Here is a 56578-nt window from a genome sequence, read left to right as displayed (position 1 = left end):
GCCGATGAACGAGCTGATCCCCGTGGACATCTCCGAGACTGCCGAGATGAAGGGCGTGTTCTCCCGTGTCCACCTGGGCAGCATGATCAGCCGCCAGAACATGCTGCTGCTGGCCCTGATGTCTTCGGAAAACCGTGCTGCCGCGAGCCTCGCGCACAATTATCCGGGCGGCTCGAAGGCCTTCGTCGCGGCCATGAACGCCAAGGCGAAGTCCCTCGGCATGACCAGCACCCATTACGTCGAACCCACCGGCCTGTCGATCCACAACGTCTCCGATGCCAACGACCTGATCCGCCTGGCCAAGGCCGCCTACACCTACCCGCAGATCCGCGCGATGAGCACCACCGCCACCAGCGACGCGCGCTTCAGCAAGCCCAGCTACTCGCTGAGCTTCTTCAACACCAACCCGCTGGTGCGCAACGGCAAGTGGGACATCCGCCTGACCAAGACCGGCTTCACCAACGATGCCGGCCACTGCCTGGTAATGGTCACCATGATGAACGGCCGCCCGGTCGCCCTGGCCCTGCTCGATGCCTTCGGCAAGCGCACCCACGTGGCCGACGCCGCGCGCATCCGCCGCTGGGTGGAAACCGGCGTCGCCTCGCCGGTGCCCGCCGTCGCCCTGCAGTACAAGGCCCAGCGCAGCCAGGCGCGTGCATCCAACGTCACGGCCACCGCCCAGTAGGTTCTACCCGCGCTGGCGGAGTCCGCTCCGCCAGCCATCCTCTCCTGCTTCCCCGCTCCGTCCTCTTCTTTCCCTGTCGCTTCAGCCCTGCTGGATGGCGCTTCCGTCACTTATATGCTGATCGTCATTCAATGTTAGTATGACATCCATAATATTTTATTGCCGGAGCCATGCGATGACCGAACTGACACTGACCCGTGAACAGAAGATTGCCGCCTGGGAAGCGGCCGCCGCGCAGATGCGCCAGCGTCTGGCCGAGCCTGGCGTGGTCTCGCTGCAGGAACTGCGCGGCAGGACGCCCCAGGAATTCTTCGACGGCATCGGCGCGGGCGAACTGCCTGCCCCGCCGATCAATGCGCTGATCGGCTTCGTGCCGCTGGAATGGGGCCAGGGCCGCTTCGTCTTCCAGGGCACCCCGGACATGCGCCACTACAACCCACTGGGCACCGTGCACGGCGGCTACGCGGCCACGCTGCTGGACTCGGCCATGGGCTGCGCCGTGCATACCATGCTCGAACCCGGCCTGGGCTACACCACCACCGACCTGCGCATCAGCTACATCCGTGCGCTGACCCGCGACACCGGGCCGATCCGCGCCGAGGGCACCATCGTGCATGTCGGCCGCTCCACCGCCCTGGCCGAGGGCCGCCTCTACGACGTGGATGGCCGCCTGTACGCCACCGGCTCCACGACCTGCCTGATCCTCGGGCGCTGAACTTCCCAGGAGAACGACCATGACTTCCGTCGTCATCGCGGGTTACGCCCGCTCCCCGTTCCACTTCGCGAAAAAAGGTGCGCTGATCGATGTGCGCCCCGACGATCTGGCCGCCCAGACGGTCAAGGGACTGGTCGAGCGCAGCGGCCTGGACGCCAACCTGATCGAGGACCTGATCATGGGTTGCGCCTACCCCGAGGCCGAACAGGGCATGAACCTGGCGCGCATCACCGGCTTTCTCGCCGGGCTGCCGGAAACGGTGGCGGGCGCCACGGTGAACCGCTTCTGCGGCTCGTCCATGACCTCCATCCACTTCGCCGCCGGGCAGATCCAGCTCGGCGCCGGAGATGCCTTCATCTGTGCCGGCGTGGAGTCCATGACCCGCGTCCCCATGGGCGGCTTCAACCTTTCCCCCAACCCGCGCCTGCTGGCGGAATTCCCCCAGGCCTACATGCCCATGGGGCAGACGGCCGAGATCGTCGCCGAGCGCTTCGGCATCTCCCGCGCGGACCAGGAAGCCATGGCCGTGGGCTCCCACGCCAAGGCTGCCCATGCCCGCGAGCAGGGCCTGCTGGCGGCGGAGATCGTGCCCATCGACACGCCCAACGGCGAGGTCAACGAGGATGGCTGCATCCGCCCCGGCACCAGCCTGGAAGCGCTGGCGCAGCTCAAGCCGGCTTTCGGCGGCAGCGTCACCGCCGGTACCGCCTCGCCCCTCACCGATGGCGCAGCGGCCGTGCTGGTGTGCAGCGAAGACTTCGCCCGCGACAACGGACTGGAGATCCTGGCGCGGGTGAAAGCCGTCGCCGTGGTTGGCTGCCCGCCAGAAATCATGGGCATGGGTCCGCTGTACGCGACCCGCAAACTGCTGGACCGCAGTGGACTGCGGATGGCCGACATCGATCTGGTGGAGATCAACGAGGCTTTCTCCAGCCAGGCCCTGGCCAGCCTGCGCGGCCTGGAGCTGGATATCGACCGGGTCAACCTGCACGGCGGCGCCCTGGCCATCGGTCACCCACTGGGCGCCACCGGCGCACGCATCACCGGCAAGGCGGCAGCGCTGCTGAAGGAAACCGGCGGGCGCTACGCCATCGCGACCCAGTGCATTGGTGGCGGGCAAGGTGTGGCGACATTGCTGGAAGCCGTGCGCTGAGCTGAGAACCCGCTCCTACAAGGAGAGTTTTCGAGCGGTGCGACAACATCGCGGACGGAGTCCGCTCCTACGGGGCTCAGCCTTGGGTAGGAGCGGACTCCGTCCGCGATCGTCTTTCCGCGTACGCCGGTGTCTGCCCTGAATCACCTCCCCGCGCCCACCCTGCGTTAGAATGTCAACCAGCATTCCATGATCCGCAGGAGACCGGTCATGCGTTACTCCGAAGACCACAAGGCCCAGACCCGCGAACGCATCATCAACGAGGCGGCGCAGCGCTTTCGCAGCGAAGGCGTCGACGCCACCGGCCTGCAGACGCTGATGAAGGCGCTGGGCCTGACCCACGGCGGCTTCTACGCGCACTTCAAGTCCAAGGACGAGCTGGTGGAGATCGCCCTGCAGCAGGCCGCCGAGCAGTTGCGCCCGGTCGTCGACCAGCAGTTCGCGAAGGCCGACCCGCTGCCCGGCTTCATCGACCAGTACCTCTCCCCCGGCCACCGCAACACGCCGGGCAAGGGCTGCCCGCTGCCGACCATCTCGGCGGAACTGGGCGCACGTGGCCATGCCAGCGCCACCACCGACGCCATCGTCCAGGCGCGCATCGACGCCATCGAGAAAGCGCTGCCCAGCGAGCATGCCGAGGATGAAAGCGTCGCCCTGCTCGCTACCCTGATCGGCGCGCTGGTGCTGTCGCGCAGCGTGGCCGACCCGGAACTGTCCGATCGCATCCTGGAGAGCACCCGCCGGCATTTGAAGCGCGAGATCGGCGCGGCGGAGTGAATTCCCCACTATAGATGCATGCGGCATCTTTGTCGGGCGCATAACGCGCCAGCGTTATCCGCCAATCAAGGGCCGGCGGATAACCTGTTCCAGGTTATTCGCCCTACGCCACTGACGTACGGCCAGCCCTGCGCCTGGACCCTGTAGGAGCGAGCTTGCTCGCGAACCTGCAAGGCACGGTGCCAAGCGGTTCGCGAGCAAGCTCGCTCCCACAAAGAGCCGCGCATAAAAAAGCCCCGGCACAGGGCTGGGGCAAGCTTTTCGCCACTCAACTACTCGATCAAACCAACTCCACGCCATAACGCTGCGCCGGAGCGCTGCGCGACAGGTTAGGCGCCATTTTCAGGCGCGCGGCGGTGAAGGCTTCGAACTCACCCGCATCCGGCAGCGCCGGCAGGGTCACCACTTCGCCCAGCGCCAGGCCGGCCAGGGCGGCGTCCACCATGTGGTTCACGTCCATCAGCATTTCCGCCGGCAGTGCGGAAATGTCGGTGCCGGCACGGTCCCAGATTTCAGTGCGGGTAGCGCCCGGCAACACCGCTTGGATGCGCAGGCCCAGCGGCGCCAGCTCCTGCTGCATGGACTGGGTCAGGTTGAGCACGAAAGCCTTGGTGGCGCTGTAGCTGCCGTTGAACAGTTCCGGCGCCAGGGCCAGCACCGAGGCCACGTTGATGATGGTGCCCCGACCGCGTCCGGCGAACGCCTTCGCCGCAGCGCCGGCCAGACGCGCGGTGGCGATGACGTTCAGCTCGATCATGCTTTCCAGGCGGTCCAGGTCGGTTTCCAGCAGGGTGCCGTTGATCGCCACGCCGGCGTTGTTCAGCAACAGGCTGATGCTCGCGTCTTCGGCCAGACGAGCCTCGACGCGGGAGCGATCTTCGCGGCGGGTCAGGTCAGCCTTCAGGACATCCACCGAGACGCCGTACTCTTCGCCCAGGCGCGCAGCCAGGGCATCCAGGCGTTGCTGGTCGCGGGCCACCAGCAGCAGGTCGTAGCCCTGGGCGGCGAGGCGCTGGGCGTAGGTGGCGCCGATGCCGGAGGAAGCACCGGTGATCAGTGCGCGGCCCAGTTCGGATTTGGCATTCATGGTTCTTTCTCCAGGAGGCGTTCGCCCCGCTTGCAACGTTGAGTGGGCCTGGTGGCCGTCTGGAATGTCCGGCCAATTGAATGATAGCCGTCATCTGAACGCTGATATTATGCTCATAATATTATCTGTCAAGGCCCGAGCTTCGGTGGTGACAAACGGCCAGGGAGTCAGTGGAACGCTCAGTGGCGGGCGTCACGCGCCATCGGGCAGTTTAGGTTGCCCATTCCAGAGCACGCGCGAGAGGCTCGGGACGTCTCCACACAAGAACAAGCCCGGAGCGTCACCTGCACCCTGCTGCCTGTCTAACGAACCGGAGCGATCCGGAGGAGGACACATGCGATTGCGCTGCTTTTTCCTGGGATGCGTTTGGGATGAAGGAACTCTGACCGAAGTCGGCCGCGTGCCGATGCTGTGCCAGCGCTGTGCGCGCTGCGGTGCACAACGGTACCTCAGTCCCGAGCCGGAAGTCTGAGCCACAAGCGAAACTGCCCGGAGCACACAGGTGCTCCGGGCAGTCTCATTTCCGCAGGCGGGCTGTCCGCAGGCCAGGCCTCAGTTGGCCACGAACGCCTGGCTGGTGGTGATCGCCATGTCGCCGCCGGGCAGCTTCAGATCGCCGAGGCGCTCCAGGCTGTCGGCGTCGAAGATCGCCACATCGTTCAGGGTTCCGGTCAGGTACAGCTTGTTGCCGGCCTTGTTGGTCGACAGGCAGTAGTAGGAGTGGTCCAGGTTCGCCGCCTTGACCAGCTTCTGCTGCTTGATGTCGTACTTGGCCAGGCGGTTCAGCACGCCGTAGACGATGTTGCGGTCCTTGGCCGAGCGGATGCCGCTGAAGTACACCTCGGTGACCGGGCCGAAGTCGACGGTCTCGGTCTTGCCGGTGGCCAGGTCGATGTTGAAGAAGCCGTAGAGGAACTCGGCCGTGGCCATGTCCTGCTTGGCGTCCTTGAACTTCGCCGTGGTGTAGAGCAGCGAGAAGTCACGCGGGTAGGTCTGCTGGTTCCACACGTAGAGCACATCTGGCGGCGCGTAGTTGGGGCGCTTCCAGTTGCGGCTGGGGATGACCACGTCGAACTTGCCGGTCTTCACGTCCACCTTGTAGATGTCCGGGCCCGCCACATAGAGGGTACCGTCGTCGCCGCTCTGCATGATGGTCAGCTGGCGCGGCGCCGGGAAGGTGCGCACCGGCTTGGCACCCATGCCATCGGCCACCGAATAGACCTGCAGGCGCGGCTGCTGCACCTCGTAGTGCTCGGCGAGGATCAGCGTCGGGTTGGCGATGGCGTAGATTTCCTTGCCGTCGTGACTGACGGTCATGGAGAACATCGCCCGCGCATTCTCGCCCGGTTTCTGCGCAAGGGTGGCGTGGAACACCGGCTTGCAGTCATCGAGCTGGATGCCGTAGATGTCCGCGTAGTGGTTGCTGAGGATGTAGACGGTCTTGCGGTCCGGCGACAGCTGGGTCATGCCCGGACCGTAGGCGCCGGGAATGGTGCAGGTCTTGAACAGCTTGTCGGTCTGCATGTCGATGACGTGCAGGTTGTTCGGATAGTTGGTGCTGATCAGGTACTCGTGGCCACTTTCCAGCGCCTTGCCGGTGTCGGCGCCGGCATCGGCGGCGACGGCTTGCAGCGCGCAGGCCAGCGAGAGGCCGCCGAGCGCGGCGGCGAATGCTTTTCTGGACATGCAGGTTTTCCTCTTGTTCTTCTGGTCCATGCTCTTGGGGCCGATATTCGTCAGGCCGGTCATTTGTCGTCCGGGAATACGGTGCCGAGGTTGCGCCAGTTCTCGGCCGAGGCCTGCGCATCCTTGTTCCAGTCGGGGTAGGTGCTCATCATGTCCGGCACCTGGGCCGGCCACCAGCAGGGGTCGGAGCAGCCGTAGAGGTCCGCCTCCATCGGCTGGCAGAGCGAAGAAACGCCGCCGAACACGTCGACTTCCCAACCCGGGTCGGTGGTGGCTGCGCAACCGGCCACGGAGTTCATCGCCACCACGTCCTCGATGCGATCCTCGGCGGCGGCCTGTTCGAGCTTCTGTGCTTTGGTGTTGATCGCTTTCAGATGTTTCATGTCAGTGCGCCTTCCGCGGAGTGATGTGGCGGTCGATGAAGCTGGGGTTGGAAGCCATGATCCGGCTGTAGACCTCGATGCCGAAGTCGACCCAGTCCCTCATCAGTTCGCAGTAGTGGTAGGTGGGGTGCGCCGGGTCGCCGTAGCGGGCGTAGCTCTCGTGGTAGCAGCCGCCGGAGCAGAGGTTGCGGATGTGACAGCTGGCGCAGCCGGTGTCGGTGCGGTCCAGGCGCTGCGAGAGGAACTCGTTCAGTTCGGCCTGCTTCACCCCTTCATGCACGTTGCCGAAGGTCGGCAAGGATGAGCCGGTGAAGCGGTGGCACAGGTTCAGCTCGCCCTTGTGGTCCACGGCCAGCATCTTCAGTCCGGCACCGCACGGCAGGGCTTTCTTCTGCCCTTCATGGATGTCGGTGATCAGCTGGTGCAGGTTGGAGAAGCCGATGTTGCGCCCTTGCAGCGCCTCGTCCAGGTAGCGGCGACCCAGGGCCTTCATACCGGCGAAGACCTCCTTCAGCTCGTCCCCGGTGAGGTTGTAGCTGCTGATATCGCCGGAGGTGACCGGGGCGAAGCCGACTTCGGCGAAGCCCATCTCGTTGAACAGGTGGTTCCAGATGGTCTCGACGTCGGTGACGCCGGTGGTCAGGGTCACCCGCGCGCCGACCGGCCGCGCGGTGTAGCGCGACAGCAGCATGTCGGCCTTGCGCCGCACCACGTCATAGGTGCCCTGCCCGCCCACGGTGATGCGGTTGCGGTCGTGCACCGTCTTCGGTCCGTCGATGCTGATGGACAGCCCGAAGCGATGGGCGTTGAGCCAGTCGACGATTTCCTCGGTGAGCAGCGTGGCGTTGGTGGTCATGACGAAGTCCACCGTCTTGCCCAGCTCGCCGAAACGGCGCTCGCAGTACGCGACCATGTGCTCGATCAGCGGACGGTTGGACAGCGGCTCGCCGCCGAAGAACACCACGGTGTAGCGCGGCTCGTCGGGGGATTCCTGGATCAGCATTTCCACCGAGGCTTCGGCGGTTTCCGCGCCCATCTTCTTGCCGGCGGAGGGCTTGTCCAGGTCTTCCTTGTAGCAGTAGGTGCAACTCAGGTTGCAGCCGGTGTTGACGTTCAGCACCACGGTGTTGAGCGCGGTGCGGTCAACCTTCTTGATACCGATTTCAGGGGTCAGCGGTGAGCCGTCGCTGACCAGCTCCAGCGCGATCAGCTCGCGCAGGGTCTCGTCGATTTCCTCGGCGCCGAAGCGCCCGGCCAGGCGCTGGGTCAGCTCGTCCGGCGAGCAGGCCTGCCCGCGCAGCGCGTCGATGATTCCGCCGGTCAACTCGTCGCTGGCGAACAGCGAGGAGCTGGGGATGTGGAACAACAGGCGGTCGGCGTCGACCTGCACTTCATGCAGGTTGCGTTCGACCAGATTCAAGATGGCGCCCATGGCGACCTCCCGGAACTCTCAGAATGTGCCCGCCCGCAGGCGGGACTCACGCGTTCAGTTCATCCGATTCCGACGGTTACGGAATCGGCGGGTTGTTCCAACGCTGCACGGTGACGATCATGTGTCCTTCGCCCTTGTGCGACTGACCGGCGTCGTCCACCGCGGCAATCACCTTCAGGTTGCCGGCGTTGTTGGTCATCATCTTGCGCGCCGGGTTCGGGCCGGCGTCGCCCGGTGTGAAGATGCCGCTGTCGGCGTCCATCACCCCGGCGTACTTCACGTCCTCGTCTTCCTTGGCGCGATCATCGAACGGCTCGACCGACCACTGTGCGGGGAACACACCGATGCGGAACGGCTTGCCGTCGGCACCCTTGCCCCAGGCCTCGGCGTCGAAGCTGCCCTGGACCTTGGGCGTGGAGCCGCCATTGCCGCCGATGCGGGAAATGGAGAACTCCGGCACCACCTTCACTTCGGCGATGTCCTTGTAGACGGCGAGGCTGCCGCCCTTGGCGCTGCCCACGGTGACATCGCGTTCACCGGCGGCGGCCGCATCGCTGGCCTTGACCTTGACGGTCACGCGCTCCGGAGTTTCGGAGACTACCGAGACCACCTCCACGCCCTTGCCGAACGACGGCTTGCCCTTCAGGCCGGTGCCGACCACGCTGACTTCGGTCTCCGCACCCGCCTTGATGTAGGCCGGCTGCACGCTCAGCACGTGGCTGGTGCCGTCCTTCGCCGCAACGAAGTCCAGGCCGCGCTCGTCGTGGGCCTTGTCGAACATGCGGCCCTGCATCTGGCCGTCGAGGGCGGCGAATACCTGGCGCAGGGTCACGTCGCCGACTTTCACTGCGCCGCGCCATTCGTAGCCGTTATAGAGCACCGCGCTGCCCTCGCCGCTGAACGGCGAGCCGTCGGCGTACTGGCCTTTCACGCTGACCTTGAAGGCGTCGTCGCCGTCCTGGCTCACGCTCATGCTGCCGGCCAGGTCACCCTTGCCCGGCATGTGCCCGGCAAAGCTCCACTCACCCGCCAGTGTCTCGGCCTTGGGCCGGTTCTTCTGCCAGTCGGACCAGGCCTTGCTGTCGAGCGGGTAGCGCTTGGCGAGCTCGGGGACCATCTCCTTCTTCGCCAGGTCGAACCAGTCGCGGTCGCGGGCCAGGGCCTGGTATTCCAATGACGGCCAGCGGCCGAGGTGGAAGTTCACCAGCTTCTCCCACTCTGCCGCGGGGCGACGTTGCAGGGCGATGCGCGCACCCGAGTGACAGCGGGCGCACATCTGCTCGAAGTTGGTATCGAATTTCTCGACGGTGTTCAGCCGGCGCTCGAGGGCGTAGCGCACGCCCTCGGTCTCGCTGGGCGCCAGGCCCTGCTTGTCGGCGAGGAACTTGACCACCGCACGGCGCTCCTCGTCGGTGATCTTCAGGCCGTACATCACCTGCATGCGGGCGATGCTCATCAGCCAGCCTTCGGGGGTCTTGCGCTGGTGGCTGATACGGCTGAGGGAATTGTTGCCTTCGGGCGTATGGCACGCCTGGCACTTGGCGTTGATGATCGCCTGGCCTTCGGGTGCGGCCTGGGCCGTCTGGTGCAGCGCAAGGGCCAGTGCGGCCAGGGTTCCGGCACCCAGATAGCGCCGAAGTCGTGTCATCTTCAAGGTCAGGCCTCCTCGGTATTCTTGTTGGTTATTCGCGCCCACCGATGGGCTAAGAGCGAGCTCTTGAACGCAGTTTTGCAGGTTGTGTGCCACTACTGCGCAAACCCCGCCGAATCAGGCCTTCGGCGGTATTTTCAGGCACGCCCGGTGGATGCCACCGGGGTTGCGACGTCACATTTCGCGATTGCTGTCTAACTCTGAGACAGGGCCTGTGAGACACCCTCCGAAGCAGTATGGTCCGGCTTGCGCAAAGCGCCGCCCGCCGGGAGCATCAGGGCGCCGAACAGCATGGTGATCAGGCCGACCCAGACCAGCGAGAGGAACGGGAAGCGGCGCACCACCACCACGCTCTCGATGTCGTCGCCAGGCTTCTTGAGCAGACGCGCCGAGGCCGGCACCCAGATCTGCAGATCGCCGCTCCAGCCGCGGACGATGAATGGATGCAACACGTAGCCGCGGTCCGAGGCGAAGCGCGCGTAGTGGTAGTCGAGGATTTCGCAGAGCTGGCGCACCGGCCCCTGGTAGGCTGGCGGGTTGCCCCGGCTGTCCTGGAACAGCGCGTGGCCGGCCAAGGTGCGCTCGCCGTCGCGCAGCTCCACCTTGGCCACCGCGTGGTAGCCGGAAAAATCCGGCCGGCTGGAGTCCGGCGAGACGCGCATCTGCATACCGCCGATCACCGCGTGCCACTGCTCGAAGGACGTGCCCGGCGGGATGCTGATCTGCTGATAGCTATTCAGCGCCGTGGCCGCGAGACCGCCCACCAGCGCGATCACCGCGCCGCCGTGCACCAGCGCCAAACCGCCGCTGTAGCGCAGACTGCCCACTCGGCGGCTGCGCCAGAGACTCTGCACGCCCCAGAGCACGCAACTGCCCATCAGGAAAGCGCCGCCCAACAGCGCCGCATCCAGCCACGGCAACACCCGCACGATGCTCTGCGAGAGCATGCCGTCGCCGTTGTAGCCGCTGCTCAACCAGCCGCCGCGCCAGCCGGTCCAGACCATCACGACGGCCGTCAGGACTGTCGCCAGCAGCGCCAGCCGGGGTCGGCCGCAACGGCGCAGGAAGCTGTAGCCGCCCATCAGGCCAATCGCCGCCAGCAGCGGTACGACCCAGTGGGCCAGGCCGTAGCCGTTGACGTCCCACTGGTCGAAGGCCCGGCGCAGGCTGTCCATCTCGGCGGTGGTGGCCCAGGCAGTCAGGGTTTCGGAGAAGGGTTTCAGTTCGCTCGGCCGCTCCACGCCCAGCCATTCATAGAGATGCGCCTGCAGCAGCGCACCAAGGGCCAGCAGCCCGGTGCCGGCGAACAGGTAGATGGCCACGTCCAGCGTCCAGTCCGAGGCGCCGCGCCGGCGCCCTGCCCGCTTGCGCGCCCGCCACCCCGCCAGCAGGTGGAAGGTCGTGAGCGCCAGCAGTATCGCCGCCAGAGCCAGATGGCTGAGCCAGGATGTGGTGCCGATGTAGCGGTGCGAGCTGGCCAGCACCATGCTGCGGGTCACCGCCATGGCGCCGCAGGCCATGGCCGCCGCCAGCAGGCTGAGCACTGGCAGCAGCCGTGCATAGGCACCATCCGCGCGCCAGCGGCGGGCACCGTGCAGCACCGCGCCGAGCAGCGCCCAGATAATGAACGCCGAGGTCTGCACCGGGTCCCAGTGCCACAGCTGGCCATAGGTGAAATCCTCCATGGCCCAGGCCATGCCCACGCCAATCCCGGCGCTGAGAATCAGCCAGGCGCGGCGGCTGTAGCGCGGCATCACCCAGGCATAGGCATGGCCGCCTCGTCCCAGCGCTTCAAGCGCGGCACCGGCCGGCGCCAGCACCCAGGCATAGGCGCAGAGGATCAGCGGCGCATGCAACGACATCCAGAAGGTCTGCAGATGGGCGTTCATGCCCTGGCTCGGTTGCGCTGCCAGCCAGTCCTCGGGCGTGGCACTGAAGGGCCCGAGCCAGGCCGCAGTGGCCACGTACCAGGCAGCAATCAACGCCATGCCGCGCCCGGCCCAGCCCGGCAACGCCGAACTCTTCAGGGCGATGGCCATGCAGAAGGTCGCCAGCAGCAGGACGGTACCTTCGTCGCCACCCCAGAGGTTGGAGAATTTCAGGTAAGCCGGCAGCGCCGCGCTGCTGTAGAGCCACGCATAACGCAGCTGAAAGTGGTCGGCGATCAGGTGCAGGCCAAGCGCAAGACAAGCGCCGCACAGCGCACCAAGCACCACCGGCCACGCCGGCCCGCGCCACTCCGAACGGCTGGCACCCAGGGCAATCAGCGCCGCCAGCGCCCAGAGCAAAGCATTGCCCGCACCGGGCAGCAGCCACAGCAACAGACAGATCGATGCGGCGGCGAGCGGCCCCGCAATCCACGGCAACGACGGGTGCATCCTCTTCAAGCCAGGCCTCCTTGTGCAGCGCCGACGTGGCGCCAGGCGTAACCCCGAGCTCTTCACGTTGCGTGCCAGAGGGAAAAACCCTTGTGGAACAACCGGCTGTGCCCAGGCAAGGGCCGACCAGGCGTGGCAGATCGCGACAGCTGTAGCAGCCTGAGACAGCCCTAGCCGTTATAGACGATGGTCTAATTGCGCGTCCTTCCGGCGAGGAAGTGGCAAAGCTCGAGGTGCCAGCCAGACGCCTTGCTTTTGCCGGCCTGTCCAGAACAGGTGCCCATCCGCGCCAGCCGGGGCTTTGCCGGGTTGGAAAGTGGCCAGACGCGTGAGAACGATTATGCTTCCAGATGACCTTGCGGTGTTCCGCAGGGCCGCCTGTTTTCAAGCACCAACCATCCGTAGGAACTGTCATCAGCCCTGGGCTCGAGTGCGGTAACGGAAATTGAGGGACTCCGGCCCAAAAAAACAACAAGACGGAGACGAACATGGCGCAAACCTACAGCCCGGCCGCGGGCAACGCTCCTCACAGCGGAATCACCAAGGAGGAGCGCAAGGTCATCTTTGCCTCCTCGCTGGGTACGGTGTTCGAGTGGTACGACTTCTACCTCTACGGCTCCCTGGCGGCGATCATCGCCAAGCACTTCTTCGCCGGGGTCAACGAAACCACCGCCTTCATCTTCGCCCTGCTGGCCTTCGCCGCCGGCTTCGCGGTGCGGCCCTTCGGCGCCATCGTGTTCGGCCGCCTGGGCGACATGATCGGGCGCAAGCACACCTTCCTCATCACCATCGTCATCATGGGCGTGTCCACCGCCGTGGTCGGCCTGCTACCGGCCTACTCCACTATCGGCGTCGCCGCGCCGATCATCCTCATCACCCTGCGGCTGTTGCAGGGCCTGGCGCTGGGCGGCGAGTACGGCGGCGCTGCCACCTACGTCGCCGAGCACGCACCCAAGGGCAAGCGCGGCTTCTTCACCTCTTGGATCCAGACCACCGCCACGCTGGGCCTGTTCCTCTCGCTGCTGGTGATCATGGCCTGCCGCACCGCCCTGGGCACCGAGGCGTTCGAGGCCTGGGGCTGGCGGCTTCCCTTCCTGCTGTCGATCCTGCTGCTGATCGTCTCGGTGTACATCCGCCTGCAACTGGCCGAGTCGCCGGTGTTCATGAAGATGAAGGAAGAAGGCAAGGCGTCCAAGGCACCCTTGACCGAATCCTTCGGCCGCTGGGAAAACCTCAAGGTGGTGATCATGTCGCTGCTTGGCGGCACCGCCGGCCAGGCCGTGGTCTGGTACACCGGGCAGTTCTACGCGCTGTTCTTCCTCTTGCAGACCCTGAAGATCGACGCGCAGACCGCCAACCTGCTGATCGCCGGCTCCCTGCTGCTGGGCACGCCGTTCTTCGTGTTCTTCGGCAGCCTGTCCGACCGCATCGGCCGCAAGAAGATCATCATGGCCGGCTGCATCCTCGCCGCGCTGACCTACTTCCCGATCTTCCACGGCCTGACCCAGTTCGGTAACCCGGACGTGTTCGCCGCCCAGGAAAAGAACCCGGTAACGGTAGTGGCTGACCCGAATGCCTGCTCCTTCCAGTTCGATCCGGTGGGCAAGGCGAAATTCGTCAGCTCCTGCGATTTGGCGAAGAGCCTGCTGGCCAAGCGCGCCATTCCCTACGACAACCTCAAGGCCGAGACCGGCGCGACGACCCAGGTACACATCGGCGACAAGGTCATTGCCAGTTTCGAGGGAGCCGGCATGCCGGCGGCGGAATTCAAGGTGCAATCGGAAGTCTTCACCGCGCAGCTCGCCGCCTCGCTCAAGGAGGCCGGCTACCCCGAGAAGGCAGATCCTTCGAAGATCAACCACCTGATGATGCTGGTGCTGCTGACCATCCTGGTGATCTACGTGACCATGGTGTACGGGCCGATTGCCGCGTGGCTGGTCGAGCTGTTCCCGACGCGCATCCGCTATACCTCCATGTCGCTGCCCTACCACATCGGCAACGGCTGGTTCGGCGGCTTCCTGCCCACCGTCGCCTTCGCCATGGTGGCGGCCACCGGGGACATTTACTACGGCCTCTGGTACCCCATCGTCATCGCGGTGATGACGGCGGTGCTGGGCATCCTGTTCCTGCCGGAGACCAAGGATCGGGATATCACCCACTGAGGTTGCGACGCCACGCCGGCCCCCCTCTCCCCGGCCCTCTCCCTGAAGGGAGAGGGGGTTTCCGTGCGATGCAGAATCCTGATGCGCGCCTTTGACTCAGTTGCCGGCTGAAGGCAGACCATGCCCCAGCGCCGAACGGTCCCCTCTCCCTTCAGGGAGAGGGTTAGGTAGAGGGCTCACCCTGCTCCGCGCCCCTCCACAAACACCCCTTACCGTCTCAGCCGCTGTCGCAATGTGCGACAGCGGCTTCCTTTCGTCGTCGCATAAAAACCAATTAATTCTTTTAATTTCAATAAGTTAAATAGAAAAACAAGCCTTGGCACAGCCGTTGCGATGCTCCGCCTCAACGTTCCTGAAACAGACAACAAGAGGCCACCGCAATGCTCGCTTCCCTGCCCATCAAGCCCGAATCCCGCGCCTTCCTGCAGCGTGCCCCGAAGATGTTGATCGGTGCCGACTGGACCTCCGCCAGCGACGGCGCCCTGATGGACCTGCGCAACCCGGCGACCGGCGAAGTGCTCTGCCAGGTGCCCGCCGGCACCGCCGCCGATGTCGACCGCGCCGTGCGCGCCGCGCGCCAGGCTTTCGATGATTCGGCCTGGAGCCGCACCCGTCCGCGCGAGCGGCAGAACCTGCTGTGGAAGCTCGCCGACCTGATGGAGCGCGACGCCGACCTGCTGGCCGAGCTGGAGTGCCTGAACAACGGCAAGAGCGCCGCCGTCGCCCGGGTGATGGACGTGCAGCTGGCCATCGACTTCCTGCGCTACATGGCCGGTTACGCCACCAAGATCGAGGGCAGCACGGTGGACGTGTCCATGCCGCTGATGCCCGACGGTGAATTCCACGGCTACATCCGCCGCGAAGCCGTCGGCGTGGTGGGCGCCATCGTCGCCTGGAACTTCCCGCTGCTGCTGGCCTGCTGGAAACTCGGCCCGGCGCTGGCCACCGGTTGCACGGTGGTGCTCAAGCCCGCCGACGAAACCCCGCTGTCCGCCCTGAAACTCGCCGAGCTGGTGCTCGAAGCCGGCTACCCGGCCGGCGTATTCAACGTCGTCACCGGCGCCGGCATCACCGCGGGCGCAGCCCTCTCCCACCATCCACTGGTGGATAAGCTGACCTTCACCGGCTCCACCCCGGTAGGCAAGGAAATCGGCAAGGCGGCCATGGACAACATGACCCGCGTGACCCTGGAGCTGGGCGGTAAGTCGCCGACCATCGTCATGGCCGACGCGGACCTGGCCACCGCCGCTGCCGGCGCCGCCCAGGCGATCTTCTTCAACCAGGGCCAGGTCTGCTGCGCCGGCTCGCGCCTCTACGTGCAGCGCAAGCACTTCGACAACGTGGTGGCCGATATCGCCGGCATCGCCAATGGCATGAAGCTGGGCAACGGTCTGGACCCGAGCATCGACATGGGCCCGCTGATTTCCGCCAAACAGCAGAAGCGCGTGTTCGACTACATCGAACTGGGCCGAGACAAAGGCGCCACCATCGCCTGCGGCGGTGAGCAGTTCGGCCCCGGCTATTTCGTCAAACCCACGGTGATAGTCGACGTCGACCAGAAGAACCCGCTGGTGCAGGAAGAAATCTTCGGCCCGGTGCTGGTCGCCATGCCCTTCGACGACATCGAGGACGCCCTGCGCCTGGCCAACGACAGCCCCTACGGCCTGGGTGCCAGCGTCTGGTCCAACGACCTGGCGGCGGTGCACCGCATGGTGCCACGCATCAAGTCCGGCTCGGTGTGGGTCAACTGCCACAGCGCGCTGGATCCGGCGCTGCCCTTTGGCGGGTTCAAGATGTCGGGCCTGGGCCGCGAGATGGGCGCCGCCGCCATCGAGCACTATACCGAGCTGAAGTCGGTGCTGATCCGCCTGTAACAACCCGCTGGTCTACCTCGCCCGCGCGGTCCCCCTGCGCGGGTCGTGCATCCCCCGGTCGCGGCAGCGCACGGGGGACTTTTTTGCCCCTCGCGGTCAGCCTCTGCACGCCCCCTGCTGCACTAAGCTTCTGGCAGACCTCGCGAGGGAACGACCATGCGCCTGCCCCTTCTGTTCCTGCTCCTGTACCTCGTCGGCTGCGCCAGGGAAGTCGCCGATGTGGATCTGCCCTACTCCCGCCACCAACTCCCTGAACCGAAGCTGACCTACCTCGGCGTCGGCGGTTGGCTGGTGCGCTGGCGGGGCGAGGCGCTGCTGTTCGCCCCCTCTTTCAGCAACCCGGCCTTCCCGCCGCTGCTGGTTTCAGCAAAGCCACAGCGGATTGACGAATTCATGCCCAAAGCAGCGGACGTCAGCGTGCTGCTGATCGGCCACTCGCATTACGACCACCTGATCGACGTGCCGTGGGTCATGCAGAAATACACGCCAAGGGCCACGGCCTACGGCCCGGAGACGGCCGGGCACATCCTGTCGGCAGTGAAGCCGCCGCTGAAGTTCGTCAACGTGGAACCGAAGAGGGCGGCCGTGAGCTGCGCCAGCGATGGAACCCGGTGCCGCGTTGCGCAGAGCGGAACCTGGCTCAGTTCCGGGCCGTTCCGCTTCATGCCGCTGGAGAGCCGCCACGCGCCGCATTTTCTCGGCATCGATCTCCTGCCAGGTGCCTATCACGCGGACCTCGAGCGGTTACCACGAACGGTCTGGGGCTGGCGCGAGGGGACAACACTTGCCTGGCTGGTGGACCTGGTCGGCGAAGATGGTAGGACTGTCTACCGCCTGCATTACCAGGACTCCGCCAGCACGCCCCCGATGGGCTTTCCGCCCATCGTGCTGGACAACAAGCGCGTGGATGTCGAGATTCTCTGCGCGGCCTCATGGGACCAGGTGGAGCAATACCCCGGTGCGCTGCTGCGGGTCACCCGACCGCGACGGGTCGCCCTGGGTCACTGGGAGGACTTTTTCGGCAACAATCCGCGCGATCCCCAGGTACTGCGGTCACAGAAGGAGGCGCAACTGCTGGACGAGATCCAGCGCCGCGTGCCGGGCATTGACGTGGTCGTGCCCTACCCGTTGACCGAAGTGGGCCTCCCCCAGCCGGAAGTCGACTGAACCTTCAACTCTTACGTGCGGTGGTCTTGGCCGCCGCCTTGCGAGTCGCCGGCTTGGCGGCAGGCGTGCTGCGCGTGGCACGCCTGGGCGCAGTCGCCGCATCGGCCGTTGCGGGCGTGCCGTCAATTTCATAGCGGTGGCCGACGAAATAGCGCCCCAGGGGCGCTTGATAGTTGTAGTTGGCCGTACCGCCGCGCTGCCGCTGCCAGTAGTTCGCGCTGCCCCAGATCACTTCGGGGCACGCGCCGTAGGCCGTGAGGGTCTGCGCCACGTTCAGCCCCGCCGCACTGCAAACCATGTCGAGCATGCAGGCCGAGGGCAGCCCGACCTGCTCGTGCACGGGGTTGGGCGCGCCGTTCACGCCCCAGGCGAAAGCCAGCCAGCGCAGGACGTTGGCCAGCGAATCGAAAACCTGGCGGCGTTCGACGAACAACTCCAGCTTGTCCAGCACCTGCTGGCGCTCCACCGGATAGGCGAGCAAGGCGATGTTGGGCCAGGTCTCCACCGAATCGAACTCGCTCAGCAAGGTCTCGACCACCCCATTGCGCGCCGGCGGGAACGGCAGTTCCGGCTGCATCAGCGGAACATGAAAGGCACTGCTCTGGCCGATGTCCCCCGCCGGCGCGGAGATCAGCAGGCAATCGGACCAATAGGACGGCTCCATGTACTGGCGAAAGTGCGACTGCGCCATGCGCAGCCGGAACGCCAGGAGATCCCTGCCGCCGAGCAGCACCACCAGCGTCCAGTCGCCTGGCAGCTGAAGGTCGCGCAGGGCGAGGTCGAGCCATTGGCTGTTGCTCAGTTTTTCCGTGCGGGGCAGCTCGAAGATTTCCGGGTTGCGTGGCACATCCAGGTGATTGATGTACATGGGAGGCTCCTCAGCGACGGGGGGTCATGCGGAACGTCACCGGGGCTGTGCGTCCCGACCGCCGCCCCCGCTCCAGCGAATAGTTGATGACGCTCACGTCCACGCTGTCGCCGGCACGGACGAAGGTCAGCGTGGAAACCATGTTGCCGCTGTCCAGATAGCTGTCATCGACGGTCTCGAACCGTTTGGAATCGAGTGTGTCGGGCGGGCGCTTTGGGGAGGAAGACAGGTAGCGCAGCAAGCTGCTGGGCGAGCTGATGACCTCGAACAGGCAATCATGTGCGGTGGAGATATAGCGGGCCTTCGCTACCCGGCTGTAATGCACGTCGCCCGACAGGTACAGCACCGGCACACCGGCCGTGGCGAGGGTGCGGATGACGGTGAGGAGCACCTGGAACTGGCTGTAGCTGTAGAGGTTCTTGTCCAGGGCCGAGTCGATGAAACCGAGGGGCTGGTCGAACAGTATCTGCCCTAACGCCAGCACACCGATGGCGGTATTCCCTGCCCAGTGGGCTTGCAGCAGGTCATGGCTCCAATCCAGCAAGTCCTGCTCGCTGCGCTGCGTGAACAGGCTGTACCTCGCGGAAGTCTCCCGGTCCCGATCGAAACGGGCATCAAGCAGCAGAAAGTGCAACGGGTCGACCACGAAGCGTTGCGCACCATCCGCCGTCCGCTGCCCGCCACCAAGCTGGAAGTCCTCGTAGGTTTCCCGCGCGGCGGTACTGAGCAACTGATACTGGGTAGCGCTGTGGGTGCCCAGCATCAGGTACGACGGCTCCGGAAAGTTGTTCCACAGTTCGTGGTCGTCAGGAATGCAGGCGGTAGGCGCGAGTTGCAGCAGCGAATGCAACCCCCGCCCGCCGAATTCGCGAGAGAGGAAGTGCTTGGCGTACTTCTCGGCGAAAAATTTCGAAATGGCCGGCTGCGAGCTCGGCACATCCTCGAGTTGCGGAAAATCCATGTAGACCTGGTCGCCAACCAGCAGGACCAGGTCCGGACGCTGGAGCAGGCGACCAGCCAGCCCGTCAAACACGCCATCGTCGGTATCCTGGTAGTAGCAGGAGGACAACAGCAGGGTGAAACCTCCCCCTGGCCAGGAGGACACTGTTGCGGGCATCGAGCGGAAACGGGCGGTCGATTGCGCATCCAACAGGCGCACAGTGATTTCGACCACCTCGCTGGGCGCAGGGGAGTCAAGCTCGAAGACCCCCTGATAGTTCAGAGGCCGGCCGTTCTTCCCGGTCTGCCGGTCCCGCACGGCGAACCAGCGATCCGCCGGCCGCGGCAGCAATTGGCTGGCACCACAGAGGAAGATCGGCAACGGCAGCTGGGCTGGAGCATTGGGAAGCCCGAAGGCACCCACCCAGAGTCTGAGCTTGCCGGGGTCGGCTACCAGCGGCCGTGCGGAAAGAATCATGGCGGGACGCCTCCTTTCCTCCTGCGATCCTTGCCTAGCCGCCTGCTTCCCACTGCCTGGCCAAGCGATGGGGAGAGTGTAGACGCCGATCGCCAGAGTGCTGCGCCAGTAGAATGCCGCTAACGCGCGCCTCAATCCCGATCCGGCGCCCCCAGGGGGAACAACGGCCGATGCGGTCGCGCTTCTTCCACCGCACGGGCGAAAGAGGGGCGCGCCAGCAGGCGGGAGCGATAGGCACGCAGGATCGGGTACTGGTCCCCGATAGGATGGGTCCAGTCGGCGTAGAACAGCGACGGAGCCGCAGCGCAGTCAGCGAGGCTGAAGCTGTCCCCCGCTGCCCAGGTGCGCCCCGCGAGTTCTTCTTCGAGCCAGGCGTAGGCCAGTTCGAGCTTGCTCACCGCGTGGGCCAGGCCTTCCGCGCGCTTGGTCGCCTCGCCGCTCATGGCCCCCAGCACGGCGTGTTGCACCGGGGTCATCACGTGCCAGTCGAAGAAGCGGTCGAGGAAGCGCACATCCAGCGCCTTCAGCGGGTCGTCCGGCAGCAGGCGCACCGGACCGGGATGCTTCAGGTGCAGGTACTCGATGACGATGCTGGTCTCGGCGACGCTGTGCTCGCCGTCCGCCAGCACCGGGAATTTCGCCAGCGGCCACAGGCGCAGCCAGTGCGCGCCGTTCTCCGGTTGGTCGGGGCCCAGGCTGCGAAATTCGAAGGGTGTGGCGTTCTCGTAGAGGGCGATCAGCACCTTCTGCGTGTAGGAGGAAAATGGATGGCCGAACAGGACGAGGGACATGGCGGATCACCTGGGGCAGACGAAAGTACTCAGCCTAGACCCGAATGAACCTGCCAGGGATTTCTCAGCAGGCCGGCGCCTGCCCCTCGAGCGGGCGCGGCGGCGCGAAGCGGCTGGCGAGAGCGAGCATCACCAGGCACACCAGCGCCATGCCGAGCCAGGCCGGCGCCAGGCTGGCCATGGATTGCCGAGCCAGCCCTGCCAGCAGCGGGAACAGCGCCGCGATCAGGTAGCCCACGCCCTGCACGAAGCCCACCAGCGCACCGGCTTCGGCGGAGCTGCGGGCGCGGTCCATCGCGACGATCAGCGACAGCGGGAACAGTGCGCCGATGCCCAGGCCGAGCCCGATCATGGCTAGCAGTACCAACTGCTGCGGCCACATCACCAGCACGACCAGGCCGCCGAGCAGCAACGCGATGGCCAGCAGCAACGCCGGGCGACGGTCCGGCAGGCGGTCGATGAAGGCGGATACCAGCAGGCCGGCGACCACTTCGGTCAAGGTCAACCCACCCAGCAAGGCGCCTGCCTGTGCCGGCGTCCACCCCAGGGCCGTGTAGTAAGGCGGCAGCCAGGCCAGCACCAGCACGTAGGCGCCCGTACCCAGGCCGAAGAACAGCGCCAGCCAAGCCCCGCGCCGGGCGATCCCGGAAAACGCCGGCGCCGCTGAACTGACGGGCACCGCGCCCTTCGCGGTTCGCAGCCAGACCGGCAGCGCCAGTACGGCGGGCAGCGCCCAGAACGCCAGCGCCGGCAGCTCGCCCCAGGCTTTCGCCAGCCAGGGTGACGCGACGCTGGCCAGCACCGCGCCGCCCATGATCGCCGTGGAATAGGCGCCCATCGCCCCGCCGATGCGCGTGCCGAAGCGCTGGCGGATGAATACCGGCAGCAGCGCCTGGCAGGCGGCAATACCCAGGCCGGCAAGCACCGCGCCACCGAGCAGCCCGACCTGGCCCGGTAGCAGGCGCAACACGCAGGCCAGGGCGATCAGCGACAAGCCGAACGCGACGCCACCGCGCACGCCGAAATAGCGCAGCAATTGGGCGGCGCCCAGCGCACCCAGCCCCATCAGCAGGACCGGCAGGCTGGTGAGCAGGCTGGCGATGCTGTCGGACAGCTTCGCGGACGCCTGCAACGCATCCAGCAGCGGGCCGATGGAGGCCAGCGCCGGGCGCAGGTTGAGACCGGCCAGCACCACGGCGAGCAGGCAGGCGGCAAGGGAGACGGTTCGAGACATGACAAACATCCTTCCAGTGGGGCGCCAGCACTTGCTCGCGAAGAGGGCGCAGGCGAATATCTCTACATCAAGACAAATCCAATGTATCTCTACATCAAGATAAAAAGGAAGCCCCCCATGGACAGAGCCGCGTTCGCCGTCGAGCAATGGCGCCAGCAACTGCCCGAGCTGGATACCGGCGGTATGCTCCTGCTCGGCCGCCTGGGCGAGGCGGCGCAAGTGATCGCCCGCGACCATCTCAACCCGCTGTTCGCCAAGTACGGCCTGCAGCCGGGCGAGTTCGACGTGCTCGCCACCCTGCGCCGCAGCGGCCCCCCCTTCCGCCTCACCCCCACCGTGCTCTACGAGGCGGCGATGATCTCCTCCGGCAGCATGACCAACCGCCTCGACCGCCTGGAGAAACAGGGCCTGGTGCAGCGTCTGCCCAACCCCGAGGACGGTCGCGGTTCGCTGGTTGGTCTCAGCCAAGCGGGCCTGGCGCTGATCGACGAAGCGGTCGGCGCCCACGCCGACAATCAGCGCCGGGTACTTTCCGGACTGAACGACGCCGAGCAGAAGCAGCTCGCCGGCCTGCTGGAAAAACTCCTCGCCAGCCTGCCCGATACTGGCCGCTGAGCAGTCGCCCTGCGGCTGCGCCCGAGGACTTTCGCACACAGGAACCAGCGTCCCAGAGCGGCCTGTGGCCATTACGCCGGCCGCTGTTGATGTCGTTTTTGATCATGCCCATGGCGATTTCGAGCAACTCGCCACGCACCCACTGCCTTAGCTTGAGTCCCGCGTGAAGCGCAGCGCGCTGCGTCACCGCGCCCGACCTAACAATTTCAAGAAAAGGCCGACAGATGAGTGCTCCCCGGGCAAAAGGCGCCAATGGCGATCTGGTGCAGGGCTTCAAGCCCCGCCACGTAACCATGCTCTCCATCGCGGGAATCATCGGCGCAGGGTTGTTCGTCGGCTCCGGTCACGCGATTGCCGCCGCCGGACCCGCCGCCATAGTGGCCTACGCCCTCTCCGGGCTGCTGGTGGTACTGGTGATGCGCATGCTGGGGGAAATGGCCGTGGCCAGCCCCGACACCGGTTCCTTCTCCGCTTACGCCGACCAGGCCATCGGCCGCTGGGCCGGCTTTACCATCGGCTGGCTGTACTGGTGGTTCTGGGTGCTGGTCATCCCCATCGAGGCCATCGCCGCCGGCGTCATCCTCAACAACTGGTTCCCACAGGTCGAGACCTGGGTGTTCGCCCTGTCCATGACGCTGCTGCTCACCGTCACCAACCTGTTCAGCGTCGCCAAGTACGGCGAGTTCGAATTCTGGTTCGCCATGCTCAAGGTCGTGGCCATCGTCGCCTTCATCGGCCTCGGCGCGGCCGCGCTGCTGGGCCTGCTGCCAGGGCGCGAAGTCAGCGGCCTGCACAAGCTGATGGGCGAGCACGGAGGCTTCATGCCCAACGGCTGGACGGCCATCTTCAGCGCGCTGATCACCACCCTGTTCAGCTTCATCGGCACCGAGGCAGTGACCATCGCCGCCGCCGAATCCAGCGACCCCGGTCGCAACATCGCCAAGGCCACGCGCTCGGTGATCTGGCGCATCAGCGTGTTCTACCTGCTGTCGATCCTGGTGATCATCTCGGTGGTGCCGTGGAACGACCCGCGCCTGGTAGAGATCGGCTCCTACCAGCGCACCCTGGAACTGCTGAACATTCCCAACGCGCAACTGCTGATGGACCTGGTGGTGCTGGTCGCCGTGGCCAGTTGCCTGAATTCCTCGGTGTACATCGCCTCGCGGATGATCTATTCGCTGAGCCGCCGCAATGACGCGCCTGCCTTCATCCAGCGCACCTCCGCGGCCGGCGTGCCGCGCGCGGCGGTGATCGCCAGCACGCTGATCGGCATGTTCACCACCTTGCTCAACTTCTTTGCTCCGGGCCGGCTGTTCGATTTCCTACTGGCCAGCTCCGGCTCCATCGCCCTGCTCGTCTACCTCGCCATTGCCGTGTCGCAATTGCGCATGCGCGGCATCCTCCGCCGGCGCAACCATCAGCTGGTATTTCGCATGTGGCTGTTCCCCTGGCTGACCTGGCTGGTGATCGGCATCATCAGCTTCATCCTCGCGGTGATGTTCATCATGCCGACGCACCGCGTGGAAGTCAGTTCGACCCTGGCCCTGACGGTGATTATCATCCTGCTCAGCCAGACCGGCCGGCGCAGTTCGCACAGCCGGCCGGTCCCCATCCGCCGCGCCGCGCGCGGCTGAACCTCCCGCACACAGACGAGGTGCCGATTGGTCGAACGCCGCCAATTCAGCGGGGCCATGCAGGGCCGCAACCTGCGCTATCTCGACGGTGAATCCAGGGAGCCCGGCCGCCTGGCGCGGGTGGGCTTCCTGCTGCTGGAACACTTCTCCCTGCCCGCCTTCACCCAGGCGCTGGATACGCTGGTCACCGCCAACCTGATCCGCGCACAGACCTTCGCCACGCAGACCTTCAGCCTCGACGGCGAATCCGTCACCAGCGACCTGGGCCTGGTGATCTGCCCCGGCGCCACGCTGACCTCGGCGCAACTTGCCGAACTGGACCTGCTGGTGATCTGCGGCGGCCTGCGCACCCCATTGCGCGCGGTACCCGATCTGACACGACTGCTGCACGCGGCCGCCGACAAGGGCATCGCCCTCGCCGGCCTGTGGAACGGCGCCTGGTTCCTCGGCCAGGCCGGCCTGCTGGATGGCTACCGCTGCGCCATCCACCCGGAGAACCGCGCGGCGCTGGCGGAGATCGCCCGGCACAGCGAAGTCACCAGCGAAAGCTACCAGCTCGACCGCGACCGCCTCACCGCCGCCAGCCCCATGGGCGCCTTCAACCTGGTGCTGGAATGGATCAATGCGCGCCATGGCCGCGAGCTGGTGGACGCCATCGTCGACATCCTCGCCTTCGAGGAATCGCGCTTCCGCCGCACCCGCCCAGCCCTGCACGAAAAGCTCAGCGAGCCGCTGCGCGAGGCGATCAACCTGATGAGCGCGAACATCGAGGAACCGCTCAGCCAGGACCAGCTCTCGCAGTACGTGGGCCGCTCCAAGCGGCAGATCGAGCGGCTGTTCCAGGAGCAGCTGGGTACTACGCCGGTGCGCTATTACCTGGAGCTGCGCATCACCGAAAGCCGGCGCCTGCTGCAGCATTCCAGCCTGCCCATGTACGAGGTCGGGCTGGCCTGCGGCTTCGTCTCACCCAGCCATTTCAGCAAGTGCTACACCTCGTTCTACGGCTATTCGCCGTCCAAGGAAGTGCGCTACGGAAATGTGAAGTCGGCGAAGTGAGCGCAGGACGGCCCCAGGGTGGTGCGCGCTCGTGGAAGCGACTGTCTTGTCCCGGCTGAATCTGCGCCGGGGCTTTCCCGCTCGCCGGAACTTCCCCGGATCGCCATAAAAATGCCCGCACAAGGCGGGCATCTTCTTCAGCAATGAACCCATCAGCCCAGCGGCGGCGTGCTTGGCGGCACCAGGCGCTTGGAACCGGTGGCCTCGAAAGCCGCGGCGAAACGCAGCAGCGCGGAGTCGTCATAGGCGCGACCGGCGAAGGTCAGGCCCACCGGCATGCCGATGTCGGCCATCACGCCCATCGGCACGGTGACGGTCGGCACGCCCAGGTGACGAATCGCCAGGTTGCCGTTGGCCACCCAGATGCCGTTGCTCCAGGCGATGTCGGCCGATTCCGGGTTCACGTCGGCATCCGCCGGCCCCACGTCAGCCACGGTGGGGAACAGCACGGCGTCCAGCTTCAGGTCGTCCATCCAGTCTTCCAGGTCCAGCTTGCGGGTCTTCTCCAGGCCGCGCAGGCCGTCCGGCAGGGTCTCGATCTGGTCCCAGGTCTTCAGACCGCGCTTGGCCATGTTGACGTATTCGTCCATCCCCGCGCAGAGGTCGTCCTCGCGGTTGGGCAGCGTGCCCGGATCGTGGGGGAATATCTGCGGCCCGTCGACGTCGGCCAGCTTGTTCAGCTTGGGATCGCCGTTGGCACGGAGGAAATCGTCGAAGCCCCAGCCGGACAGCTCCCACAGCTCATCGTGGAGGAATTCCGGCGAAACGATGCCGCGGTTGTACACCGTCGGCGCACCCGGACGGTCGCCCTCGCAGTTGGAAACCAGCGGGAAGTCCACTTCGACGACTTCGGCGCCAGCCGCCTCCAGGGCCTTGCGGGCCTGTTCCCAGAGGTCGATGACCGAGGCGCGGGTGTGGATGCGCTGGCCGGTCGGGCCGCCGATGCCGGGCTTCTCACTGGTGCCGGCCAGTTCGTCCTTGTTGATGTACATGCGCGGCACGCCCAGGCGCTTGCCTTTCAGCGCTTCCGGGCCGGCAGCGAGGTCGAGGTAGGACGCCGGACGCACTTCCGAGACGGCGGGAATCGGCACCCATGGCTGCAGGCGCCACAGGTCGCCGCGCTTGTCGGCATCCTCGGCGACGACTACGTCGAGCACTTCCAGCAGGTCGGCCATGGTGCGCGCGTAGGGCACCACCACATCCATGGTCGGAGTCAGCGGCCAGTTGCCGCGTACCGAGATCACGCCACGGGACGGGGTGTAGGCGCACAGGCCGTTGTTTGAAGCCGGGCCACGACCGCTGGACCAGGTTTCTTCCGCCAGGCCGAAAGCCGAGAAGCTCGCGGCGGTGGCGGTGCCGGCGCCGTTGGAGGAGCCGGAGGCGAAGGGCGCGGTGAGGAACTTGCGGTTGTACGGGCTTTCCGCACGGCCATAAACGCCGCGCTGCATGCCACCGTTGGCCATGGGCGGCATGTTGGTCTTGCCCAGGCAGATGGCCCCCGCGGCGCGCAGGCGCTCGATGGTAAAGGCATCGCGGTAGGCGATCAGGTCCTTGAAGGCCGGGCTGCCGGAGGCGGCGGTCAGGCCCTTCACCAGATAGCTGTCCTTGGCGGTGTAGGGAATGCCGTCCAGCGGGCCGAGGGTCTCGCCACGGGCGCGACGGGCGTCCGAGGCCTCGGCTTCCTTCAGGGCCTCGGGGTTGCGCACGACCACGGCGTTGAGCTTGCCCGGGCCATCGTAGGCGTCGATGCGCGCGAGGTAGGCCTTGACCAGTTCGACCGCGGTGGTGCGGCCCGATTCCAGGGCTTCACGCAGCTGCGCAATGGAAACTTCGGTTACCTCGATCATGCTTTCACCGTCGGCTGGAGGTGGGTGGGAAGGGGCAGGTCTGCGTCGCGACGGACCCAGACGGCGCAAGTCGGAAAATGCGTGTTCATCTCGATTCTCTTGTACTTCTGTTACGCGACGGGAGTGAGTGTACCGTCGGCCGGCGGCCTCGTTCAGCGCACGGCGGAAAAACCGGAAGCGCATTTTGAGCAACGAAAGGCGAATACAGCCGCCAGGGCGCACACACTGGCATGCCCGATCAGAATACACAACAGTCGTAAATTAAAAAAAACGCCCGCCGAGTGGGGGCTCGACGGGCGACATATGGGCGCTTGGGGGAGCGCCCCTGGAGAGTGAATCAGCGAAAGCCCGATGGCAGACACTGACGCAGGCTATTCGCCGCCTGCCGGCGCTGGGCGGGCCGCTGGGGGGAGCGGCCCGCTCGAAGTGGTTTCAACTGTGTTGCGCGCACTGGTAGGCGGCATCCAACAGCTCGCCCTTGTCCTGCCAGGCACTGCGCTGGTAGGCACTGAAGTGGTTGCCGCCCGCGATCGGAGTGATCTGGACGATGCCGCTGGCCCGCAGTGGATCGGCGCTGCCGGTGAGCAACTGGCGGGTGGTGCCACTCTCGCTGACGAAGGTGGCGGTGCCAGGAGTGAGTCGGCCGTCGACACAGCTCAGGTAGGTGCTGCTGTCCTGGGCGGTGGTGCCGCCCAGGCTGTCCCAGCTCAGCCGGGTTTCCGAGGTCGCCGCGCAGCCGGTCAGGCTGGCCACGGCCAGCAACAACGGGCCGAAGGCGATTCGGGTTGCCAGGCGAGTGGGTGTAGGGCGCGGAGTGTTCATCGATTCTGTCCCTTGCTCGGTTCAACAAGCTCTTGGGACAGATAGTCAGCCGCCCGCCGTCCGCGCACCACTTGATTGCATCGATAGTGAAGCTCGACGTCATCGATGGTTGCGCGGCTCGGGGTTGGCGCGCCGCTGCGCAGGAAGTTCGAACCCTCCCCGCCTCGCCGGGTCGCACATCAGGAAGGCCATCACTCGCCTTCCATCCCGACGGAGGAGAACGCCATGAGCTACGACTGGGACCTGATCGAACGCCTGCTGCTGCGCGCCCAGGACTGCGCCGACGAACCCTACAAGGCCCGCGAATGCGGCGAGGAAGTAGCCGAGCAGCACCGCTTGCAGGGCGAACCGGTGGAAGGCAGCGTCGACCATCTCAAGAAGGTTGCCGGCGACCTGGAGGGCGACCTCTACGCCAACGGCTACATCCAGGAACGCCCGCGCGAGCACGGCGGCACGGGCAACAATTTCGAGCTGACCGAGCGCGGCACCGAACTGCTCACGCTGATCAGCCGCGGCTTCCCGGACCACCTGGTATTCCGCCAGTTGCTCGACGAACAGGGAGAGGCCGCGCTGCTGCCGGAGACCTTCGACCAACTGGCCGAGCGCGCGACCCGCGACCGGGTGAACGATCGGCCGGAACGCTGAAAGCGCCGGCGCTGGGGATCAGCTGGCGGGCAACGCCATCACCATCTCATGCCACGCCATGCCGCCGTGGTCGGATGCCGACGGCTTCACGTAGCGATAGCCCAGGCGCTCGTAGAGCGGCACGTGGCGGTCCTTGCACATGAGATGGAGGGTGCGCTTGCCCTGTCCGGCCATGCGCTCGATGAAGGTGCGCATCAGCAGCGTGGCGTAGCCCTTGCCCTGCTGCGCCGGATCGATCACCACGGACATGATCACCACGTTGGGTGCCGCCGGGTCATGGCCGACGAGCTCCTTGAACGCCTCGTCGGACATCACCACCTCCTGCGCGCAGCCGCTGTTGATGAAGCCGATGATCTCGCGCTCCAGCTCCATGATCAGGAAGCCCGCGGGGTATTGCGCGATGCGCGTGGCGATCTTCTCGCGGGTCGCCGCCTCGTCGCCTTCGTAGGCGGTGGTTTCGATCTCGAAGCAACGGTCGGTGTCGGCGAGGGTGGCGGTGCGGAAGGTCGGAGCAGTCATGGGGCATTCCTGGCAGTGCAAAACAGGACGGCATGGTAAAGAAACCCGGCCGCCCCGTCTCGCCACCCTGCTCTGCGCTGGCCTCAGTGGGGCGGCAGGCGCGCGATCACCTTGATCTCGAAATCGAAGCCGTACAGCCAGGTCACCCCCACCGCCGTCACGGTCGGATAGGGCGCCACGCCCCAGTAATCGGCGGCAACCTGCCACACGCGCTCAAAGTTCGCCTGCGGATCGACCATGAACACCGTCACGTCGAGCACATCCTCGAAAGTGCAGCCAGCGGCGGCCAGGACCGCGTTGAGGTTGCCGAAGGCAAGGCGCACCTGGGCTTCCAGGTCAGGCTCGGGCGAGCCGTCCTCACGGCTGCCAACCTGGCCGGAGACAAACAGCAGGCCATCGCTGCGGACGGCCGGGGAATAGCGATTGCGCTCATAGAGGGCCTGGCGGCCGGCGGGGAAAACCACGTCACGTGTACTCATCTGCTTGCTCCATCGAGGGGCGGCACAGGCCCCGGTTTCAACGATGGAGGCAGGTTAAGGCGCTACTCGCCCGCGATAATCGGGCAACACTGGCCAGGATTGTTTGTAGAATCCAAACAATCAGCCCTTCTCAGCCCCCGCCTTCGTGGGCCAGCCGGAGCCGCCATGGACCGTTTCGATGCGATGCAAGCCTTCGCCCGCGTGGTGGAGACCGGCAGCTTCACCAAGGCCGCCGACACCCTGCACATGAGTCGCACCAGCGTCACCCAGCTGATCCAGCAACTGGAAGCGCGGCTGCGCGTGCGCCTGATCAACCGCACCACCCGCAAACTCAACCTCACCGCCGACGGCGCCGCCTACTACGAACGCGTGGTGCGCCTGCTGGCGGACATGGACGACGCCGAGACCAGCCTTTCCAGCGCCGCCGCCCTGCCGCGCGGGCGGTTGCGGGTGGACGTGCCCACACCGCTGGCGCGCCTGCTGCTGATCCCTGCCCTGCCCGACTTCCACGAGCGCTATCCGGACATCCAGATCGACCTGGGCGTCAGTGATCGAATGGTCGACCTCATCGATGAGAACGTGGATTGCGTGGTGCGCGGCGGCGAGCTCACCGACCAGTCACTCATGGCCCGTCGCGTCGCCGACCTGCCCCTTGGAGTGTTCGCGGCCCCCGCCTACCTGCGACGCGCCGGGGCGCCCCGGCATCCCCGCGACCTGGAAGACGGCCAGCAACGCATCGTCGGCTATCTGTGGGCGCGCACTGGCAAGCCGCTTTCCTACACCCTGTACAAGGACGGCGAAACCGTGCGGGTCCAAGGCCGTCCGGTGCTGACGGTGGACGACGGCAATGCCTACCTGGCGGCCGGAATCGCCGGCATGGGAGTGCTCTGGCTGCCGCGCTACATGGCCGAGGACGCCATGGCGCGTGGCGAACTGGTGGAACTGTTCAGCGACTGGACCATGCCGAGCATGCCGCTCTACCTGGCCTTCCCACCCAACCGCCATGTCAGCGCCAAGCTGCGGGTGTTCATCGACTGGGTCGTCGAACTGATGGCGCGGCATGCGCCGGTAGCCCAACCCCAGCTCTAGACAGCACAGCCTCAACCCAGGCGCATGGACAACTCCACGTCGTCGGCGAAGGGAATCGACAGGTAGCGCCCGCCCGGAAGTCTCACTTCGGCAAGGTACTCCGGGCAGTAATCGGCGTTGTCCGCGATGATCATCGCGCCGGGGCGCAGGCGACTTTCCACCAGCGCGAGAATGTCCGGGTAGAGGGACTTGGCGCCATCGAGCAGCAGCAGGTCGATGCGTTCGGGCAGATCGCGGGCCAGGGTCTGCAACGCGTCGCCCTGGCGGATCTCTACCAGGTCAGCCACGCCGCCGGCCACCAGGTTGGCCTGCGCCCGCGCCACTTTTGAAGGCTCGAACTCGCTGGTGATCAGCCGGCCGCCGCCGTTATCGCGCAGTGCGGCCGCCAGATGCAGAGTGGAAATGCCGAACGAAGTGCCGAACTCGACGATGTGCTTCGCGCCGATGCTGCGCGCCAGCATGTACAGCAGCGCACCAGTCTCCCTCGATACGGGCAGCGGCTGGTCCTTGAGCTGGCCATAGAGTTCGCGGTACTGCGTCTTGCTCTGCATCAGGCGCGTCAGCGCGGCCTGGTCGAGGTTGGCGAAGGCCGGGCTGGACTGCGGAGAAGCCACATCGGCCTCCTCGAACAGGTGTTGCAGCAGAGGCGCCACGGGGGCGGAAGTGAGGGTCGTCATGCTGGGTTTCCCATGTGGAATTTGAGTGCGAAACAGCGCCCGACTAGAATGCGATCTTTTCGTCAGGTTTTACTATTCGCATTACCGGAGCCAGCCATGAGCGAACGCCGCAGCCCGCGTATTTCCGCGCGCAAGGAGCCGAAGCAGGCCCGTTCCAATGACCTGGTAACCGCCATTCTCGACGCCGCTGTTCAGGTTCTGGAGAAGGAAGGCGCCCAGCGTTTCACCACTGCGCGGGTCGCCGAGCGTGCCGGGGTCAGCGTGGGCTCGCTGTACCAGTACTTCCCGAACAAGGCCGCGATCCTGTTCCGCCTGCAGAGCGATGAATGGCGACAGACCACCGAGATGCTGCGCGGCCTGCTGGCCGATGAAAGCCAGCCGCCGCTGCAGCGCCTGCGTAACCTCGTGCACGCCTTCATCCGCTCCGAGTGCGAGGAGGCGCGCATGCGCATCGCCCTGAGCGACGCCGCCCCGCTCTACCGCGACGCTCCCGAAGCCAGGGAAGCCAAGGCCGCCGGCGACGGTATTTTCCAGACATTCATTGCCGAAGTCCTGCCGCTCGCCAGCGAAGCGCAGCGCACCCTCGCCCGCGAACTGATCACCACGACGCTCGGCTCAGTGGGCAAGCAGTTCTCGGAAAGCCCGCGCAGCGCGGAAGAGATCGAGGCCTTCAGCGGAGCCATGGCGGATATGTTCTGCGCTTACCTGGAAAGCCTCGCGAAGTGACGGCTCAGGCCCTGCACTCCACCAGCAGCACCTCGGCCCTCGCCCCCGGCATCATCGCCTGCAACCCGGCAACCAATTGGTCGCCCGCCTCGTGCAGGGCCTCCAGCGGCATCTCCGGCAGGCTTTCGAGGATGAACCACATACGCTGAGCCTCGGCGTCCAGGCGGGTACGCACACCCTGCCGCCAGTTCCAGCGGCGGCAGGTGACGCCCACCTCGTCGCGCCAGATGACTTCGCCAGCATCGGGCGATTCATGGGCCGGCGCGCCGTCCTTTATCGTGTCGAAGGTCTCGCTGCCTTCGGCGATCGTCAGGCGCGGCGTGCCGACGTAGGCAGCGAGATTTTCTCCGCCGACTGGTATCGCGAACTGCACGCTGATGGCGTTGTACAGGTCCACCACCGGATCGATGCTCGGCAGGCAGCCGTCACGCAACGCGCGCTTGCGCAGCGCTTCCGCGGAACAAGGCGTTCGCTGAGGCTTGGCGCCGAAACGGCGGAACACTTCGGCCCACTCTGCCAGGTGCGGATCGGCCCAGGCCGGCTCGCTCGCCTGAAGTGCTGCGCAGGCCCGCTGCAGAGCCTGCTCCGCCACTTCCGGACGGAGGATCGGCGCGGCTTCCAGCGTGATGCTCAGGGCACGAAAGCCAGGAGCAATGAAGGCGATGGCAGGATCGATGTGGGGGACGACGGGGCTCATGGCGAATTCCTTGGTGTACGGCGAAACGGGGTGATCCGGACGCTCGGGCTGCCCGCCTCAACGGCGGACAAAATTGCGCTTGTTGTAGTCGCCCCAGGCGACGGACAGGGTATTCAGCAGGCAAAGCAGGGCGGTCCATCTGGACTTCATGGGTAATTCTCCGGGAACAGTGGGAATGGGCGCGAACAGCGCACCGAACCCGCACAGTTCTACCGACATGGCGTCATCGCTGCCATGAAATCCCCGAATGAATAATTAGCCCTGCTTATGCAGAACCGAGCAAATCAGCTTCGCTAATCCCGCCACGCTTTACCTGAACTGAATTGTCACGCCAACGGTGAGCCGGCCCCTCCCCGCCAACAACGAGAAAGAGGCTCGCGTCCATGCGCATGCTGATCAAAGCCCTGGCACTGCGAATTTCCGCCACGCCGATGGCCTCTAGCAGGCGCCAGAGCCGGTGTACCTGGGCACCATCGATCACCTCACCCTGGCGCCGTTCGAGGTCTCGCGGCTGGTGAAACCCGACGAGGTGATCGACCTGGGCCGCTTGCGGCTTCGTCTGCTGAGCATGCCCGGCCACGGCGGCGTGCCGTAGATCACCGCCACGTCAGCGCGGCGCCAGTCCACCGGCGGCTTGCCCGGCGCGGTGATCACGCTGACCCGCACCGAACGCGATTCCCGCTATGAAGCGCAGCAGCGGTCGGGCCAGCCACTCCACGCCTTCGGCCGGCGGGACCGACAGACAGTTCCTCTTCCAGCCGAACTCCCGCCTGCAACGCCTGGACGGCCTCGGTGATCTCCCCCATGGCAGCGGTCAGCACCAACTGACGGCCGCGCTTCTCGAACAGCTCCACGCCGAGGCTGGCCTGCAGCGCCTTGACCTGCTGGCTGACAGTGCCCGTGGCGACATGCCGCTCGGCCGCGGCCAGGCTGCCCAGGCGGGCCACGCTTTCGAACACCCTGAAACTGTGCAGCGGCGGTTGGGCCATCGCTTCTCGAAATCCGACGAAAACCAAGGCGGACGGTTATAGCTGGAACGGCCTTCGCCGGGGAGAACGGCGAGCACGCCGCGTCGCTGGCCCGCAATTTGCGATGGCCTGTGTACAGGTGGCCGGCGAGAACCTTTCGGAGCTTTGCATGCAGCCAACTGGTGCTTTTGGATTCAGACATGCACACATTTCGTGCAAGGCGAGCCGAGTCAGGATTTCATGCAGAACGCCGATTACAGAGCCATCCAGCCTGAAAGAACACATAACCGACCGGTCAGATTCCGGACCATCGGACAAAAACATGTATACAAAACAGTGGATATTTACCAGAGAGTTTGTCTACAGTGGCCCCACAACAAAAACAAGCGAGTCCTCAGCCATGAATGATCGTTCAGCTGTAGCGTCCGCCGGAGCACGCCCGGAAGACGAGAACCTCGGAATCGGCGCCAACCTGGCGTACGGCCTGCAACACGTTCTGACCATGTACGGCGGTATCGTCGCCGTACCCCTGATCCTCGGCCAGGCGGCCGGGCTCTCCCCCAGCGAGATCGGCCTGCTGATCGCCGCCTCGCTGTTCGCCGGTGGCCTCGCCACCCTGCTGCAAACCCTCGGCATTCCCTTCTTCGGCTGTCAGCTGCCATTGGTACAGGGCGTCTCCTTCGCTGGCGTCGCCACCATGATCGCCATCCTCGGCGGCGGCTATGAAGGTGGTGGCTTGCCAGCAGTGCTCGGTGCGGTCATGGCAGCCTCGCTGATCGGCTTCCTGATCACGCCGGTGTTCTCACGCATCACCAAGTTCTTCCCGCCACTGGTCACCGGCATCGTCATCACCACCATCGGCCTCACGCTGATGCCGGTAGCGGCGCGCTGGGCCATGGGCGGCAACTCCAAGGCACCGGACTTCGGCAGCATGGGCAATATCGGCCTGGCAGCCATGACCCTGGTGATCGTCCTGCTGCTGAGCAAGCTGGGCAGTGCCACCATCTCGCGCCTGTCGATCCTGCTGGCCATGGTGATCGGTACCCTGATCGCCGCCGCCTTAGGCATGACCGACTTCTCCCGCGTGGCCGAAGGCCCGATGGTGGCCTTCCCGGCGATCTTCCACTTCGGCATGCCGACCTTCCACTTCGCCGCCATCCTCTCGATGCTGCTGGTGATCATGGTGACCCTGGTGGAAACCTCGGCGGACATCCTCGCCGTGGGTGAGATCATCGGCACCAAGGTCGACTCCAAGCGCCTGGGCAACGGCCTGCGCGCCGACATGGCGTCGAGCATCCTGGCGCCGATCTTCGGCTCCTTCACCCAGAGCGCCTTCGCCCAGAACGTCGGCCTGGTGGCCGTGACCGGCGTGAAGAGCCGCTATGTAGTCGCCACCGGCGGCCTGATCCTGGTGACTCTCGGCCTGTTGCCGGTGATGGGCCGGGTGATCGCCGCGGTGCCTACCTCCGTGCTCGGCGGTGCCGGCATCGTGCTGTTCGGTACCGTGGCGGCCAGTGGCATCCGCACCCTGTCGTTCGTGGACTACCGCAACAACATGAACCTGATCATCGTCGCCACTTCCATCGGCTTCGGCATGATCCCGATTGCCGCCCCCAACTTCTACGAGCACTTCCCCAGCTGGTTCGCCACCATCTTCCACTCCGGCATCAGCTCGGCGGCGATCATGGCCATCGTCCTCAACCTGCTGTTCAACCACTTCAAGACCGGCAATTCGGACCAGCAGTCGGTGTTCGTCGCCGCCAGCGAACGCACCCTGCGCTACCAGGACATTGCCGCGCTGAACGAAGGCGATTACTTCCAGAACGGCAAACTGTTCGACGCCAAGGGCAACGAGGTCCCTCTGATCAAGGAGGACCACGACAGCCACCACGCGCCGGCACCCAGGCCATCCAGGCGCGAAGCGGAAAACAGCAGCGCCTGACAATCAATCAGACGACTAAAGGCCCCTTCCGGGGCCTTTTTTGTTCTGGCCTGGCAAAGGCCGATTCAGTGCAGCGCCACCGCCGAGTCCTCTTCGGCCGAGGCCACCACCGTCGCCACCGGATCCGCACGCAGCGGCTCCGATTCCGCCTCGGCCTGTGGTGGTGCGCTCACCTCCAGCATCAGCGATGCGGACGGCCCACCTCCCGGCGGCGGGTTGACCACCACAACGGCCAGGCGGCCACCAATGGCCACATCCTCGGGCAACAACTCGAAGGCCAGGCGCGAGCTGTCGGCCAGCGACGTCTCGCGCTCCCGCCCATTCACCTGCACCCGCGCTCCTCGACTGAACCCCTTGCCGCGCAGGGTGACGTAGAGCGACTGGGCGTCGAGAACCGGCGGCTGCGCCTCGGTGATGACCGCCAGGGGGTTTTCCAGCGGGTCCTTGCGCCGCGCGTCACCAGCAGGATGGCGGGTGCGGAACAGCGCATCGAGGAGAACGGCGAACTTGTCGGTGCCCTGCTTGGACGCCATCCCCACCAGAGCGGCCATGGCCATCAGCCCGTAGAGATTGACGCTGGCCGGGTCGCTGGCGGCGCTCACCGTGAGCAGAACCGCTCGCACGATCAGGTAGAGCATCAGCGCCAGCGCCATGCCGATGCAGGGCTTGAGCAGGTACCACCAGATCCAGCTGGCCATGAAGCGGTCATTGCCGACGAAATCGCCGAATGACTTCGCCACATGCACGAAACTGCCCAGTGCGCCGGCAACCATGACCATCACCAGCAGCCGCGCGTCCGGCCCCGGGCACCAACCGATCAGGCATTGCACGCCAGGGTCGCCGACGGCGCCGGCGGGTGGGAACTGTGGATAGAACCGCGGCCAGAGGCTGACCAGGGCAACCACTAGGGCCAGGGCGAGGAGCATCAGCCCGGCGCCCATCAGGGTGATCTGTAGGGAATTGGCGCGTCGTCTCTTGCTGCGAGTCTCCATCATGCGCTCCGGGCAGAAGGCCAGCGGGAAAAACGCCCTGCCGCGAAGGGCGCTTTCCGCCTTCGCACGACGGACAGAGAGACTGACGTTAGCGCAGCGCAAAGCCGCTGCAAGAGGCGCTGGTGATTTTTCAACCGCTGTCTCGCCAGCCTTACGTAAGGCCGCCGAGACAGCGCCCGCAATGCCCCGTGTTCAGGCCACTTCGGCCTCTGCAGCGGGCGAGTCCAGTAGTCCGATAAATGCCCGCAGCGCCGGCGTATCGGTGCCGCGCCGCCAGAACAGCCAGGTGGTCGCGTCGGCGTGATGCGGCGCCAGGCGGTGGATCGCCACGTTGCGCCCGCCCGCGAGGCTCTCGAACATCGCCCGCGGGATGATCGCCACCCCACCGCCGGCGGCGATGCAGGCGAGCATGCCGTGGTAGGACTCCATCTCGACGATCTTGCCCGGCACCACCCGGTGCTCGGCGAACCAGCCTTCCAGGCGCTTGCGGTAGGAGCAGGTGTCGCGGAAGGCGAACACCGTCTCCCCCGCTACGTCCCGCGCGTCCCGCACCGGTAGGTGGGACCTGGCGCTCATCAGCACCAGCTCCTCGCGGTAGACCGGCTGGCCGTCCAGCTGCGGATGGTTGGCCGGGCCATCGGCGAAGGCGGCGATGAAACGCCCGGAGAGCACGCCGTCGATCATCTCGCCCGAGGGGCCGGTGGAAAGGTCCAGCTGCACCTTCGGGCACTGCTGGTGGTAGCGCGCCAGCATCTCCGGGATGCGCACCGCCGCCGTGCTTTCCATGGACCCCAGGGAAAACCCGCCGTGGGGTTCGGCGCCCACTGCCACCTGTCTCGCCTCCTCCACCAGATCGAGGATGCGCTCGGCGTAGTCGAGAAAGCTGCGACCGGTAGGCGACAGACGCAGGCGCAGCTTCTCGCGGATGAACAGCTCGGTACCCAGCTCGGCTTCCAGCTGCTTGATCCGCGTGGTCAGGTTCGAAGGCACGCGGTGCAGACGGGCCGCGGCGGCCGTGATGCTGCCTTCGGTGGCGACAGCGCGGACGATTTCCAGCTGGGTGAGGTCCATGATTCTCTCCAAGAGAAAGAGTCTTTCTTGATTATTCATTTTACATGAATGAAGCCGCATCTTAATTTCTGCTCCATCCCGGAGCCAGCGTGCCCGGACGAACGACCGGCCTTGCGGCCTCCCAGAACAAGCAGGACTCAGCATGAACCAGATCGCCGCCATCCCCGCTGCCATCTCCCGCAGCCCCGCCACAGGCCAGGAACTGGCCCGCTACACCTTCGAAGACGCCGCCCAGCTGGAAGCCTCGCTGGCCCGCACCGACGCCGCGTTCCGCCAATGGCGCGACACCCCCATCGCCGAACGTGTCGCCGTACTGCGCAAGATGGCCGAAGTGCTGCGCGCCAACGTCGAGCCGATGGCCCGCATGGAAGCCCAGGAAATGGGCATGCCGGTCACCCAGGCCCGTGGCGAAATCAACAAGTGCGCCAATCTCTGCGAGTGGTACGCCGACAACGGCCCGGCCATGCTCGAAGACGAGAAGACCAGCATCGAAGGCGCGTACATCTCCTACCTGCCGCTGGGCCCGGTGCTGGCCGTGATGCCGTGGAACTTCCCCACCTGGCAGGTCATGCGTGGCGCGGTGAGCATCATCCTGGGCGGCAATACCTACGTGCTCAAGCACGCGCCGAACGTCATGGGCTGCGCCTATCAGCTGCGCGATGCCTGGCTGCAGGCCGGCCTGCCGGAAGGCGTATTCGAAGTGCTGAACGTCGAGCCGCCGCTGGTTTCCAAGGCCATCGCCGATGACCGCATCGCCTCCATCGCCGTGACCGGCAGCGTGGGCGCGGGCGCCGCCATCGCCTCCCAGGCCGGTGCTGCGCTGAAGAAGTGCGTGCTGGAGCTGGGCGGTTCCGACGCCTTCATCGTGCTCGCCGACGCCGACCTCGACGCCGCCGTGAAGGCCGCCGTCGCCAGTCGCTTCGGCAACTGCGGCCAGGTGTGCATCGCCGCCAAGCGCATGATCCTCGAAGAATCCATCGCCCCGGCCTTCACCGAGAAGCTGCTGGCCGCCGTCAAGGCGCTGAAGATCGGCGACCCGCTGGCGGACGACACCTTCGTCGGCCCCATGGCCCGCTTCGACCTGCGCGACGAACTGGACGGCCAGGTACAGCAGGCCATCGCCGATGGCGCCACCCTGCTGCTGGGCGGCCACAAGCTCGAAGGCGAAGGCAACTACTACGCACCGACCGTGCTGGCCGACGTGAAGCCGGGCAACACCGCGTTCAAGAAGGAAATCTTCGGCCCCGTCGCCTCGCTGATCGTCGCCCGTGATGCCGAGCATGCCCTTGAGCTGGCCAACGACAGCGAATTCGGCCTCTCCGGCGCGATCTGGAGCGCCGACAAGGCCAAGGCCCAGCACATGGCCCGGCGCCTGGTCAGCGGTGGCGTGTTCATCAACGGCTTCTCCGCCTCCGACCCCCGCGTGCCGATCGGCGGCGTGAAGAAGAGCGGCTTCGGTCGCGAGCTGTCGCACTTCGGCCTGCTCGAGTTCACCAACCCGCAGACCGTGTGGATCGACCGCAAGTAAGCCATTGCTGTTGTAGGAGCGGCGGGGGCGCCTAGCCTCCGTCTGCGATGGTGTCCGGCGCGATGCAGACCTATCGCGGACGAAGTCCGCTCCTACGGCCCCTCAGCAACGATGCGAGCCCTGCAATCAGGGCCTGGCCGCGTCCTTCTTCAACTGCAGCAGCTCCCGGGTGCTATGCCGCAGGTTCTCGGCCAGGCTGCCCTGTTCATTGAAGCAGTCCTCCACCAGCCAGCCCCCGGCCGTGCGATGCAGCAACAGGCCAAGGTCGCGGTCCTCCCCCGTCAGGGCATCCTTGAGTACCACCCGTGTCTTGATTCGCTCGTCGTCCACCGGAGCGAATTCCAGCGACTTCACCTTGATATCCCCCCAGTCCTGGCAATCGCACAGCGGGTCGCCACCCAGGTAGCCCAGCTCACCGTCGGCGGCGTCCTGGTCGGCCTTCATCAAGGCGATCAGCGAGGCGTCGTAGACGTCCTCTTCTTTCAGCGTCTTGTTCGGCACACCCGGACCGTCCGGCGAATAGCTGGCATACAGCTGGCGCACGAAGCGCTCCGCGCTGGCGGTGTCGGACACCGACGTCGAAGCCGCGAGCGAAGTATCGAAGAGCGTCAGCAGGATCAGCGACAGGGCGAAGGCGGAGCGCAGGCAGGCCATGGGATTCTCCATCGGGCAGCCGGGCATCATCGCCCGACGAGGCCTCGAGATTCCGTGAAGTGGTTAAAACTGCGGGCGATAGCCCTGGGACAGCAGCCAGCCCTGGAAGACCCGCCGGCGCTCCGGCGGCAAGTCCGCGAGCACCTGCGCCTCCGGCTCTGCGCGCAGGCGCCGCAGCCAGGGCGCCAGCTCCAGGCCATCCAGATGCCAGATGCCCAGTGGCTGGTCGGCGCTGATCACCACTTCCGCCTCGTCGACGAAATTACCTCTCAACACCGGCGCACGCTCGATGCGCAGGCTGGCGAAGTCTGCCGGCGCGTGGCTTGGCTGCTGGTCCGGCCAGGCGCGACGGGCCTGCCAGAACGGCAGCTCGCTCCACTGCGTTTCACTGGCGTAGAAATCACGGCCGACGCGAGCGAAGCGCAGGAACAGCTGCTCGACCCGCTGCTGGTGGAAGCGCCGGGCCAATTCCGCCCGCTCCGGCGCGCGCAGCAGCGTGTTGATCACCAGCGGCGCCTGCAAGGCCGAGGACAGCGACTGGAAGATGCCGTTGCCGGACAGCGGGTCCACCGCCATTGCCGCATCGCCCACCCGAATCCAGTTGTCGCCACAGGCTTCCAGGCTGAGGATCGCCGTGCTGCTGCGAGCGTGCAGGTCCAGCTCGCGCTCCTCGGTGTCAGCGAAGAATTGCCGAACCAGCGACGAGGCGGCGCGGCGCTCGCGGCAGTAGTCCGGCAACTGCTCGCGACTCGGCAACTGGCTGCTGGCAACATCCAGGGTGAGCTGCCAATAGCAGCGCCCGTCTTCCAAGCGCGCCATCCATGCCCAGCCATCGGCCAGGCTTTCCACCGCTGTCGCCAGCGGACCACGCGCGCCCTGCCAGCGGTTGAGCAGGCTGAGGGTTTCCGGGCCGCGCCGGGCTTTCATTCCCTTCTGGTTCAGCGGCGCCTGCCGACCTCGGGCCTCGACCAGAAATGCGCCCTGCACTTCCCGGCCGTTTTCGAGTTTCACGCGCCAGCCGGAGCCATCTTCCGCCACGCCCAGCACCTGGGCCTCGATCAGTTCGACGCCAGCTTGCCGCAAGTCCCCGCGCAGCCCCGCATCGAAGCGCGGGCGGTCGAGGACGCATTCGATGTTCTGCGCGCTTTCCACACCGTTCCAGTGCACACGCCGTTGCGACGGCGGCGCGGCGCATTTCAGTGCATGCTCCAGGCCGGCATTGCGCAGGCCTTCCAGCACGCGCTGGGACACGCCCTCGACGGCGGCGAAGCGGCGCCATTCGCTGATCACGACAACCGGGTGGCCAAGGCGGCGCAGGCCGAGCGCGACGGCGGCTCCGGCGGGGCCGGCGCCGAGGATCAGGATGGGGGATTCAGTCATGCTGTGAAGGCCCTCAACCTAGCCCCGAGGACACGAACAACTGCCAATGGACCAAACTCGGCGTGACTGCACGACCCTCTCCCCCGCCCTCTCCCTGAAGGGAGAGGGAGCTCTACCCGTGCCAATTGACACCTCGTCATCATCCTGCGCCGTACGGTCCCCTCTCCCTTCAGGGAAAGGGTTAGGGAGAGGGAAAAACGCACGACCACCACTCACAAACTCACCTTCCGCTCGATCCCGCGAAAAGCCGCGCGCTCGCGCATCAACTCGACGAGCTGCACATTCGACAGCTCCGGCCGCTCGACCAGCAGCGCCGCCAGATGGCCACTGAAAGCCGCGCAGCCCAGGCTTGCACCGGAGCGCCCAGCAACGGTCACCGCCGCGCCGAAATCCGCCTGCGGGCTGTCCAGCCAGGACCACTGGCCGTCGCCGCAACGCGCATCCCCCGTCACGCGGATCACACCGGGATAGCTCGCCGGAAACACCGGCTCGCCCCGCGCCGGGCTCGATGCACAAACCAGCACGCCAGCTTCGACCAGCTCCGTCACGGCCCCGCGCAGGATGGGGCGATCCTGTCGCACGCCCAGGCTCAGGTTGATCACCCGTACGCCCTGCTCGCCCAACCAATGCAGCGCGGCAGCTATTTGCAGCGGGCTGGTCACGCCACGCTCATCGAAGACCTGGGCGACGCAAAGACGGGCACCGGGCACTTGGGAAAGAATCGCTTCGCAGACGACGCTGCCATGGCCGAGGCGATCAACCGACAATGGCAGTCGGTCCAGGCCATCATCGGCGAGACGGAAACGTTGCCCGGCGACGACGGAGCCAGCCTGCTCCGCAGCATGTCCACTATCGACCACCCCAACCCGCAGCTCAGGCCTCATGACGCTGCACCGGCTGAGCCTCGCGCACACGCATCTGCCCATCCTGCAATTCCAGGTGCAGGTCTGCAGCGGCCAGGGTCGAAGTACGGTGGCTGATCAGCAGGCGCGTGCGCCCGGCGAACAGCTGGTCGATGGCCGCGATCACCTCGCGCTCGGTGCTTTCGTCCACCTGCGAGGTGGCTTCGTCCAGCACCAGGATCAGCGGGTCCTGCAACAGCGCGCGGGCGATGGCGATACGCTGCTTCTGCCCCCCGGAAAGCTGCTGGCCGCGCTCCCCCAGCGGGCTGTCGAGGCCTTCGGGCAGGCTGGCGATCAGGCTGTCCAGCTGCGCCACGCGGGCGGCCTTGTCGATGGCCTCGCGGCTCGACTCGGGCGCGCTGTAGGCCAGGTTGTCGGCCAGGCTGCCGCGGAACAGCACGATATCCTGGCTGACCACCGCCACGCGCCGGCGCAGGGCGTGCACGTCGAGCTCACGCAGGTCCACGCCGTCCAGCAGGATGCGCCCCTGGTCGGGGTCGTAGAAACGTTGCAGCAGGTCGATCAGGGTGCTCTTGCCGACGCCGGACGGGCCGCTCAGCGCGACCTTGAGGCCGGCGGGAATCACCGCCTGCACAGCCTGAAGTACCGGCTGCGCGCGGCCTGGCCACGCGTAGTGCAGGTTCTCCAGGCGCAGCTCGCCTATGGTCGGCATCGGCCGTGGCGCGACAGGCGAGACGATCGTCGCTTCTTCGCCGCGCAATTCCATCACCCGGCCGAGGCTGACCGTCATGCGCTGCAACGCGACGTAGAGCCCCAGCAGGCTCTGCACCGGCCCGATGGCCATGCCCAGGTAGGTGGAAAAGGCGATCAGAGAACCCAGTTGCCAGGTCCCCTGCACCACCCAGTAGCCGCCGACCAGGAAGGCGCAGGCGCGGGACAGCGACATCAGCGTGCCGGGCACCGCCTGGGTGAAGAATTCGGTGAGTTGCAGGCGCAGAAGCTGGCCCAGGTAACCCTGCCCCAGTCCTTCCAGGCGCCCGGCTTCGCGGTGCTGCTGGCCAGCGGACTGGATGAATTTCATTGCCGGCAACGTCTCGACGAAGAAGGACGAGAGGTCTGCCGAGCGCTCGCGCAGGCCGCGCGCCTCGCGCTCCACCTTGCGCCGCATCCAGCGCAGCCAGAGCACGTCCAACGGGATCAGCAGCGCCACCAGCAACGAGAGCTTCCATGAGAGGGTGAGCAGCAGCACCAGCGCGCCGACCAGGCCGATCACACTGGACACGGCGGAGAACAGCGAGTCCACGGCGAAGCGCTGGATCTCGGCGACGTCGCCGTCCAGCCGGGACATCAGGTCGCCGATGCGGCGGCGGCCGAAGAAGCTTGGCGAAAGCGTCTGCAGGTGGCGGTACAGCGCGTCGCGCAGGGAAAACAGGATGCGTCCGGACAGGCGCGTGTGCAGGTAGCGGTTCAGACCGGACAACGCCGTGCCGACGAGGCCGGCGACGATCATCGCGCCAGCGACCATCACCAGCACCGGGAAGTCCTTCGCCAGCAGGCCGTCGTCGATCAGCGTCTTGGTCAGCCAGGGCTGTGCCAGCACCAGCAAGGAAGCGCAGAACGACAGCCCGAGCAGGCCGGCAATCGCCGCCTTGTGCGGACGCACGAAGCCATACAGCCAGTGCAGCGAGGCCTTGAGCCCCTGGGGGTCGTCGCTCTCGATCAGGCGGGTGAAGAACATCAGCCCACCTTGAGTTGCTTGAGCTTGCGGTACAGCGTGGCGCGGCTGATGCCCAGCGCGTCGGCGGCGGCGGAGACGTTGCCCTGGTGGCGCTCAAGCGCCTGGCGGATCAGTTCCAGTTCGTTCTCGCGGATACTGCCACTCTGCGGGCGCTCACCGGTGCTGAGTTCGTCCAGGGTGCTGTCGGGCAGATGGTCCAGCCCGAGCACATCCTCGCCCTCCTCGCGCATGGCCAGCGCCGTGCGCAGGACCATCTCCAGCTGGCGGATGTTGCCCGGCCAGTGGTAGTCGCGCAGCAGGCCGAGCAGTTCGGCGGAGAGCTTCACCTTGGGCGCGCCCAGGCGGGCCAGCAGGCCGCTGGCAAGTTCGGCAAGATCGTCGCGCTCGCGCAGGGCCGGCAGCTTCACGCTGATGCCGTTGACGCGGTAGTAGAGGTCTTCGCGGAAGTGTTTTTCCTCCACCAGGCGCTTGAGGTCGCGGTGGGTGGCGCAGATCAGCGCGACGTCGATGTCCTGCTCCTCGCCGGCCCCCAATGGCGCCACCTTGCGCTCCTGCAGCACGCGCAGCAGGCGCGCCTGGAGGGCCAGCGGCATGTCGCCGATCTCGTCGAGGAACAGCGTGCCGCCGTGGGCCTGCTGCAGCCGGCCGACCATGCCGCCGCGCCGCGAGCCGGTGAAGGCGCCGTCGCGGTAGCCGAACAGTTCGGATTCGATAAGCCCTTCGGGAATCGCCGCGCAGTTCACCGCGACAAAGGGTTTGTCGCTGCGCGCGCTGGCCTGGTGCAGGGCGCGGGCCACCACTTCCTTGCCGCTGCCGGTTTCACCCAGCAGCAGCACCGGCAGCTCGTTCACCAGCCCCTGGCGCGCCATGCGCAGGGCACGAGCGTAGCGCGGGTGGCTGCCGGCCAGGGCTTCGAGTCCGGGACCGGTGGACGAACGCGGCGCGCGGGCGCTGACCGGCACCGCGTGGCTGCGCAGCGGCGCCTGGAGGGTCTTGTAGAACAGCTCGCCCTTGGGCGTCTGCAGGCTGCCAACGCCGCCCTGGTGGAGACGGCCGAGCAGTTGCTCGCCGCGCAGACCGAGGAGGTCTTCGCTGCGCCGGCCCACCAGGCTTTCGCGGTGGGCACCGAGCAGTTGACAGGCCTGGCCGCTGACGGCCAGTACCTTGCCGTCCAGCCCCAGCGCCAGCAGGCCCTGCCAGGCGGAGTCCAGGTACTGGCGACGGTAATGGAAGGCGATCACCACCTGCCCCGGATGGCTGACGGCGAACAGCCGTGCCTCGATCTGGAACACCGCGAGGCTGAGCAGCGAAAGGCTTTCGCGCGGACCGGAGAGCGGCCCTTCGCGGGTCATGTCGAGCACACCGAGCAGCGTACCCTGGGGCCCTTCGATGGGTACCGAGGTGCAGGAGAAGCGGCTCAGGCGGTCGAGGAAGTGTTCGCCGCAGTCGATCTGCGTGGCGCGCTTTTCCACCAGCGCGGTGCCCAGCGCGTTGGTGCCACGGGCAGCTTCGCTCCAGCACGCACCCTGCACGATGTCGGCCAGGCCCTTGCTCTGCATGCGCTCGCGGGCGCCTTCGACACAGAGGATGGTGGCGTCGGCGTTGGCCAGGATGATCACCCCGTCATGGCCCTGGCGCTGTTGCAGGTAGTCGAGCTCGGGGGTGGCGGCATCGAGCAGCAGGCGGTTGCCGGCCAGCAGCACATCGGGTTTGACCCGCGTGTCGAGGCCGTGCTCGGTGCCGCTGGCGCAGTCCAGGCCATGGCCGAGGCTGCGTCGCCAGGAAGCGTCGATTTCCTCGCGGAGCACGCCGCTGGGGACTTCGCCTTCCTGTTGCAGGCGTTCACGGGCCAGGTGGGCTTCGCGCAGCAGATCACTGCTTATTGTTCTTGTCGTCATGCATCGCTCCGGTAGGTTCCGCGCCCCATTTCAGGGAGGTCGGGCGCGGAACTCGCAGGCTGGTCAGGGCTGTGTACACCCGCAGACGGCGTCAGTAAAGGGGAAGCCCCCCGGTAGGAAAGTCTAGTAGGGAGCAGCAGGCAATTCCCGCGCCACTCCCCCCTTCTCACTCGCTTGCCGCGCCGCCATCGAGGTGTGTTGACAGTGACTCAAGGCAGGTTTACGTTAACGTAAAGGTAAACGACCGAGCAAGAAGATTCCCATGCCCACGACCTACACCATCTCCGAGCTGGCCCGCGAACTGGACGTCACCACCCGCGCCATCCGCTTCTACGAGGAACAGGGCATGCTCAGCCCCGAGCGCCGTGGCCAGGAGCGCATCTACAGCGCCAAGGACCTGGTGGCCCTGAAGCTGATCCTGCGCGGCAAGCGCATCGGCTTCTCGCTGGCCGAGTGCAAGGAGCTGATCGACCTCTACGACCCCAGCAGCGGCAATACCAGGCAGCTGCAGACCTTCCTCGACAAGATCACCGCGCGCCGCGCACAGCTTGAGCAACAGTTGCTCGACATCGAGCAGATGAAACTGGAACTGGACACGGCCGAGGAACGCTGCCTGGCGGCCATGGCCGAGACCGACAAACCCCGCAAGCAGCGCGCCACGAGCTGACCTCGCCGCCCTGCCGCTCCCTCATCCGCATATAAATACAAGTACAGGTGATTCCATGAGCTACCCCTCCCTCAACTTCGGCCTCGGCGAAACCATCGACATGCTGCGCGAGCAGGTGCAGGGCTTCGTCGCCAGCGAACTTGCCCCGCGCGCCGCGCAGATCGACGCCGACAACCTGTTCCCCATGGACATGTGGAAGAAGTTCGGCGACATGGGCCTGCTCGGCATCACCGTGGCGGAGGAATACGGCGGCGCCAACATGGGTTACCTGGCCCACGTCATCGCCATCGAGGAAATCAGCCGTGGCTCGGCGTCGGTCGGCCTGTCCTACGGCGCGCACTCCAACCTGTGCGTCAACCAGATCAAGCGCAACGGCAACGCCGAGCAGAAAGCCAAGTACCTGCCCAAGCTGATCAGCGGCGAGCACATCGGCGCCCTGGCCATGAGCGAGCCCAACGCCGGCTCCGACGTGGTGTCGATGAAGCTGCGCGCCGAGAAGCGCGGCGACCGCTTCGTGCTCAGTGGCAGCAAGACCTGGATCACCAACGGCCCGGACGCCAACACCTACGTGATCTACGCCAAGACCGAGCCGGAAAAGGGCGCCCACGGCATCACCGCGTTCATCGTCGAGCGCGACTGGAAAGGCTTCAGCCGTGGCAGCAAGTTCGACAAGCTGGGCATGCGCGGCTCGAACACCTGCGAGCTGTTCTTCGATGACGTGGAAGTGCCGGAAGAGAACGTGCTGGGCGCCGTCAACGGCGGCGTGAAGGTGCTGATGAGCGGCCTGGACTACGAGCGCGTGGTCCTCGCCGGCGGCCCGATCGGCATCATGCAGGCCTGCATGGACGTGATCGTCCCCTATATCCACGACCGCAAGCAGTTCGGCCAGAGCATCGGCGAATTCCAGCTGATCCAGGGCAAGGTCGCCGACATGTACACCCAGCTCAACGCCAGCCGCGCGTACCTGTACGCGGTGGCCCAGGCCTGCGACCGCGGCGAGACCACCCGCAAGGACGCCGCCGGGGTGATCCTCTACACCGCCGAGCGCGCCACCCAGATGGCCCTGGACGCCATCCAGATTCTTGGCGGCAATGGCTACATCAACGAGTTCCCCACCGGCCGCCTGCTGCGCGACGCCAAGCTCTACGAGATCGGCGCCGGCACCAGCGAAATCCGCCGCATGCTGATCGGCCGCGAGCTGTTCAACGAGACCCGTTAAGCCCAACTCGCCGATTCGTAGGATGGGTAGAGCGAAGCTCCACCCGTCCTACCTGCCCTTCGCACGTGGAGACGCCATGACCATCCTCGGCACCCAACTCAATACCCGTTCCCCGGAATACGCCGCCAACGCCGCAACCATGCTGGAGAACGTCCAGGATCTGCGCGCCGTCCTCGGCCGCGTCCACGAAGGCGGCGGCGCCGCCGCCCAGGCCAAGCACACCGCGCGCGGCAAGCTGCTGGTGCGCGAGCGCATCAACCGCCTGCTCGACGCCGGCTCCCCCTTCCTCGAAGTCTCCGCCCTCGCCGCCCATGAGGTGTATGGCGAAGACGTCGCCGCCGCCGGGGTGGTCGCCGGCATCGGCCGGGTGGAAGGCGTGGAATGCATGATCGTCGGCAACGACGCCACGGTGAAAGGCGGCAGCTACTACCCGCTGACTGTGAAGAAGCACTTGCGCGCCCAGACCATCGCCCAGCAGAACCGCCTGCCCTGCATCTACCTGGTGGACTCCGGCGGCGCCAACCTGCCGCGCCAGGACGAGGTCTTCCCCGACCGCGAGCACTTCGGCCGGATCTTCTTCAACCAGGCCAACATGAGCGCCCAGGGCATCCCGCAGATCGCCGTGGTGATGGGCTCCTGCACTGCCGGCGGCGCCTACGTGCCGGCGATGAGCGACGAGACCATCATGGTGCGCAACCAGGCCACCATCTTCCTCGCCGGCCCGCCGCTGGTGAAGGCCGCCACCGGCGAGGTGGTGAGCGCCGAGGACCTGGGCGGCGCCGACGTGCACTGCAAGACCTCCGGCGTGGCCGACCACTACGCCGAGGATGACGAGCACGCACTGGCCATCGCCCGCCGCTGCATCGCCAACCTCAACTGGACCAAGCAGGGCCAGCTCAACACCCGCGCCCCGCGCGCGCCGCTGTACGCCGCCGAGGAGCTGTACGGCGTGATCCCGGTGGACAGCAAGCAGCCCTTCGATGTGCGCGAGATCATCGCCCGACTGGTGGATGGCAGCGAATTCGACGAGTTCAAGGCGCTGTTCGGCACCACCCTGGTGTGCGGCTTCGCCCACCTGCACGGCTACCCGGTGGCCATCCTCGCCAACAACGGCATCCTCTTCGCCGAAGCCGCGCAGAAAGGCGCGCACTTCATCGAACTGGCCTGCCAGCGTGGCATCCCGCTGGTGTTCCTGCAGAACATCACCGGCTTCATGGTCGGCCAGAAATACGAGGCCGGCGGCATCGCCAAGCACGGCGCCAAGCTGGTCACCGCCGTGGCCTGCGCCCAGGTGCCGAAGTTCACCGTGATCATCGGCGGCAGCTTCGGCGCCGGTAACTACGGCATGTGCGGCCGCGCCTACGACCCGCGCTTCCTGTGGATGTGGCCCAACGCGCGAATCGGCGTGATGGGCGGCGAGCAGGCCGCAGGCGTCTTGGCCCAGGTCAAGCGCGAGCAGGCCGAACGCGCCGGTCACGCGCTGTCCGCCGAGGACGAGGCGAAGATCAAGGCGCCGATCCTCGAACAGTACGAGCGCCAGGGGCATCCCTACTATTCCAGCGCGCGCCTGTGGGACGACGGCGTCATAGACCCCGCGCAGACCCGCGACGTGCTCGGCCTCGCCCTCTCCGCCTCGCTCAACGCCCCCATCGAAGCGACCCGCTTCGGCGTCTTCCGCATGTAAGGCCGCCGCCATGACCGACTTCCAGAACATAGAACTCGACATCGACCCGCGCGGCGTCGCCAGCCTCTGGCTGAACCGCCCGGACAAGAACAACGCCTTCAACGCCCAGACCATCGCTGAACTGATCCAGGCATTGGACATCGTGGCTGGCGACGAGCGCGTGCGCCTGCTGGTACTGCGCGGGCGCGGCAAGCACTTCTGCGGCGGTGCGGACCTTTCCTGGATGCAGGAATCCGTGCAACTGGACTACCAGGGCAACCTGGGCGACGCCCAGCAGCTCGCCGAACTGCTCTACAACCTGCACCAGCTGAAGAAGCCCACCCTCGCCATCGTGCAGGGCGCGGCCTTCGGCGGCGGCGTCGGACTGGTCTCCTGCTGCGACATGGCCCTGGCCGCCGAGGACGCGCAGTTCTGCCTGTCCGAAGTGCGCATCGGCCTGATCCCGGCCACCATAGGCCCGTTCGTCGCCAAGGCCATCGGCCAGCGCGCCGCCACCCGCTACGCCATGACCGCCGAGCGCTTCAGCGGCGTGCGCGCCCGCGAGCTGGGCCTGGTGGACGAGCACTACCCAGCCGCCGAACTGGACGAGAAAGCCGACGCCTGGATCGCCAACCTGCTGAACAACAGTCCGGCAGCCCTGGTGGCCTGCAAGGCGCTGTTCCACGAAATCGGCGCGGGCGAACTCAAACCCGAGCTGCGCCGCTACACCGAAGCGGCCATCGCCCGCATCCGCATCAGCCCCGAGGGGCAGGAAGGCCTGCGCGCCTTCCTGGAAAAACGCAAACCGGCCTGGCAGGAGCAAGCCTGATGAGCAAGATCGATACCCTGCTGGTGGCCAACCGCGGCGAAATCGCCTGCCGCGTGATGCGCACCGCCAAGGCCCTGGGCCTGACCACCGTGGCCGTGCACAGCGCCACCGACCGCAACGCCCGGCACGTCGAAGAGGCGGACGTCGCCATCGACCTGGGCGGCGCCAAGCCCGCTGAAAGCTACCTGCGCGCCGACGCCGTCCTTGCCGCCGCGAAAGCCGCCGGCGCCCAGGCCATTCACCCCGGCTACGGCTTCCTTTCGGAGAACGCCGGCTTCGCTCGCGCCTGCGAAGAGGCCGGGCTGATCTTCCTCGGCCCGCCGGCCAGCGCCATCGACGCCATGGGCAGCAAGTCCGCCGCCAAGGCGCTGATGGAAACCGCCGGCGTGCCGCTAGTGCCCGGCTACCACGGCGAAGCCCAGGACTACGCGACCTTCCAGCGCGAAGCACAGCGCATCGGCTACCCGGTGCTGCTCAAGGCCGCCGCCGGCGGTGGCGGCAAGGGCATGAAAGTGGTGGAGCGCGAGGCCGAGCTGGCCGAGGCGCTGGAGTCCGCCCAGCGTGAGGCGCAGTCCGGTTTCGGCGATTCGCGCATGCTGGTGGAGAAGTACCTGACCAAACCGCGCCACGTGGAAATCCAGGTCTTCGCCGATAAACACGGCAACTGCCTGTACCTCAACGAACGCGACTGCTCGATCCAGCGCCGCCACCAGAAAGTGGTGGAAGAAGCGCCGGCTCCGGGCCTCTCCGTCGAACTGCGCCAGGGCATGGGCGAAGCCGCCGTGCGCGCCGCCCAGGCCATCGGCTACGTCGGCGCCGGCACCGTGGAGTTCCTCTACGACGAAGGCAGCGGCCAGTTCTTCTTCATGGAGATGAACACCCGCCTGCAGGTGGAACACCCGGTCACCGAAGCCATCACCGGCCTCGACCTGGTGGCCTGGCAGATCCGCGTCGCCCGTGGCGAACCGCTGCCGATCACCCAGGAACAGGTGCCGCTGAATGGCCACGCCATCGAAGTGCGCCTGTACGCCGAAGACCCCGAGGGCGGCTTCCTGCCCGCCAGCGGTCACCTCGCGCTGTACCGCGAACCCGCCGCCGGCCCCGGCCGCCGGGTGGACAGCGGCATCCGCGAGGGCGACGACATCTCGCCGTTCTACGACCCGATGCTGGCCAAGCTGATCGCCTGGGGCGAGAACCGCGAGGAAGCGCGCCAGCGCCTGCTGTCGATGCTCGCCGAAACCGCCGTTGGCGGCTTCAAGACCAACCTCGCGTTCCTGCGCCGCGTGCTGGCCCACCCGGCCTTCGCCGAAGGCGAGCTGGATACCGGTTTCATCGCCCGCTACCAGGACACCCTGCTGCCCGCCCCCTCCGTCCTGCCCGAGCGCTTCTGGCAGCTCGCCGCAGAAGCCTGGGTGCAGAGCGAAACCGCCCGCGTGCGCGGCGATGACGCCCACTCGCCCTGGTCCGCCCAGAGCGGCTGGCGCAGCGGCCTGCCGGGGGAAACCGACCTGCACCTGCTGGCCAAGGGCGAATCCCAGGTGGTGCGCCTGCGCCATGCCGACGGCCAGCGCATTGCCCAACTCGACGGGCAATGGCTGGAGGTGAAGGACGGCGAGATTCGCCGCCGCCACCAGGTGGTCCGCCGTGGCGACAATCTCTATCTGGAATGGAACGGCGAGCTGGTCGGCGTGCAGCGTTTCGACCCCATCGCCGAGGCCGAAGCGGCCCACGCCCACCACGGCGGCCTGGGCGCGCCAATGAACGGCAGCATCGTGCGCATCCTGGTCGAACCCGGCCAGAGCGTCGAAGCCGGCGCCGCGCTGGTGGTGCTCGAAGCCATGAAGATGGAACACAGCATTCGCGCGCCGCACGCCGGCGTGGTGAAATCGCTGTATTGCAGCGAAGGCGAGCTGGTGTCGGAAGGTACGGCGCTGGTGGAGCTGGAAGAAGCGCCGGCCTGACACGGGCTTTTGTAGGGCGCATAACGCGCCAGCGTTATCCGCCACCTGGCAACGGCGGATAAAGCGTTCCGCTTTATGCGCCCTACTTGGCTGCCCGAATGACACCAGCGCCACGCGATTGCAGCGGACGGTACCCTCGCCCTCCGGGAGAGGGAGTAGTCCGCGCCGGCTGACGCCAAGGTTTCATCCTGCTGCGAACAATCCCCTCTCCCTTCAGGGAGAGGGTTAGGGAGAGGGTGCCAAGCACTGCGCACCCTCCTCGACAGAACACTACGAGGACCGCAAATGACCCTGCCCCAATCCGTCCGCCTGGTCGAAGTCGGCCCGCGCGACGGCCTGCAGAACGAGAAGCAACCCATCGCCGTGGCCGACAAGGTACGCCTGGTGGACGACCTCACCGCCGCCGGCCTCTCCTACATCGAAGTCGGCAGCTTCGTCTCGCCCAAGTGGGTACCGCAGATGGCCGGCTCGGCGGAAGTGTTCGCCGGCATCCAGCAGAAGGCCGGCGTCACCTACGCCGCCCTGGCGCCGAACCTGAAGGGCTTCGAGGCCGCGCTGGAATCCCAGGTGAAGGAAGTCGCGGTGTTCGCCGCCGCCTCCGAGGCCTTCTCGCAGAAGAACATCAACTGCTCGATCAAGGAGAGCCTGGAGCGCTTCGCCCCGGTGATGGAAGCGGCGCGCCAGCACGGCGTGCGCGTGCGCGGCTACGTCTCGTGCGTGCTCGGCTGCCCCTACCAGGGCGAGGTCGACGCCGCGCAGGTCGCTGCCGTCGCCGCGGAACTGCATGCCATGGGCTGTTACGAAGTCTCGCTGGGCGACACCATTGGCGTCGGCACCGCCGGCGCCACCCGGCATATGTTCGAGGTCGTCGGCCAACGTGTACCGCGCGCGCAACTGGCCGGGCACTTCCATGACACCTACGGCCAGGCCACGGCGAACATCTACGCCAGCCTGCTGGAAGGCATCGCGGTGTTCGACAGCTCGGTCGCAGGTCTCGGCGGCTGCCCCTACGCCAAGGGCGCCACCGGCAACGTCGCCACCGAGGACGTGCTCTACCTGCTCAACGGCCTGGGCATCCACACCGGCATCGATTTGGACAAGCTGATCGACGCCGGCCAGCGCATCTGCTCGGTGCTCGACAAGCCCAACGGTTCTCGCGTGGCCAAGGCGCAACTGTCCAAGCGCTGACGTTAACCCCTGCTTTGGAGCGGACTCCGTCCGCGATGGGTTGGCCCGACTCCCTGGTCGAGCGGAGCGGCCGACAGGTCATCGCGGACGGAGTCCGCTCCTACGAAATTCCCACCCATTCATCACTGCTGACCCTGCCGCCACATCCCGGTACAGTGCGCCCTCTGCCCTCCCCGCACACGGCCTGCCGATGACCGACACCCACAGCCTCAACGATTACCCCAGCGTCCGCCAGCTGGCGATCCGCTCGCTGTTCGAGATCTTCGAGCAGTTCAGCGAAGGCACGGTGATCGTCGACCGCGAGGCGCGCATTGTCTGGATCAACCAGCGCTACGCCCAGCGCTTCGGCCTGGACAGCGCCGAGCAGGCCGTCGGCCGCCCGGTGGAACAGGTGATCCCCGGCAGCCTGATGCGCGAAGTGGTCAGCAGCGGCCGGCCGATGCTGCTGGACATCCTCGACATGACCAAGGACCCGCTGGTGGTCATGCGCGTGCCGATCCGCGACGACGCGGGCGAGGTCATCGGAGGCATCGGGTTTGCCCTGTTCGATGAGTTGCGTGCGCTGTCGCCGCTGCTCACCCGCTATCAGCGCATGCAGGCCGAGCTGGCCTCGACCCGCTCGCTGCTGCAGGCGCGCCAGGCGAAATACAGCTTCGGGCATTTCATCGGCACCAGCGCCGCCAGCCTGGAAGTGAAGCGCCGCGCGCGCCGGGGCGCCGCCAGCGAAGCGCCGATCCTGCTGCTGGGCGAGACCGGCACCGGCAAGGAGCTGCTCGCCCACGCGATCCACGCCTCCTCACCGCGCGCGGACAAACCCTTCGTCAGCCTCAACGCCGCCGCTATTCCCGAAACCCTGCTGGAGGCCGAATTCTTCGGCACCGCGCCAGGCGCCTTCACCGGTGCCGACCGCAAGGGCCGCGCCGGCAAGCTGCAGATCGCCCAGGGCGGCACGCTGTTCCTCGACGAGATCGGCGACATGCCGCTGACCCTGCAGAGCAAGCTGCTGCGCGTGCTACAGGAAAAGGAATTCGAGCCGGTGGGCTCCAACGAGGTGCTGCGCAGCGACATCCGCCTGATCGCCGCCACCTCCATCGACCTCGACGCCGCCGTGCGCGAGGGGCGCTTCCGCGCCGACCTGTTCTACCGCATCAACGTCCTGCCGATCGAGATTCCGCCGCTGCGCGAGCGCCTGGAGGATTTGCCGGCACTGTGCGAAGCCATCCTCGACGGCCTGCGCGACGACCGCCAGACGCTTTATGAACTGAACGCCGATGGCCTCGCCCTGCTCGCCCGGCACGCCTGGCCGGGCAATGTGCGCGAGCTGCGCAACCTGCTGGAGCGCACGGTGCTGCTAGGCGACCGCCCGCAGATCGACGCCGCCGCGCTGCGCTCCGCGCTGGGCGAACTGCAACCGTTGCCGGCCACCTCGACGGCACCAGCTGCCAGGCTGGCCGAAGGACAGGACTTCTACGCCGCGCGGGACGCCTTCGAACGCGAGCTGATCGCCAACACCCTGGCCGAGCACGCCGGCAACGTCGATGCAGCCGCGCAGCGCCTGGGCCTGGGGCGCTCGACGCTGTACAAGAAGATGGCAGCACTGGGCCTTCAATCCTGAAATAGAGACAAGTCTCAAAAAAGAGACAGTCACTCAGAACTCTTGATTGGCAGCCCCCAGGCGATTCAATCCGCCGCTTTGTCTCCAACTGGAGACAAACCGCTTCCACCCATTCATAAAAATCTCAAAATAAGACTTACAAATCAAATAGTTACAATCCTGGCACGGTCCTGGCTATGTCGCCTCTCGCGGCCTTCGCGCCGCACAGCCGACATAACAACAATCAACGCTGCCCGAACGCGAATTCCACCCCCACGGGACATCCGGCAAGTCCTGTTTCGCCCTCGGTATAGCGCCAGGAGATCACCCGATGAGCCGCTCCTCGCTCAATCATGCCGCCGTCATCACCGCCCTCGGTTCCACCCTCGCCCTTTCGCCCCAGGCCTTTGCCGAATTCCTTGCCGACAGCAAGGCCAGCGTCGAACTGCGCAACTTCTACTTCAACCGCGACTTCCGCCAGGACAACGCCGCGCAATCCAAGCAGGAAGAGTGGGCGCAGGGCTTCCTGCTGCGCTACGAATCCGGCTACAGCGAAGGCACCATCGGCGTGGGCGTCGATGCCCTTGGCCTGCTCGGCGTCAAGCTGGACTCCAGCCCCGACCGCGCCGGCTCCGGCCTGCTGCCGCGCGACAAGGACAAGGTCAACGGCGCGCCGGACGACTACAGCGAACTGGGCCTGACCGCCAAGCTGCGCGCCTCCAGAAGCGTACTGAAGATCGGCACCCTGCTGCCCAAGCTGCCCACCGTGCTGGCCAACGATTCGCGCCTGCTGCCGCAGACCTTCGAAGGCGCGCACCTGAATTCCGCCGAGTTCGCCGGCCTCACCTTCGACGGCGGCCGCCTGCGCCAGGTGAGCCAGCGCGACTCGTCCAACCGCGAGGACATGACCGTCACCAGCGGCAGCGCCCGTGGCATAGTCGCGACCGACACCAGCGACCAGTTCGACTTCGCCGGCCTGAGCTACAAGTGGACGCCGCAACTGACCACCGGGTACAGCTACGCCAAGCTCGACGGGCTCTACGACCAGCACATCGTCAACCTGGTGCACGTGCTGCCCGTCGCCGCCGGCCAGTCGCTGAAGACCGACCTGCGCTACGCCCGCTCCGACGACGACGGCCACAGCAACGTCGACAACCGCGCCTTCGGCGCCATGCTCACCTACACCCTCGGCGGCCACGGCTTCGGCGCCGGCTACCAGAAGATGAGCGGCGACACCGGCTTCGCCTACATCGGCGGCACCGATGCCTTCCTGGTCAACTTCGTGCAGATCGGCGACTTCGCCAACCGCGACGAGCAGTCCTGGCAGGCGCGCTACGACTACGACTTCGCCGCCCTGGGCGTGCCCGGCCTGACCTTCATGACGCGCTACCTGTCCGGCGACAACATCGAACTGGGCGCGGGCAAGCCCGAAGGCAAGGAATGGGAGCGCGATACCGATATCGGCTACGTAGTGCAGAACGGGCCGCTGAAGAACTTCGGCGTGAAGTGGCGCAATGCGACAGTTCGCTCCAGCCACTTCGGCAACGACCTCGACGAGAACCGCCTGATCCTCAGCTACGTGCTGCCGCTCTGGTAATCGCCTGATCGTCACTCGCCCCCACAACAAGAACGACGCGCGGCCCGAGGCCGCGCGACAACTGGAGATACTTCGATGAGCGTGGTCATCGCCCTCGCGGCCCTCGCCCTGCTGATGCTCGCCGCCTACCGCGGCTACAGCGTGATCCTCTTCGCCCCCATCGCCGCGCTGCTGGCGGTGCTGCTGACCGACCCGTCCGCCGTGGCGCCAGCCTTCACTGGCGTGTTCATGGAAAAGATGGTCGGCTTCGTCAAACTCTACTTCCCGGTGTTCCTGCTCGGCGCGGTGTTCGGCAAGCTGATCGAGCTGTCGGGCTTCTCGCGTTCCATCGTCGCCGCCGCCATCCGCCTGCTGGGCACCCGCCAGGCGATGCTGGTGATCGTGTTGGTCTGTGCCCTGCTCACCTACGGCGGCGTGTCACTGTTCGTGGTGGTGTTCGCGGTCTATCCGTTCGCCGCCGAGATGTTCCGCCAGAGCAATATCCCCAAGCGACTGATCCCGGCGACCATCGCCCTGGGCGCGTTCAGCTTCACCATGGACGCCCTGCCCGGCACCCCGCA

At 66.4% G+C, this 56578-nt stretch carries 50 protein-coding genes (2 of these 50 only partly in view); 26 read left to right on the top strand and 24 right to left on the bottom strand.

The genetic code is table 11. From position 1 onward, the window contains the following. From pbpG to MJ122_RS10910, 4 genes are all read left to right on the top strand, one after another. Positions 1-685, top strand: partial view of a D-alanyl-D-alanine endopeptidase gene (gene pbpG / locus MJ122_RS10925; protein WP_088417338.1) — the 3' portion only. Its footprint begins 248 nt before the window's first position; only the last 685 of its 933 coding nucleotides appear in the window; the start codon falls outside the window, past its left edge; its stop codon occupies positions 683-685. 238 nt (positions 686-923) lie between these two features. Continuing rightward, a complete protein-coding gene (locus MJ122_RS10920) occupies positions 924-1400 on the top strand; it encodes a PaaI family thioesterase (RefSeq protein WP_239744326.1) in 477 nt (158 codons plus the stop codon). 19 nt (positions 1401-1419) lie between these two features. Further along, on the top strand, positions 1420-2553 hold the full coding sequence (locus MJ122_RS10915) for a thiolase family protein (protein WP_239744170.1): 1134 nt from the start codon (positions 1420-1422) through the stop codon (positions 2551-2553). A gap of 210 nt (positions 2554-2763) precedes the next feature. After that, a complete protein-coding gene (locus MJ122_RS10910; RefSeq protein ID WP_088417340.1) occupies positions 2764-3330 on the top strand; it encodes a TetR/AcrR family transcriptional regulator in 567 nt (188 codons plus the stop codon). Between the two features lie 280 nt (positions 3331-3610). Here MJ122_RS10910 and MJ122_RS10905 read toward each other — a convergent pair whose 3' ends face one another. Then, positions 3611-4417, bottom strand: a complete 807-nt coding sequence (locus MJ122_RS10905; RefSeq protein WP_239744169.1) for an SDR family oxidoreductase — start codon at positions 4415-4417, stop codon at positions 3611-3613. Positions 4418-4751: 334 nt separating this feature from the next. On the opposite strand from MJ122_RS10905, the gene MJ122_RS30170 reads away from it, so the two are divergent. Next, on the top strand, positions 4752-4889 hold the full coding sequence (locus MJ122_RS30170) for a PSPA7_2676 family Cys-rich small protein (protein ID WP_277921879.1): 138 nt from the start codon (positions 4752-4754) through the stop codon (positions 4887-4889). 80 nt (positions 4890-4969) lie between these two features. Here MJ122_RS30170 and peaD read toward each other — a convergent pair whose 3' ends face one another. The 5 genes from peaD to ccsA all read right to left on the bottom strand — a co-directional run bounded on the left by peaD (position 4970) and on the right by ccsA (position 11947). After that, positions 4970-6103: a quinohemoprotein amine dehydrogenase subunit beta gene (peaD, locus tag MJ122_RS10900; RefSeq protein ID WP_239744168.1), complete on the bottom strand. Its 1134-nt coding sequence runs from the start codon at positions 6101-6103 to the stop codon at positions 4970-4972. A gap of 59 nt (positions 6104-6162) precedes the next feature. Continuing rightward, complete coding sequence (gene qhpC / locus MJ122_RS10895; protein WP_015477047.1) at positions 6163-6486, bottom strand: quinohemoprotein amine dehydrogenase subunit gamma; 324 nt, start codon at positions 6484-6486, stop codon at positions 6163-6165. 1 nt (position 6487) lies between these two features. Further along, positions 6488-7918 carry a quinohemoprotein amine dehydrogenase maturation protein gene (peaB, locus tag MJ122_RS10890; RefSeq protein ID WP_088417342.1) on the bottom strand — a complete coding sequence of 477 codons (1431 nt, stop codon included), beginning with the start codon at positions 7916-7918 and terminating at the stop codon, positions 6488-6490. Positions 7919-7994: 76 nt separating this feature from the next. After that, complete coding sequence (gene peaA, locus MJ122_RS10885) at positions 7995-9566, bottom strand: quinohemoprotein amine dehydrogenase subunit alpha (protein WP_239744167.1); 1572 nt, start codon at positions 9564-9566, stop codon at positions 7995-7997. A 197-nt stretch (positions 9567-9763) separates the two neighbouring features. Further along, on the bottom strand, positions 9764-11947 hold the full coding sequence (ccsA, locus tag MJ122_RS10880; RefSeq protein ID WP_239744325.1) for a cytochrome c biogenesis protein CcsA: 2184 nt from the start codon (positions 11945-11947) through the stop codon (positions 9764-9766). Positions 11948-12435: 488 nt separating this feature from the next. On the opposite strand from ccsA, the gene MJ122_RS10875 reads away from it, so the two are divergent. The 3 genes from MJ122_RS10875 to MJ122_RS10865 all read left to right on the top strand — a co-directional run bounded on the left by MJ122_RS10875 (position 12436) and on the right by MJ122_RS10865 (position 17150). Then, positions 12436-14109 carry an MFS transporter gene (locus MJ122_RS10875; protein ID WP_239744166.1) on the top strand — a complete coding sequence of 558 codons (1674 nt, stop codon included), beginning with the start codon at positions 12436-12438 and terminating at the stop codon, positions 14107-14109. A 380-nt stretch (positions 14110-14489) separates the two neighbouring features. Continuing rightward, positions 14490-15983 carry an aldehyde dehydrogenase family protein gene (locus tag MJ122_RS10870; RefSeq protein ID WP_239744165.1) on the top strand — a complete coding sequence of 498 codons (1494 nt, stop codon included), beginning with the start codon at positions 14490-14492 and terminating at the stop codon, positions 15981-15983. Positions 15984-16139: 156 nt separating this feature from the next. After that, complete coding sequence (locus tag MJ122_RS10865; RefSeq protein WP_239744164.1) at positions 16140-17150, top strand: hypothetical protein; 1011 nt, start codon at positions 16140-16142, stop codon at positions 17148-17150. A 4-nt stretch (positions 17151-17154) separates the two neighbouring features. On the opposite strand, the gene MJ122_RS10860 is transcribed toward MJ122_RS10865, so the two are convergent. The 4 genes from MJ122_RS10860 to MJ122_RS10845 all read right to left on the bottom strand — a co-directional run bounded on the left by MJ122_RS10860 (position 17155) and on the right by MJ122_RS10845 (position 21460). Further along, on the bottom strand, positions 17155-18018 hold the full coding sequence (locus MJ122_RS10860; protein WP_239744163.1) for a hypothetical protein: 864 nt from the start codon (positions 18016-18018) through the stop codon (positions 17155-17157). 10 nt (positions 18019-18028) lie between these two features. After that, positions 18029-19435: a hypothetical protein gene (locus tag MJ122_RS10855; RefSeq protein ID WP_239744162.1), complete on the bottom strand. Its 1407-nt coding sequence runs from the start codon at positions 19433-19435 to the stop codon at positions 18029-18031. Between the two features lie 131 nt (positions 19436-19566). Further along, positions 19567-20226 (bottom strand): glutathione S-transferase family protein, encoded by a 660-nt coding sequence (locus MJ122_RS10850; protein ID WP_088417349.1) that lies wholly within the window; start codon positions 20224-20226, stop codon positions 19567-19569. A gap of 64 nt (positions 20227-20290) precedes the next feature. Then, a complete protein-coding gene (locus tag MJ122_RS10845; protein ID WP_239744161.1) occupies positions 20291-21460 on the bottom strand; it encodes an MFS transporter in 1170 nt (389 codons plus the stop codon). A 117-nt stretch (positions 21461-21577) separates the two neighbouring features. Here MJ122_RS10845 and MJ122_RS10840 point away from each other — a divergent pair, with 117 nt between their 5' ends. The 3 genes from MJ122_RS10840 to MJ122_RS10830 all read left to right on the top strand — a co-directional run bounded on the left by MJ122_RS10840 (position 21578) and on the right by MJ122_RS10830 (position 24765). Then, positions 21578-22075, top strand: a complete 498-nt coding sequence (locus MJ122_RS10840) for a MarR family transcriptional regulator (protein WP_239744160.1) — start codon at positions 21578-21580, stop codon at positions 22073-22075. 224 nt (positions 22076-22299) lie between these two features. Then, complete coding sequence (gene gabP / locus MJ122_RS10835) at positions 22300-23709, top strand: GABA permease (protein ID WP_239744159.1); 1410 nt, start codon at positions 22300-22302, stop codon at positions 23707-23709. 57 nt (positions 23710-23766) lie between these two features. Beyond that, positions 23767-24765: a GlxA family transcriptional regulator gene (locus tag MJ122_RS10830; protein ID WP_088417595.1), complete on the top strand. Its 999-nt coding sequence runs from the start codon at positions 23767-23769 to the stop codon at positions 24763-24765. A 152-nt stretch (positions 24766-24917) separates the two neighbouring features. On the opposite strand, the gene MJ122_RS10825 is transcribed toward MJ122_RS10830, so the two are convergent. Next, complete coding sequence (locus tag MJ122_RS10825; RefSeq protein ID WP_239744158.1) at positions 24918-26612, bottom strand: amidase; 1695 nt, start codon at positions 26610-26612, stop codon at positions 24918-24920. Between the two features lie 432 nt (positions 26613-27044). Then, positions 27045-27434 carry a hypothetical protein gene (locus MJ122_RS10820; protein ID WP_239744157.1) on the bottom strand — a complete coding sequence of 130 codons (390 nt, stop codon included), beginning with the start codon at positions 27432-27434 and terminating at the stop codon, positions 27045-27047. A gap of 225 nt (positions 27435-27659) precedes the next feature. Here MJ122_RS10820 and MJ122_RS10815 point away from each other — a divergent pair, with 225 nt between their 5' ends. Continuing rightward, complete coding sequence (locus tag MJ122_RS10815) at positions 27660-28079, top strand: transcriptional regulator (protein ID WP_088417354.1); 420 nt, start codon at positions 27660-27662, stop codon at positions 28077-28079. 18 nt (positions 28080-28097) lie between these two features. Here the strand turns inward: MJ122_RS10815 and MJ122_RS10810 are convergent, their stop codons facing one another. Together MJ122_RS10810 and MJ122_RS10805 are read right to left on the bottom strand one after the other, a co-directional pair. Further along, the gene (locus MJ122_RS10810; protein WP_239744156.1) at positions 28098-28598 is read right to left on the bottom strand and encodes a GNAT family N-acetyltransferase; all 501 of its coding nucleotides are present in this window, start codon (positions 28596-28598) and stop codon (positions 28098-28100) included. A gap of 83 nt (positions 28599-28681) precedes the next feature. Continuing rightward, positions 28682-29077 carry a RidA family protein gene (locus MJ122_RS10805; protein ID WP_239744155.1) on the bottom strand — a complete coding sequence of 132 codons (396 nt, stop codon included), beginning with the start codon at positions 29075-29077 and terminating at the stop codon, positions 28682-28684. A 165-nt stretch (positions 29078-29242) separates the two neighbouring features. Between MJ122_RS10805 and MJ122_RS10800 the strand changes: the two genes are divergently transcribed. Then, the gene (locus MJ122_RS10800) at positions 29243-30166 is read left to right on the top strand and encodes a LysR family transcriptional regulator (protein WP_239744154.1); all 924 of its coding nucleotides are present in this window, start codon (positions 29243-29245) and stop codon (positions 30164-30166) included. An 11-nt stretch (positions 30167-30177) separates the two neighbouring features. Here MJ122_RS10800 and MJ122_RS10795 read toward each other — a convergent pair whose 3' ends face one another. After that, a complete protein-coding gene (locus MJ122_RS10795; RefSeq protein WP_239744153.1) occupies positions 30178-30843 on the bottom strand; it encodes an O-methyltransferase in 666 nt (221 codons plus the stop codon). 96 nt (positions 30844-30939) lie between these two features. Here MJ122_RS10795 and MJ122_RS10790 point away from each other — a divergent pair, with 96 nt between their 5' ends. Further along, positions 30940-31569, top strand: a complete 630-nt coding sequence (locus MJ122_RS10790) for a TetR family transcriptional regulator (protein WP_239744152.1) — start codon at positions 30940-30942, stop codon at positions 31567-31569. Between the two features lie 4 nt (positions 31570-31573). Here MJ122_RS10790 and MJ122_RS10785 read toward each other — a convergent pair whose 3' ends face one another. Next, positions 31574-32266 (bottom strand): B3/4 domain-containing protein, encoded by a 693-nt coding sequence (locus tag MJ122_RS10785; protein ID WP_239744151.1) that lies wholly within the window; start codon positions 32264-32266, stop codon positions 31574-31576. A gap of 457 nt (positions 32267-32723) precedes the next feature. Here MJ122_RS10785 and MJ122_RS10780 point away from each other — a divergent pair, with 457 nt between their 5' ends. Beyond that, a complete protein-coding gene (locus MJ122_RS10780; protein WP_239744150.1) occupies positions 32724-32861 on the top strand; it encodes a hypothetical protein in 138 nt (45 codons plus the stop codon). Positions 32862-32916: 55 nt separating this feature from the next. Here MJ122_RS10780 and MJ122_RS10775 read toward each other — a convergent pair whose 3' ends face one another. Next, positions 32917-33255, bottom strand: coding sequence for a LysR family transcriptional regulator (locus MJ122_RS10775; RefSeq protein ID WP_239744149.1), 339 nt, complete (start codon positions 33253-33255; stop codon positions 32917-32919). A gap of 379 nt (positions 33256-33634) precedes the next feature. On the opposite strand from MJ122_RS10775, the gene MJ122_RS10770 reads away from it, so the two are divergent. Then, positions 33635-35176 (top strand): nucleobase:cation symporter-2 family protein, encoded by a 1542-nt coding sequence (locus tag MJ122_RS10770; protein ID WP_088417361.1) that lies wholly within the window; start codon positions 33635-33637, stop codon positions 35174-35176. Between the two features lie 65 nt (positions 35177-35241). On the opposite strand, the gene MJ122_RS10765 is transcribed toward MJ122_RS10770, so the two are convergent. Beyond that, on the bottom strand, positions 35242-36168 hold the full coding sequence (locus MJ122_RS10765) for a hypothetical protein (RefSeq protein ID WP_239744148.1): 927 nt from the start codon (positions 36166-36168) through the stop codon (positions 35242-35244). A gap of 192 nt (positions 36169-36360) precedes the next feature. Continuing rightward, complete coding sequence (locus MJ122_RS10760) at positions 36361-37239, bottom strand: LysR family transcriptional regulator (protein WP_239744147.1); 879 nt, start codon at positions 37237-37239, stop codon at positions 36361-36363. 142 nt (positions 37240-37381) lie between these two features. Here MJ122_RS10760 and MJ122_RS10755 point away from each other — a divergent pair, with 142 nt between their 5' ends. Continuing rightward, a complete protein-coding gene (locus MJ122_RS10755; protein WP_239744146.1) occupies positions 37382-38767 on the top strand; it encodes an NAD-dependent succinate-semialdehyde dehydrogenase in 1386 nt (461 codons plus the stop codon). Positions 38768-38893: 126 nt separating this feature from the next. On the opposite strand, the gene MJ122_RS10750 is transcribed toward MJ122_RS10755, so the two are convergent. From MJ122_RS10750 to MJ122_RS10730, 5 genes are all read right to left on the bottom strand, one after another. Beyond that, entirely contained in the window at positions 38894-39421 is a 528-nt protein-coding gene (locus MJ122_RS10750; protein WP_239744145.1) for a DUF3828 domain-containing protein, read from the bottom strand. Positions 39422-39484: 63 nt separating this feature from the next. After that, positions 39485-40801, bottom strand: coding sequence for an FAD-dependent monooxygenase (locus tag MJ122_RS10745; protein ID WP_239744144.1), 1317 nt, complete (start codon positions 40799-40801; stop codon positions 39485-39487). Between the two features lie 212 nt (positions 40802-41013). After that, complete coding sequence (locus MJ122_RS10740) at positions 41014-41685, bottom strand: S8 family serine peptidase (RefSeq protein WP_239744143.1); 672 nt, start codon at positions 41683-41685, stop codon at positions 41014-41016. Beyond that, entirely contained in the window at positions 41675-43402 is a 1728-nt protein-coding gene (locus MJ122_RS10735; RefSeq protein WP_239744142.1) for an ABC transporter ATP-binding protein, read from the bottom strand. The genes MJ122_RS10740 and MJ122_RS10735 overlap by 11 nt, the downstream gene beginning before the upstream one ends. Then, positions 43402-45300, bottom strand: coding sequence for a sigma-54-dependent Fis family transcriptional regulator (locus MJ122_RS10730; protein ID WP_239744141.1), 1899 nt, complete (start codon positions 45298-45300; stop codon positions 43402-43404). Before MJ122_RS10730 ends, MJ122_RS10735 begins: the two co-directional genes overlap by 1 nt. Before the next feature lie 262 nt (positions 45301-45562). Here MJ122_RS10730 and MJ122_RS10725 point away from each other — a divergent pair, with 262 nt between their 5' ends. From MJ122_RS10725 to MJ122_RS10685, 9 genes are all read left to right on the top strand, one after another. After that, complete coding sequence (locus MJ122_RS10725; RefSeq protein ID WP_024765595.1) at positions 45563-45967, top strand: MerR family DNA-binding transcriptional regulator; 405 nt, start codon at positions 45563-45565, stop codon at positions 45965-45967. 55 nt (positions 45968-46022) lie between these two features. Beyond that, entirely contained in the window at positions 46023-47186 is a 1164-nt protein-coding gene (locus MJ122_RS10720) for an isovaleryl-CoA dehydrogenase (protein WP_239744140.1), read from the top strand. 76 nt (positions 47187-47262) lie between these two features. Further along, positions 47263-48870 carry a carboxyl transferase domain-containing protein gene (locus MJ122_RS10715; RefSeq protein ID WP_239744139.1) on the top strand — a complete coding sequence of 536 codons (1608 nt, stop codon included), beginning with the start codon at positions 47263-47265 and terminating at the stop codon, positions 48868-48870. A 10-nt stretch (positions 48871-48880) separates the two neighbouring features. Next, entirely contained in the window at positions 48881-49678 is a 798-nt protein-coding gene (locus tag MJ122_RS10710; RefSeq protein WP_088417370.1) for a gamma-carboxygeranoyl-CoA hydratase, read from the top strand. Next, positions 49678-51639 carry an acetyl/propionyl/methylcrotonyl-CoA carboxylase subunit alpha gene (locus MJ122_RS10705; protein ID WP_239744138.1) on the top strand — a complete coding sequence of 654 codons (1962 nt, stop codon included), beginning with the start codon at positions 49678-49680 and terminating at the stop codon, positions 51637-51639. Before MJ122_RS10710 ends, MJ122_RS10705 begins: the two co-directional genes overlap by 1 nt. A gap of 285 nt (positions 51640-51924) precedes the next feature. After that, entirely contained in the window at positions 51925-52827 is a 903-nt protein-coding gene (locus tag MJ122_RS10700) for a hydroxymethylglutaryl-CoA lyase (RefSeq protein WP_239744137.1), read from the top strand. Positions 52828-53017: 190 nt separating this feature from the next. After that, a complete protein-coding gene (locus MJ122_RS10695; protein ID WP_088417373.1) occupies positions 53018-54442 on the top strand; it encodes a sigma 54-interacting transcriptional regulator in 1425 nt (474 codons plus the stop codon). A gap of 310 nt (positions 54443-54752) precedes the next feature. Continuing rightward, the gene (locus tag MJ122_RS10690) at positions 54753-56018 is read left to right on the top strand and encodes an OprD family porin (protein WP_239744136.1); all 1266 of its coding nucleotides are present in this window, start codon (positions 54753-54755) and stop codon (positions 56016-56018) included. Between the two features lie 75 nt (positions 56019-56093). Continuing rightward, on the top strand, positions 56094-56578 hold the 5' portion of the coding sequence (locus tag MJ122_RS10685) for a GntP family permease (protein WP_239744135.1). Its footprint extends 907 nt past the window's final position; the window shows 485 of its 1392 coding nt (coding positions 1-485); it begins with the start codon at positions 56094-56096; its stop codon lies off the right edge, out of view.

It is taken from the genome of Pseudomonas sp. DP-17, from assembly GCF_022380625.1.
Classification (GTDB): domain Bacteria; phylum Pseudomonadota; class Gammaproteobacteria; order Pseudomonadales; family Pseudomonadaceae; genus Pseudomonas; species Pseudomonas nitroreducens_A.
This window is presented reverse-complemented; position numbering and strand designations above follow the sequence as displayed.

Bases quoted from the DNA above. Each gene is read 5' to 3' on its own strand.
- MJ122_RS10920 (WP_239744326.1), top strand. From the start codon at position 924: ATGCGCCAGCGTCTGGCCGAGCCTGGCGTGGTCTCGCTGCAGGAACTG.
- MJ122_RS10915 (WP_239744170.1), top strand. From the start codon at position 1,420: ATGACTTCCGTCGTCATCGCGGGTTACGCCCGCTCCCCGTTCCACTTC.
- MJ122_RS10910 (WP_088417340.1), top strand. From the start codon at position 2,764: ATGCGTTACTCCGAAGACCACAAGGCCCAGACCCGCGAACGCATCATC.
- MJ122_RS10905 (WP_239744169.1), bottom strand. From the start codon at position 4,417: ATGAATGCCAAATCCGAACTGGGCCGCGCACTGATCACCGGTGCTTCC.
- MJ122_RS30170 (WP_277921879.1), top strand. From the start codon at position 4,752: ATGCGATTGCGCTGCTTTTTCCTGGGATGCGTTTGGGATGAAGGAACT.
- peaD (WP_239744168.1), bottom strand. From the start codon at position 6,103: ATGTCCAGAAAAGCATTCGCCGCCGCGCTCGGCGGCCTCTCGCTGGCC.
- qhpC (WP_015477047.1), bottom strand. From the start codon at position 6,486: ATGAAACATCTGAAAGCGATCAACACCAAAGCACAGAAGCTCGAACAG.
- peaB (WP_088417342.1), bottom strand. From the start codon at position 7,918: ATGGGCGCCATCTTGAATCTGGTCGAACGCAACCTGCATGAAGTGCAG.
- peaA (WP_239744167.1), bottom strand. From the start codon at position 9,566: ATGACACGACTTCGGCGCTATCTGGGTGCCGGAACCCTGGCCGCACTG.
- ccsA (WP_239744325.1), bottom strand. From the start codon at position 11,947: ATGCACCCGTCGTTGCCGTGGATTGCGGGGCCGCTCGCCGCCGCATCG.
- MJ122_RS10875 (WP_239744166.1), top strand. From the start codon at position 12,436: ATGGCGCAAACCTACAGCCCGGCCGCGGGCAACGCTCCTCACAGCGGA.
- MJ122_RS10870 (WP_239744165.1), top strand. From the start codon at position 14,490: ATGCTCGCTTCCCTGCCCATCAAGCCCGAATCCCGCGCCTTCCTGCAG.
- MJ122_RS10865 (WP_239744164.1), top strand. From the start codon at position 16,140: ATGCGCCTGCCCCTTCTGTTCCTGCTCCTGTACCTCGTCGGCTGCGCC.
- MJ122_RS10860 (WP_239744163.1), bottom strand. From the start codon at position 18,018: ATGTACATCAATCACCTGGATGTGCCACGCAACCCGGAAATCTTCGAG.
- MJ122_RS10855 (WP_239744162.1), bottom strand. From the start codon at position 19,435: ATGATTCTTTCCGCACGGCCGCTGGTAGCCGACCCCGGCAAGCTCAGA.
- MJ122_RS10850 (WP_088417349.1), bottom strand. From the start codon at position 20,226: ATGTCCCTCGTCCTGTTCGGCCATCCATTTTCCTCCTACACGCAGAAG.
- MJ122_RS10845 (WP_239744161.1), bottom strand. From the start codon at position 21,460: ATGTCTCGAACCGTCTCCCTTGCCGCCTGCCTGCTCGCCGTGGTGCTG.
- MJ122_RS10840 (WP_239744160.1), top strand. From the start codon at position 21,578: ATGGACAGAGCCGCGTTCGCCGTCGAGCAATGGCGCCAGCAACTGCCC.
- gabP (WP_239744159.1), top strand. From the start codon at position 22,300: ATGAGTGCTCCCCGGGCAAAAGGCGCCAATGGCGATCTGGTGCAGGGC.
- MJ122_RS10830 (WP_088417595.1), top strand. From the start codon at position 23,767: ATGCAGGGCCGCAACCTGCGCTATCTCGACGGTGAATCCAGGGAGCCC.
- MJ122_RS10825 (WP_239744158.1), bottom strand. From the start codon at position 26,612: ATGATCGAGGTAACCGAAGTTTCCATTGCGCAGCTGCGTGAAGCCCTG.
- MJ122_RS10820 (WP_239744157.1), bottom strand. From the start codon at position 27,434: ATGAACACTCCGCGCCCTACACCCACTCGCCTGGCAACCCGAATCGCC.
- MJ122_RS10815 (WP_088417354.1), top strand. From the start codon at position 27,660: ATGAGCTACGACTGGGACCTGATCGAACGCCTGCTGCTGCGCGCCCAG.
- MJ122_RS10810 (WP_239744156.1), bottom strand. From the start codon at position 28,598: ATGACTGCTCCGACCTTCCGCACCGCCACCCTCGCCGACACCGACCGT.
- MJ122_RS10805 (WP_239744155.1), bottom strand. From the start codon at position 29,077: ATGAGTACACGTGACGTGGTTTTCCCCGCCGGCCGCCAGGCCCTCTAT.
- MJ122_RS10800 (WP_239744154.1), top strand. From the start codon at position 29,243: ATGGACCGTTTCGATGCGATGCAAGCCTTCGCCCGCGTGGTGGAGACC.
- MJ122_RS10795 (WP_239744153.1), bottom strand. From the start codon at position 30,843: ATGACGACCCTCACTTCCGCCCCCGTGGCGCCTCTGCTGCAACACCTG.
- MJ122_RS10790 (WP_239744152.1), top strand. From the start codon at position 30,940: ATGAGCGAACGCCGCAGCCCGCGTATTTCCGCGCGCAAGGAGCCGAAG.
- MJ122_RS10785 (WP_239744151.1), bottom strand. From the start codon at position 32,266: ATGAGCCCCGTCGTCCCCCACATCGATCCTGCCATCGCCTTCATTGCT.
- MJ122_RS10775 (WP_239744149.1), bottom strand. From the start codon at position 33,255: ATGGCCCAACCGCCGCTGCACAGTTTCAGGGTGTTCGAAAGCGTGGCC.
- MJ122_RS10770 (WP_088417361.1), top strand. From the start codon at position 33,635: ATGAATGATCGTTCAGCTGTAGCGTCCGCCGGAGCACGCCCGGAAGAC.
- MJ122_RS10765 (WP_239744148.1), bottom strand. From the start codon at position 36,168: ATGGAGACTCGCAGCAAGAGACGACGCGCCAATTCCCTACAGATCACC.
- MJ122_RS10760 (WP_239744147.1), bottom strand. From the start codon at position 37,239: ATGGACCTCACCCAGCTGGAAATCGTCCGCGCTGTCGCCACCGAAGGC.
- MJ122_RS10755 (WP_239744146.1), top strand. From the start codon at position 37,382: ATGAACCAGATCGCCGCCATCCCCGCTGCCATCTCCCGCAGCCCCGCC.
- MJ122_RS10750 (WP_239744145.1), bottom strand. From the start codon at position 39,421: ATGGCCTGCCTGCGCTCCGCCTTCGCCCTGTCGCTGATCCTGCTGACG.
- MJ122_RS10745 (WP_239744144.1), bottom strand. From the start codon at position 40,801: ATGACTGAATCCCCCATCCTGATCCTCGGCGCCGGCCCCGCCGGAGCC.
- MJ122_RS10740 (WP_239744143.1), bottom strand. From the start codon at position 41,685: ATGAGGCCTGAGCTGCGGGTTGGGGTGGTCGATAGTGGACATGCTGCG.
- MJ122_RS10735 (WP_239744142.1), bottom strand. From the start codon at position 43,402: ATGTTCTTCACCCGCCTGATCGAGAGCGACGACCCCCAGGGGCTCAAG.
- MJ122_RS10730 (WP_239744141.1), bottom strand. From the start codon at position 45,300: ATGACGACAAGAACAATAAGCAGTGATCTGCTGCGCGAAGCCCACCTG.
- MJ122_RS10725 (WP_024765595.1), top strand. From the start codon at position 45,563: ATGCCCACGACCTACACCATCTCCGAGCTGGCCCGCGAACTGGACGTC.
- MJ122_RS10720 (WP_239744140.1), top strand. From the start codon at position 46,023: ATGAGCTACCCCTCCCTCAACTTCGGCCTCGGCGAAACCATCGACATG.
- MJ122_RS10715 (WP_239744139.1), top strand. From the start codon at position 47,263: ATGACCATCCTCGGCACCCAACTCAATACCCGTTCCCCGGAATACGCC.
- MJ122_RS10710 (WP_088417370.1), top strand. From the start codon at position 48,881: ATGACCGACTTCCAGAACATAGAACTCGACATCGACCCGCGCGGCGTC.
- MJ122_RS10705 (WP_239744138.1), top strand. From the start codon at position 49,678: ATGAGCAAGATCGATACCCTGCTGGTGGCCAACCGCGGCGAAATCGCC.
- MJ122_RS10700 (WP_239744137.1), top strand. From the start codon at position 51,925: ATGACCCTGCCCCAATCCGTCCGCCTGGTCGAAGTCGGCCCGCGCGAC.
- MJ122_RS10695 (WP_088417373.1), top strand. From the start codon at position 53,018: ATGACCGACACCCACAGCCTCAACGATTACCCCAGCGTCCGCCAGCTG.
- MJ122_RS10690 (WP_239744136.1), top strand. From the start codon at position 54,753: ATGAGCCGCTCCTCGCTCAATCATGCCGCCGTCATCACCGCCCTCGGT.